Source organism: Streptomyces sp. NPDC006235 (genome assembly GCF_040613735.1).
Lineage (GTDB): Bacteria > Actinomycetota > Actinomycetes > Streptomycetales > Streptomycetaceae > Streptomyces.
Genome location: NZ_JBEXSR010000004.1, coordinates 326,042 through 375,057, shown reverse-complemented (window position 1 = coordinate 375,057; position 49,016 = coordinate 326,042). Strand labels below are relative to the sequence as shown.

At 70.6% G+C, this 49,016-nt stretch carries 40 protein-coding genes, 1 tRNA gene and 2 rRNA genes; 27 read left to right on the top strand and 16 right to left on the bottom strand.

Features of this window, described 5'->3' with window-relative positions:
* The 4 genes from ABZ192_RS07665 to ABZ192_RS07650 form a co-directional block, all read left to right on the top strand.
* Positions 1-145: ribosomal RNA gene (locus tag ABZ192_RS07665) — 23S ribosomal RNA — on the top strand; the annotation flags it as partial.
* Positions 146-236: 91 nt separating this feature from the next.
* A 5S ribosomal RNA gene (gene rrf / locus ABZ192_RS07660) occupies positions 237-353 on the top strand.
* 114 nt (positions 354-467) lie between these two features.
* Positions 468-1,130, top strand: coding sequence for a DegT/DnrJ/EryC1/StrS family aminotransferase (locus tag ABZ192_RS07655; protein ID WP_356923591.1), 663 nt, complete (start codon positions 468-470; stop codon positions 1,128-1,130).
* A gap of 74 nt (positions 1,131-1,204) precedes the next feature.
* Positions 1,205-1,280, top strand: a tRNA-Thr gene (locus ABZ192_RS07650).
* Between the two features lie 43 nt (positions 1,281-1,323).
* Here ABZ192_RS07650 and ABZ192_RS07645 read toward each other — a convergent pair.
* Positions 1,324-4,077, bottom strand: coding sequence for a SpoIIE family protein phosphatase (locus tag ABZ192_RS07645; protein WP_356923590.1), 2,754 nt, complete (start codon positions 4,075-4,077; stop codon positions 1,324-1,326).
* 379 nt (positions 4,078-4,456) lie between these two features.
* Between ABZ192_RS07645 and ABZ192_RS07640 the strand changes: the two genes are divergently transcribed.
* From ABZ192_RS07640 to ABZ192_RS07595, 10 genes are all read left to right on the top strand, one after another.
* The gene (locus ABZ192_RS07640; RefSeq protein WP_356923589.1) at positions 4,457-9,928 is read left to right on the top strand and encodes a HAMP domain-containing protein; all 5,472 of its coding nucleotides are present in this window, start codon (positions 4,457-4,459) and stop codon (positions 9,926-9,928) included.
* Positions 9,929-10,235: 307 nt separating this feature from the next.
* Entirely contained in the window at positions 10,236-10,916 is a 681-nt protein-coding gene (locus ABZ192_RS07635; protein WP_356923588.1) for a response regulator, read from the top strand.
* A 127-nt stretch (positions 10,917-11,043) separates the two neighbouring features.
* Positions 11,044-13,785, top strand: coding sequence for a DNA translocase FtsK (locus ABZ192_RS07630; protein ID WP_356923587.1), 2,742 nt, complete (start codon positions 11,044-11,046; stop codon positions 13,783-13,785).
* Positions 13,786-14,045: 260 nt separating this feature from the next.
* On the top strand, positions 14,046-14,897 hold the full coding sequence (locus ABZ192_RS07625; RefSeq protein WP_356923586.1) for a RodZ domain-containing protein: 852 nt from the start codon (positions 14,046-14,048) through the stop codon (positions 14,895-14,897).
* Between the two features lie 93 nt (positions 14,898-14,990).
* Complete coding sequence (gene rimO, locus ABZ192_RS07620; RefSeq protein WP_356923585.1) at positions 14,991-16,472, top strand: 30S ribosomal protein S12 methylthiotransferase RimO; 1,482 nt, start codon at positions 14,991-14,993, stop codon at positions 16,470-16,472.
* Positions 16,469-17,377, top strand: a complete 909-nt coding sequence (pgsA, locus tag ABZ192_RS07615) for a CDP-diacylglycerol--glycerol-3-phosphate 3-phosphatidyltransferase (protein ID WP_356923584.1) — start codon at positions 16,469-16,471, stop codon at positions 17,375-17,377. The genes rimO and pgsA overlap by 4 nt, the downstream gene beginning before the upstream one ends.
* Entirely contained in the window at positions 17,374-17,919 is a 546-nt protein-coding gene (locus ABZ192_RS07610) for a CinA family protein (protein ID WP_356923583.1), read from the top strand. Before pgsA ends, ABZ192_RS07610 begins: the two co-directional genes overlap by 4 nt.
* Positions 17,920-18,028: 109 nt before the next feature.
* A complete protein-coding gene (locus ABZ192_RS07605; protein WP_003993396.1) occupies positions 18,029-18,409 on the top strand; it encodes a helix-turn-helix transcriptional regulator in 381 nt (126 codons plus the stop codon).
* Positions 18,410-18,635: 226 nt separating this feature from the next.
* A complete protein-coding gene (locus ABZ192_RS07600; RefSeq protein ID WP_356923582.1) occupies positions 18,636-19,106 on the top strand; it encodes a DNA starvation/stationary phase protection protein in 471 nt (156 codons plus the stop codon).
* 175 nt (positions 19,107-19,281) lie between these two features.
* Positions 19,282-19,539: a hypothetical protein gene (locus tag ABZ192_RS07595; protein WP_356923581.1), complete on the top strand. Its 258-nt coding sequence runs from the start codon at positions 19,282-19,284 to the stop codon at positions 19,537-19,539.
* A 121-nt stretch (positions 19,540-19,660) separates the two neighbouring features.
* Here the strand turns inward: ABZ192_RS07595 and ABZ192_RS07590 are convergent, their stop codons facing one another.
* Genes ABZ192_RS07590 through ABZ192_RS07580 form a run of 3 tightly spaced genes read right to left on the bottom strand, consistent with a single transcriptional unit; the run spans position 19,661 to position 26,255 of the window.
* Positions 19,661-20,425, bottom strand: coding sequence for an SDR family NAD(P)-dependent oxidoreductase (locus ABZ192_RS07590; protein ID WP_356923580.1), 765 nt, complete (start codon positions 20,423-20,425; stop codon positions 19,661-19,663).
* A 32-nt stretch (positions 20,426-20,457) separates the two neighbouring features.
* Positions 20,458-21,279 (bottom strand): DNA-formamidopyrimidine glycosylase family protein, encoded by an 822-nt coding sequence (locus ABZ192_RS07585; RefSeq protein ID WP_356923579.1) that lies wholly within the window; start codon positions 21,277-21,279, stop codon positions 20,458-20,460.
* A 29-nt stretch (positions 21,280-21,308) separates the two neighbouring features.
* Positions 21,309-26,255, bottom strand: a complete 4,947-nt coding sequence (locus ABZ192_RS07580; protein WP_356923578.1) for an ATP-dependent helicase — start codon at positions 26,253-26,255, stop codon at positions 21,309-21,311.
* A 92-nt stretch (positions 26,256-26,347) separates the two neighbouring features.
* Between ABZ192_RS07580 and ABZ192_RS07575 the strand changes: the two genes are divergently transcribed.
* Genes ABZ192_RS07575 through ABZ192_RS07565 form a run of 3 tightly spaced genes read left to right on the top strand, consistent with a single transcriptional unit; the run spans position 26,348 to position 28,228 of the window.
* A complete protein-coding gene (locus ABZ192_RS07575) occupies positions 26,348-27,178 on the top strand; it encodes an AraC family transcriptional regulator (protein ID WP_356923577.1) in 831 nt (276 codons plus the stop codon).
* Positions 27,179-27,200: 22 nt separating this feature from the next.
* The gene (locus tag ABZ192_RS07570; RefSeq protein WP_356923576.1) at positions 27,201-27,923 is read left to right on the top strand and encodes an AzlC family ABC transporter permease; all 723 of its coding nucleotides are present in this window, start codon (positions 27,201-27,203) and stop codon (positions 27,921-27,923) included.
* Positions 27,920-28,228: an AzlD domain-containing protein gene (locus ABZ192_RS07565; protein WP_356923575.1), complete on the top strand. Its 309-nt coding sequence runs from the start codon at positions 27,920-27,922 to the stop codon at positions 28,226-28,228. The genes ABZ192_RS07570 and ABZ192_RS07565 overlap by 4 nt, the downstream gene beginning before the upstream one ends.
* On the opposite strand, the gene ABZ192_RS07560 is transcribed toward ABZ192_RS07565, so the two are convergent.
* A complete protein-coding gene (locus tag ABZ192_RS07560) occupies positions 28,229-29,173 on the bottom strand; it encodes a hypothetical protein (RefSeq protein ID WP_356923574.1) in 945 nt (314 codons plus the stop codon).
* A gap of 80 nt (positions 29,174-29,253) precedes the next feature.
* Between ABZ192_RS07560 and ABZ192_RS07555 the strand changes: the two genes are divergently transcribed.
* From ABZ192_RS07555 to recX, 4 genes are all read left to right on the top strand, one after another.
* Positions 29,254-29,448 (top strand): DUF3046 domain-containing protein, encoded by a 195-nt coding sequence (locus ABZ192_RS07555; RefSeq protein ID WP_356923573.1) that lies wholly within the window; start codon positions 29,254-29,256, stop codon positions 29,446-29,448.
* Between the two features lie 84 nt (positions 29,449-29,532).
* Positions 29,533-30,879, top strand: coding sequence for an AI-2E family transporter (locus ABZ192_RS07550; protein ID WP_356923572.1), 1,347 nt, complete (start codon positions 29,533-29,535; stop codon positions 30,877-30,879).
* Positions 30,880-31,107: 228 nt separating this feature from the next.
* Positions 31,108-32,235 carry a recombinase RecA gene (gene recA / locus ABZ192_RS07545; protein ID WP_356923571.1) on the top strand — a complete coding sequence of 376 codons (1,128 nt, stop codon included), beginning with the start codon at positions 31,108-31,110 and terminating at the stop codon, positions 32,233-32,235.
* Positions 32,236-32,238: 3 nt separating this feature from the next.
* Complete coding sequence (gene recX, locus ABZ192_RS07540; RefSeq protein WP_356923570.1) at positions 32,239-33,072, top strand: recombination regulator RecX; 834 nt, start codon at positions 32,239-32,241, stop codon at positions 33,070-33,072.
* A gap of 49 nt (positions 33,073-33,121) precedes the next feature.
* On the opposite strand, the gene ABZ192_RS07535 is transcribed toward recX, so the two are convergent.
* The 8 genes from ABZ192_RS07535 to ABZ192_RS07500 all read right to left on the bottom strand — a co-directional run bounded on the left by ABZ192_RS07535 (position 33,122) and on the right by ABZ192_RS07500 (position 39,742).
* Positions 33,122-33,547: a rhodanese-like domain-containing protein gene (locus tag ABZ192_RS07535; protein ID WP_356923610.1), complete on the bottom strand. Its 426-nt coding sequence runs from the start codon at positions 33,545-33,547 to the stop codon at positions 33,122-33,124.
* 17 nt (positions 33,548-33,564) lie between these two features.
* Entirely contained in the window at positions 33,565-34,164 is a 600-nt protein-coding gene (locus tag ABZ192_RS07530) for a cysteine dioxygenase (protein ID WP_356923569.1), read from the bottom strand.
* Positions 34,165-34,263: 99 nt separating this feature from the next.
* Positions 34,264-34,335 (bottom strand): putative leader peptide, encoded by a 72-nt coding sequence (locus tag ABZ192_RS07525; protein WP_309544753.1) that lies wholly within the window; start codon positions 34,333-34,335, stop codon positions 34,264-34,266.
* A 109-nt stretch (positions 34,336-34,444) separates the two neighbouring features.
* Positions 34,445-36,052 carry an FAD-dependent monooxygenase gene (locus ABZ192_RS07520; protein WP_356923568.1) on the bottom strand — a complete coding sequence of 536 codons (1,608 nt, stop codon included), beginning with the start codon at positions 36,050-36,052 and terminating at the stop codon, positions 34,445-34,447.
* A gap of 281 nt (positions 36,053-36,333) precedes the next feature.
* Positions 36,334-37,242 carry an amino acid ABC transporter permease gene (locus ABZ192_RS07515; RefSeq protein ID WP_356923567.1) on the bottom strand — a complete coding sequence of 303 codons (909 nt, stop codon included), beginning with the start codon at positions 37,240-37,242 and terminating at the stop codon, positions 36,334-36,336.
* Positions 37,239-37,916, bottom strand: a complete 678-nt coding sequence (locus tag ABZ192_RS07510) for an amino acid ABC transporter permease (RefSeq protein WP_356923566.1) — start codon at positions 37,914-37,916, stop codon at positions 37,239-37,241. The genes ABZ192_RS07515 and ABZ192_RS07510 overlap by 4 nt, the downstream gene beginning before the upstream one ends.
* A gap of 128 nt (positions 37,917-38,044) precedes the next feature.
* Positions 38,045-38,890: a glutamate ABC transporter substrate-binding protein gene (locus tag ABZ192_RS07505; RefSeq protein WP_356923565.1), complete on the bottom strand. Its 846-nt coding sequence runs from the start codon at positions 38,888-38,890 to the stop codon at positions 38,045-38,047.
* A 75-nt stretch (positions 38,891-38,965) separates the two neighbouring features.
* Entirely contained in the window at positions 38,966-39,742 is a 777-nt protein-coding gene (locus ABZ192_RS07500) for an amino acid ABC transporter ATP-binding protein (protein ID WP_356923564.1), read from the bottom strand.
* Positions 39,743-40,032: 290 nt separating this feature from the next.
* Here ABZ192_RS07500 and ABZ192_RS07495 point away from each other — a divergent pair, with 290 nt between their 5' ends.
* Positions 40,033-40,719, top strand: coding sequence for a response regulator transcription factor (locus tag ABZ192_RS07495; protein WP_356923563.1), 687 nt, complete (start codon positions 40,033-40,035; stop codon positions 40,717-40,719).
* 9 nt (positions 40,720-40,728) lie between these two features.
* The gene (locus ABZ192_RS07490; protein ID WP_356923562.1) at positions 40,729-42,132 is read left to right on the top strand and encodes a HAMP domain-containing sensor histidine kinase; all 1,404 of its coding nucleotides are present in this window, start codon (positions 40,729-40,731) and stop codon (positions 42,130-42,132) included.
* A 27-nt stretch (positions 42,133-42,159) separates the two neighbouring features.
* On the opposite strand, the gene ABZ192_RS07485 is transcribed toward ABZ192_RS07490, so the two are convergent.
* Positions 42,160-43,161: a TAXI family TRAP transporter solute-binding subunit gene (locus tag ABZ192_RS07485; RefSeq protein WP_356923561.1), complete on the bottom strand. Its 1,002-nt coding sequence runs from the start codon at positions 43,159-43,161 to the stop codon at positions 42,160-42,162.
* Between the two features lie 97 nt (positions 43,162-43,258).
* On the opposite strand from ABZ192_RS07485, the gene ABZ192_RS07480 reads away from it, so the two are divergent.
* Positions 43,259-43,666, top strand: coding sequence for a MazG nucleotide pyrophosphohydrolase domain-containing protein (locus ABZ192_RS07480; RefSeq protein ID WP_020276293.1), 408 nt, complete (start codon positions 43,259-43,261; stop codon positions 43,664-43,666).
* A gap of 69 nt (positions 43,667-43,735) precedes the next feature.
* On the opposite strand, the gene ABZ192_RS07475 is transcribed toward ABZ192_RS07480, so the two are convergent.
* Together ABZ192_RS07475 and ABZ192_RS07470 are read right to left on the bottom strand one after the other, a co-directional pair.
* On the bottom strand, positions 43,736-44,959 hold the full coding sequence (locus ABZ192_RS07475; RefSeq protein WP_356923560.1) for a cation:proton antiporter: 1,224 nt from the start codon (positions 44,957-44,959) through the stop codon (positions 43,736-43,738).
* 4 nt (positions 44,960-44,963) lie between these two features.
* A complete protein-coding gene (locus ABZ192_RS07470; protein WP_355855355.1) occupies positions 44,964-45,449 on the bottom strand; it encodes a TrkA C-terminal domain-containing protein in 486 nt (161 codons plus the stop codon).
* 297 nt (positions 45,450-45,746) lie between these two features.
* On the opposite strand from ABZ192_RS07470, the gene ABZ192_RS07465 reads away from it, so the two are divergent.
* From ABZ192_RS07465 to miaB, 3 genes are all read left to right on the top strand, one after another.
* Positions 45,747-46,730 (top strand): sensor histidine kinase, encoded by a 984-nt coding sequence (locus ABZ192_RS07465; protein ID WP_356923559.1) that lies wholly within the window; start codon positions 45,747-45,749, stop codon positions 46,728-46,730.
* Positions 46,730-47,383, top strand: coding sequence for a response regulator transcription factor (locus tag ABZ192_RS07460; protein ID WP_356923558.1), 654 nt, complete (start codon positions 46,730-46,732; stop codon positions 47,381-47,383). The genes ABZ192_RS07465 and ABZ192_RS07460 overlap by 1 nt, the downstream gene beginning before the upstream one ends.
* A 62-nt stretch (positions 47,384-47,445) precedes the next feature.
* The gene (miaB, locus tag ABZ192_RS07455; protein WP_356923557.1) at positions 47,446-48,969 is read left to right on the top strand and encodes a tRNA (N6-isopentenyl adenosine(37)-C2)-methylthiotransferase MiaB; all 1,524 of its coding nucleotides are present in this window, start codon (positions 47,446-47,448) and stop codon (positions 48,967-48,969) included.
* Positions 48,970-49,016: the final 47 nt, after the last annotated feature.

The window sequence follows — 49,016 nt, the reverse complement described above, 5'->3', positions numbered from 1 at the left end:
TAAGCGGGAAGCCTGCTTCGAGATGAGGACTCCCACCTCCTAGAGAGGGTAAGGCTCCCAGTAGACGACTGGGTTGATAGGCCGGATATGGAAGCCAGGTAACTGGTGGAGTTGACCGGTACTAATAGGCCGAGGGCTTGTCCTCAGTTGCTCGCGTCCACTGTGTTGGTTCTGAAACCACGAACAGCCCCATGCCCAGGTCACGGGTGTGGTGCGGCTGGATAGTTTCATAGTGTTTCGGTGGTTATAGCGTAGGGGAAACGCCCGGTTACATTCCGAACCCGGAAGCTAAGCCTTACAGCGCCGATGGTACTGCAGGGGGGACCCTGTGGGAGAGTAGGACGCCGCCGAACAATTATTGACAGGGCTGGATCCGTAACTTCGGTTATGGGTCCAGCCCTTTTTTGTTCTCCGTCACTTGAAGTTCACGTTGCGCGATCAGCATCCAGAGCATGGGTACTGCTGCAATGCTCAGGGCCGCCGGTGTCGGACTCGGTGACGAAGTCGTCGTGCCGGCCTTTGGGAACGTCGAGGTGGCCGAGGCCGTGGCCAAGGCCGGGGCGCTGCCCGTGTTCGCTGACATAGATCCCTTCACCTACTGCCTCGATGCCTCCGCTGTGGAAGCGGCGGTAACCCCGCGGACCGCGGCCGTGGTGGTCGTACACCGCTTCGGTCGGCTCGCCGACATCGCGCGGCTGCACGAGCTGGGAGCGCGGTACGGGTTGCTCGTGCTGGAGCAGGGTGAGTCCGAGGCGCCGTACGACGAGATAGCCCAGCGCAGGGAGCGGGCGGCTTATCTCCATGCGAAGTTGAGGGGTGTGCGGACGCCGGACGACGGCGACGGGCACACCTATCAGCAGTACGTCGTGCGCGTTCCGGGCAATGGACGGCCGGATCGGGACGCTTTCGCACGGGCTGTGCGGGGCCGGGGAGTCGAGTGCCGCGTGCCGGTGAAGACTCCGGTGCATCGACTGCCCGAATTCCGGCGGTGTGTTTCTCTCCCGGAGACGGAGCGCGCTTCCGATGAGACGCTCGCACTGCCGGTGGACGCCACCCTGACCAAGCGGGACATGCAGCGGATCGTGTCCGCCTGTAATGCCCTGGGCGGGCTTCTCCAGCCCGCTTTCTGACGTGGTTGGGAGCACGGGTCTGTTCGGGGTATGATCTATCCCGTTGCCGCGCGGGAAACTCCGCAAAGCGACAGGCCCCTATAGCTCAGTCGGTAGAGCGTCTCCATGGTAAGGAGAAGGTCAACGGTTCGATTCCGTTTGGGGGCTCCAGCATAAAAGGCCCCACCCTCACGGGTGGGGCCTTTTTCATGTCCTAGTCCTTGTGGAGGCCCGGGACGCGCATCGCCAGGATCGCCATGTCGTCGGACGGGGCGTCCGAAGCGAAGCGTTCCACCGCGCGCATGATGCGGGCCGCGACCGCGCCGGCCGTGAGGCCCGTGCAGGTCGTCAGGACGTCGGCGAGGCCGTCGTCGCCCAGCATGCGGGCGCCTTCGCGGCGTTCGGTGACGCCGTCCGTGACGCACAGCAGGACGTCGCCCGGGTCGAGGGTGACCGTCTGCTCGTAGAGTTCCAGGTCGTCGATGACACCGAGGAGCGGCTGGGGTTCGGCTGCCGGTTCCACCGAGCCGTCCTGGCGCAGGCGCAGCGGGAGCGGGTGGCCGGCGCAGACGACCTTGAGTTCGGCGCTGCCGTCCTCCTGGGGGCGCATCTCGCCGTAGAGGAGGGTGAGGAAGCGGCTGCGGGCGCCTTCGTCGAGGATGGCGGAGTTGAGGCGTTCCAGGACCGCCGGGCCGCTGAGGCCCTCGCGGGCCAGGAGGCGCAGGGCGTGGCGGGCCAGGCCGGTGACCGCCGCCGCGTTCGGGCCCGTACCGCAGACGTCGCCGATGGCGAAGCCGTAGGCGCCGTCGCTGATGGGGAAGACGTCGTAGAAGTCGCCGCCGACCTCGTTGCCCTCGCCGGCGGCGCGGTAGATGACCTCGACCTCGACTCCCTCGATCGTGGGGAGTTCCGGGGGGAGGAGGCTGCGCTGGAGGGACTGGCTGATGGCCGTGCGCTCGGAGTAGAGGCGGGCGTTGTCCAGGGCCAGGGCGGCTCGGCGGGACAGGTCTTCGGCGAGTTCCAGGATCTCCTGGCGGAAGTGCTCGTCGGTCGGCTTGCCGAGGGTCAGCATGCCGATGACGCGGTTGCGGGCGACCAGGGGGAGGACGACCGTCTCGCCGCCCACCGCTGATGCCGTGGCGAGGGTCGGGCCGATGCCGGGGGTGACCTGGTGGGTCGGGCCGCCGCTGAGGCCGAGGCTGCGCATGGAGCTGCGCAGGGCCGCTTGGTGGGCCACCTCGGCGGGGGCTGTCCAGACGCGGGCGCCGGGGGTGGGGACCGGGTCGGGCGGGGGGACCTTCGACAGCAGGGACTTGATGCCGTCGATGAGTTCCTCGTCCTCGTGCAGGACGTACGACAGGTACGGCTCGGAGGCCTGGTGGGCGATCGTGTAGACGGCGCACCAGGTGGCGAGGGTGGGGACCGTCATCTGGGCCATCAGGGCCAGGGTCTGGTCGCGGTCCAGGGTGCCGGCCAGCAGGTCGGAGGCCTCGACCAGGAAGTTCAGGGAGCCGCGGCGCAGGCGCTCCAGTTCGCCGAGGCGGGCCGATTCGACGGCGAGCGCGATGCGGTCGGCGGCGAACTGGAGGCGCAGGGCTTCCTCGTTGGAGTATCTCCCGGGGGCCTCGGCGGCGACGCCGAGGGAGCCGGTGAGGCGGCCCTCGACCTTCAGCGGAACCGTGACGACCGAGCGCATGCCCGTGCCGTTCAGCAGCGGCACCGCGCCGGGGACCGCGGTCAGGTCGTCGTGGACGGCCGGCATGCGTGCGGAGCCGTAGCGGCCGGAGCCCGCCTCGACGGGGACGCGGGCGAAGCGCTGGCGGGCGGAGGGCAGGCCCGTGGAGGCGCGGACCTCCAGTTCCGTCTCGTCGTCGGTGGCCAGGAGGAGGAACGCGGAGTCGCCGTCGAGCATGTCGCGGGCGCGTTCGACCGTGCGCTGGAGGAGGCCGTCGAGGTCGTCCGGGGCGGGGTAGCCGATGAACACCTCGAAGGGGTCGGTGCTCTGGCCCTCGGAGGTGGTGCCGGTGTCGGAGGCGGGGACGCGCAGGGGTGTCTGGAGAACGGCCCGTTCGTGGTCCCTTACGAGGAGGCACACGGTTGACGGTTCGCCGCCGGTGTCGCGGACGCGCAGGTGGGAGGCGTAGACGGGGGTCACGCGGCCGTCGGCGGCGCGGATGCCGTAGCTGCCTTCCCAGCGAGAGAGCTGCAGTGCGTCCGCGATGCCGGTGCTGGTGCCCGGGGTGTGCGGCCAGGCCGCGAGGTCGGTCAGGGGTTTGCCGGTGACCTGCTCGGCCGGGTAGCCGAAGAGGTCCTCGGCGTCCTCGTTCCAGGCGGTGATGTGGCCGGTGCGGTCGATCTGGATCACGGCCACGCGGACCCGGCCGTCGGCGAGGGGCAGGAGGTCGGCGGGAAGGGCGGGGCCGGCCGCGCGGGTGCCCACCACCCTGGCGGGGAGGTCGAGTTGGAACCAGACGGTCTTGTGGGTGGGGGTGTACTCGACGCCCCAGCGGCCGGCGAGGGCCGCGCACAGCTGGAGGCCGCGTCCGCCCTCGCGGTCGGGGCTGCCCATGTTGATGGCCGAGGCCTGGAGCGGGATCTCGCGCTCGGGGTACCGGTCGGCCACCTCGATGCGCACCCCGTCGTCGGTGCGCAGGCAGAGCAGGTCGGCGGAGGTGCCGGCGTGGACCACGGCGTTGGTCACCAGTTCGCTGGTGAGAACGACGGCGTCGTCGACGATGTCCGCGAAGCCCCAGCCCTGGAGGGTGTCGCGGACGAAGGAGCGGGCGCTCGCGACAGATCGCCCGACGGGCTCGAAACTGGCGGCCGCGCGCGCGGTGATCACAGAACTCCTCGACCGGTTCTCGACGTGCTGGGCTGTGGGGCCGACCGGCTCGCGCCGCTGTTGCGGCAGGCCGCCCGTCGGCCGGGGGTCCGGGGGCTGTCCCCCAGGGATCAGTCCGGTGGTCATGTGTGCGGCCGCCCCTCCGATGCCCGCTCGTCTTCGTGCCACCGCCCAGGCCGGACGCACCGGCGCGGCTGGACAGCCGGATGCAAGGTTACTTACCTTCGCGGTCCATGCGGATGCCGGTCTGCAGTGTTTCCGTCCGGAGGGTGTGCGGACGATGTGCGAAGCTGCCGAACTGTTATGGCCTGGTTCGGGCAGGGTGAAACACTGGGCAAGCTTCTTGTGAAAGTCCGGGCAGGCTGAGTGTCTTCTGCGTACGGGGGGCAGCAGCCCCCTGGGCACGGACCTGGTATGCAGGGCGGAGAATACGCAGTAGTAACCGGTACACCGAGCGTGGTACCCCAGCACAGCAGTGATGGTCGACCCCTGCGGGAGGGACACAGTGGAGTCTGGCGCAGCGACGCGTGGCAAGAGGACGCGCGCGAAAGGCGGACAGTCCCCGAGCAACCAGGGAAAAGTGCGCAGTGGCACGACTGAGGTGGACACGGCATCCCTGAACCGGCTGATGGTCGCCCTGGTGGCGATGCGGGACGGCAACTTCCGCAAGCGGCTCACGGTGTCCGGGGACGGCGTGATGGCCGAGATCGCGGCGGTTTTCAACGAGGTGGCCGACCGTAATCTGCATCTGACGGGTGAGCTCTCGCGGGTGCGGCGGATGGTGGGCCGGGAGGGCAAGCTCACCGAGCGGCTGGAGACGGGGGCCTGCGAGGGCTCCTGGGCGACCGCGATCGACAACTCGAACGCCCTGGTGGACGACCTGGTGCGGCCGGTTTCCGAGGTCAGCCGGGTGCTGTCCGCGGTGGCCGAGGGTGATCTGTCGCCGCGCATGGAGTTGCGGACGCAGGTGCCGGACGGGAACGGGCAGCCGCTGCGGGGTGAGTTCCTGAAGGTCGGGCGGACCGTCAACAACCTGGTCGACCAGTTGTCGACGTTCACCGACGAGGTCACGCGTGTGGCCAGTGAGGTGGGCACCGAGGGCAAGCTGGGCGGGCAGGCCCGTGTGCGTGGTATGTCGGGTTCGTGGCGGGACCTCACGGACTCCGTCAACACGATGGCGTACCGGCTCACCGCTCAGGTGCGGGATATCGCGCTGGTGACGACGGCGGTCGCCAAGGGTGATCTGTCTCGGAAGGTCACGGTTCAGGTGGCCGGCGAGATGCTGGAGCTGAAGAACACCGTCAACACGATGGTGGACCAGCTGTCGGCGTTCTCCTCCGAGGTGACCCGGGTGGCCCGTGAGGTGGGCACCGAGGGTGCGCTGGGCGGGCAGGCGCAGGTGCCCGGGGTGGACGGCGTGTGGAAGGAGCTCACCGACTCCGTCAACACCATGGCCGGGAACCTCACCGCCCAGGTGCGCGGGATCGCGGAGGTGACGACGGCGGTCGCCAACGGTGACCTGTCGCGGAAGGTGACCGTGCAGGCGCGGGGCGAGGTCGCGCAGCTCGCCGAGACGATCAACCAGATGACCGAGACGCTGCGGATCTTCGCGGACGAGGTCACGCGGGTGGCCAACGAGGTCGGGGCCGAGGGGCGGCTCGGTGGTCAGGCGAACGTGCCGGGTGCGGCGGGGACGTGGAAGGACCTCACCGATTCGGTGAACACGGTCTTCCGGAATCTGACCACTCAGGTGCGGGACATCGCCGCCGTGACGACGGCCGTGGCCAACGGTGATCTGTCGCAGAAGGTCACCGTGGACGTGGCCGGCGAGATGCTGGAGCTGAAGAACACCGTCAACACGATGGTCGACCAGCTGTCCGCCTTCGGTGCCGAAGTGACCCGTGTGGCCCGCGAGATCGGTGTCGAGGGTGAGCTGGGCGGCCAGGCGCAGGTGCCGGGTGTGGCCGGCACCTGGAAGGACCTGACGGACTCCGTCAACACGGCGTTCCGGAACCTCACCGGACAGGTGCGGAACATCGCGCAGGTGACGACGGCGGTGGCCAACGGTGACCTCTCGCAGAAGGTCACGGTCGACGTCTCCGGCGAGATGCTCAAGATGAAGAACACCGTGAACACCATGGTGGACCAGCTGTCGAGCTTCGCCGACCAGGTGACCCGGATGGCCCGGGACGTGGGGACGGAGGGCCGTCTCGGCGGTCAGGCCCAGGTGGACGGCGTGTCCGGCACGTGGAAGGAGCTCACCGACTCCGTCAACTCCATGGCCGGGAACCTCACCTCCCAGGTGCGCAACATCGCGCAGGTGACGACGGCGGTGGCCCGGGGTGACTTGTCGCAGAAGATCGACGTGGACGCACGCGGCGAGATCCTGGAGCTGAAGAACACCATCAACACGATGGTGGACCAGCTCTCGGCGTTCGCCGATCAGGTGACCCGGGTCGCCCGTGAGGTGGGTACGGACGGGCGGCTGGGCGGTCAGGCGCAGGTGCCCGGGGTCGCCGGTGTGTGGCGTGACCTGACGGACTCCGTGAACGGCATGGCCGGGAACCTCACCGCGCAGGTGCGCAACATCGCGCAGGTGGCGACGGCGGTGGCCCGGGGTGATCTGTCGCAGAAGATCGACGTGGACGCGCGCGGCGAGATCCTGGAGCTGAAGAACACCCTCAACACGATGGTGGACCAGCTGTCGTCGTTCGCCCAGGAGGTCACGCGTGTGGCCCGTGAGGTGGGTACGGAGGGCATCCTGGGCGGCCAGGCCGAGGTGCAGGGCGTCTCCGGTACCTGGAAGGACCTCACCCAGTCCGTGAACGGCATGGCCAACAACCTGACCATCCAGGTGCGCAACATCGCCGAGGTCACGACCGCGGTCGCCCGGGGTGATCTGTCGAAGAAGATCACCGTCGACGCCAAGGGTGAGATCCTCGAGCTCGTCACGACCGTCAACACGATGGTCGACCAGCTGTCCTCCTTCGCCGAGCAGGTGACCCGGGTGGCCCGTGAGGTGGGCACCGAGGGCATCCTGGGCGGTCAGGCGCACGTGCCCGGTGTCACGGGCATCTGGAAGGACCTGAGCGACAACGTCAACCTGATGGCCAAGAACCTCACCACTCAGGTGCGGAACATCTCCCAGGTCTCGGCGGCGGTCGCCAACGGTGACCTGACGCGGCAGGTGACCATCGAGGCGCGCGGTGAGGTCGCGCAGCTCGCCGACACCATCAACACGATGGTGAAGACGCTGAGTTCGTTCGCCGAGCAGGTCACCAAGGTGGCCCGTGAGGTGGGCACGGACGGCATCCTCGGCGGACAGGCGCACGTACCCGGTGTGGCCGGTACGTGGAAGGACCTGACCGAGTCCGTGAACCAGATGGCGTCCAACCTGACCGGCCAGGTGCGCAACATCGCCATGGTGACCACGGCCATCGCCAAGGGCGACCTGACGAAGAAGATCGACATCGACGCGCGCGGCGAGATCCTGGAGCTGAAGACGACCATCAACACGATGGTCGACCAGCTGTCGTCCTTCGCCGAGGAGGTCACCCGCGTCGCCCGCGAGGTGGGCACGGAGGGACAGCTCGGCGGTCAGGCACGCGTGCGTGACGTCGACGGCACCTGGCGGGACCTGACCGAGTCCGTGAACGAGATGGCCGGGAACCTGACCCGGCAGGTGCGTGCCATCGCGCGCGTGGCGACCGCGGTGACCCGTGGCGACCTGAACCTGAAGATCGACGTGGACGCCTCCGGGGAGATCCAGGAGCTCCAGGACTACATCAACAAGATGATCGCCAACCTGCGCGACACCACGATCGCCAACAAGGAGCAGGACTGGCTCAAGGGCAACTTGGCCCGGATCTCCGCGCTGATGCAGGGCCGCCGCGACCTGGAGGACGTGGCCTCGCTGATCATGAGCGAGCTGACGCCGGTGGTCTCGGCTCAGCACGGCGCGTTCTTCCTGGCGATGCCGCTGGTCGACGGCGAGGACATGAACGCCGCCGACGACGACCAGTACGAGCTGCGCATGCTCGGCTCATACGGCTACTCGATGGGCTCCATGCCGACGTCGTTCCAGCCCGGTGAGGCGCTGATCGGCACGGCCGCGACGGAGAAGCGCACGATTCTGGTGGAGAACGCGCCCAGCGGCTACCTGAGGATCTCCTCGGGGCTCGGTGAGGCGCCGCCCGCGCAGGTGATCGTGCTGCCGGTGCTGTTCGAGGGGAAGGTGCTCGGCGTCATCGAGCTGGCGTCCTTCACGCCGTTCACGCAGATCCAGAAGGACTTCCTCAACCAGATCGCGGAGATGATCGCCACCAGCGTCAACACCATCTCCGTCAACACCAAGACCGAGTTGCTGCTGGCGCAGTCGCAGGAGCTGACCGAGCAACTGCGTGAGCGCTCCGCCGAGTTGGAACAGCGGCAGAAGGCCCTCCAGGCGTCCAACGCCGAACTGGAGGAGAAGGCCGAGCTGCTGGCCCAGCAGAACCGCGACATCGAGGTGAAGAACACCGAGATCGAGGAGGCGCGGCAGGTCCTGGAGGAGCGCGCCGAGCAGCTCGCGGTGTCGATGCGCTACAAGAGCGAGTTCCTGGCGAACATGTCGCACGAGCTGCGGACGCCGCTCAACTCGCTGCTGATCCTGGCCAAGCTGCTCGCCGACAACGCCGAGGGGAACCTGTCCCCGAAGCAGGTCGAGTTCGCCGAGACGATCCACGGGGCCGGTTCCGACCTGCTCCAGCTCATCAACGACATCCTCGACCTGTCGAAGGTCGAGGCGGGCAAGATGGACGTCTCCCCGACGCGGATCGCGCTCGTCCAGCTCGTGGACTACGTGGAGGCCACCTTCCGCCCGCTGACCGCGGAGAAGGGCCTGGACCTGTCCGTACGGGTGTCGCCGGAGCTGCCGGCGACGCTGCACACCGACGAGCAGCGGCTGCTGCAGGTGCTGCGCAACCTGCTGTCCAACGCGGTGAAGTTCACCGACTCCGGGTCGGTGGAGCTGGTCATCAGGCCGGCGCGGGACGACGTGCCGCAGAAGATCCGGGAGCAGTTGCTGGAGACCGGGTCGCTGACCGATCCGGACGCCGAGCTGATCGCGTTCTCCGTGACCGACACCGGGATCGGCATCGCGTCCAGCAAGATGCGGGTGATCTTCGAGGCGTTCAAGCAGGCCGACGGCACGACCAGCCGCAAGTACGGCGGTACGGGTCTCGGGCTGTCCATCTCGCGGGAGATCGCCCAGCTGCTCGGTGGTGAGATCCACGCGCAGAGCGAGCCGGGCCGCGGCTCGACGTTCACGCTGTACCTGCCGCTGCACCCCAGTGAGCTGCCGCCGCAGGGCTACCAGCAGCAACTGCCGTCCCTGGAGCCCGGTGAGCTGATGGCCTCGACGTCGGACATGTCCGAGCTGTCCGAGGTGGAGGCCGAGACCCCGGCCGAGGTGAAGTCGTACCGAGAGACGCAGAACGGGCCGGCCGCCCTGTTCCGGCGGCGGCGCAGGATGCCGGAGCTGGCTCCGCGCCCGGCGCAGCCGGAGCAGTGGACGCCGGCGGAGCAGGAGGCGGCGCCGAAGCCGCGGCGCGGCATCCGGTTCGGCGGCCAGAAGGTCCTGATCGTCGACGACGACATCCGCAACGTCTTCGCGCTGACCAGCGTCCTGGAACAGCACGGCCTGTCCGTGCTGTACGCGGAGAACGGCCGTGAGGGCATCGAGGTGCTGGAGCAGCACGAGGACGTGGCGGTCGTCCTGATGGACATCATGATGCCCGAGATGGACGGGTACGCGACGACCACGGCGATCCGCAGGATGCCGCAGTTCGCCGGGCTGCCGATCATCGCGCTGACCGCGAAGGCGATGAAGGGCGACCGGGAGAAGGCGATCGAGTCGGGCGCCTCCGACTACGTCACGAAGCCGGTCGACCCCGATCACCTGCTGACGGTGATGGATCAGTGGATGCGAGGGGAATGAGGGGAACGTTGGACCGTTACGCAACGTTGGCGGGAAGGTTCGGTGTTCACACGGAGTTGCGGACTCGGTGTGCGCATAGTCGTGTAGAAGTACGAGATCTGGGGAACCTTCTGGTCTCCTGCTGCGTTTCTGCTACGTGCACAGTGACATCCCGGTGACAGGGTGTGGCGACAGGCGGGGTGCGGCTACGATGACCGGCACAAGGACGGGCGGCGCAAGGGAGTCGTCCCCTGGGGCGGCACCCACCGGTGCGACCCCAGGTCCTGCGGACAGGGGAGGCCCCACGCCGGGGCGAGGAGGGCGGGCCATGGTGCAGAAGGCCAAGATCCTCCTGGTCGATGACCGGCCGGAGAATCTGCTTGCGCTGGAGGCGATCCTCTCTGCGCTCGATCAGACGCTGGTGCGGGCATCGTCCGGGGAGGAAGCGCTCAAAGCGCTGCTCACGGACGACTTCGCGGTCATTCTGCTGGATGTCCAGATGCCGGGCATGGACGGCTTCGAGACAGCCGCGCACATCAAGCGGCGGGAGCGGACCCGGGACATCCCGATCATCTTCCTCACCGCGATCAACCACGGGCCGCACCACACCTTCCGGGGTTATGCGGCGGGCGCGGTCGACTACATCTCCAAGCCGTTCGACCCGTGGGTGCTGCGCGCGAAGGTCTCCGTCTTCGTCGAGCTGTACATGAAGAACTGTCAGCTGCGTGAGCAGGCGTCGCTGCTGCGGCTCCAGTTGGAGGGCAACGGCAAGGACGCGGACGGCGAGGCCAAGGAGTCGGCCGGGCTGCTCGCCGAGCTCTCCGCGCGGCTCGCGGCCGTCGAGGAGCAGGCCGAGGCGTTGACCAAGCAGCTCAACGACGACTCGACGGACGCGGCGGCGGTGGCCACGGCGGCTCATCTGGAGCGCAAGCTCACGGGGTTGCGGCGGGCGCTGGACGCGCTGGAGCCGGGCACCGGGAGCACGCCGTCGGTGTCCTCGCAGAACTGACGCCCGGGCAGGCGCGGTTGCGCGCCGATGAGCCCGCGTCAGTTCCGTGCCTCTCCCGGAGCGACACGAACGGGTGAAGCCGTAGGCACACGTGTCCCTTGTCGTCTCCCCCGGTAACCTCACACCCATGGCCTCACGTCCCTCCGCAGCCAAGAAGCCGCCCGCGAAGAAGGCGGCCGGTTCGGCGAAGGCTCCGGCGAAGAAGGCCGCTGCCAAAAAGGCTCCCGCGAAGAAGGCGCCCGCCAAGAAGGCCGCGGCGAAGAAAGCCGCGCCCAAACCGGCTCCGAGCCCTACCGGGGGCATCTACCGGCTCGTGCGCGCCCTGTGGCTCGGGGTCGCGCACGCCGTCGGCGCCGTGTTCCGCGGCATAGGGCAGGGCGCCAAGAACCTCGACCCGGCGCACCGCAAGGACGGCGTCGCCCTGCTGCTGCTCGGCATCGCACTGATCGTCGCCGCGGGCACCTGGGCCGACCTGAAGGGCCCCGTGGGTGACCTGGTCGAGATCCTGGTCACCGGCGCCTTCGGCCGGCTCGACCTGCTCGTGCCGATCCTGCTGGCCGTCGTCGCCGTGCGCTTCATCCGCCACCCGGAGAAGCCCGAGGCCAACGGACGCATCGTCATCGGCCTGTCCGCGCTCGTCATCGGGGTGCTCGGCCAGGTCCACATCGCCTGCGGCGCACCTGCCCGCGGTGACGGCATGCAGGCCATAAGGGACGCCGGCGGCCTGATCGGCTGGGCCATGGCGACCCCGCTGTCGTACGCCATGGGCGACATGCTCGCCGTGCCGCTGCTCGTGCTGCTGACGGTCTTCGGGCTGCTGGTCGTCACGGCCACCCCGGTCAACGCCATTCCGCAGCGGCTGCGGCAGGCCGGGGTACGGCTCGGGATCGTCCGCGACCCGGCCGAGGACGAGTTCGGCTTCGCCGAGGACGACGAGCGCTACGACGAACAGTGGCGGGAGGCGCTGCCCGCGCGCCCGCGCGGCAGGCGTACACCGGCGCCCGCGGCGTACGACCCCGACAGCGCCGAGCAGGAGGCGCTCTCCCGGCGCCGCGGCCGTCCCCGGCGGTCCGCCGTGCCGCAGCCCGACATGGACCGGCCCATGGACGCCGTGGACGTCGCAGCGGCGGCGGCCGCCGCCCTGGACGGCGCCGTGCTGCACGGGATGCCGCCCTCGCCGATCGTCGCGGACCTCACCCAGGGCGTGACCGTCGGGGACCGCGAGCCCACCACGCCGACGCCCGTCCCGGCCGCCCGGCCCCAGCAGGAGAAGCTCAAGCAGGACCAGCCCGAGCAGGAGAGGCCCAAGGCGGGCGTCCGCGACCTCACCAAGTCCCCGCCCGCCAAGCCCCGCGACCTGCCCCCGCGAGCGGAACAGCTCCAGCTGTCCGGGGACATCACCTACGCCCTGCCGTCCCTCGACCTCCTCACGCGCGGGGGCCCCGGCAAGGCCCGCAGCGCCGCCAACGACGCCATAGTCGCCGCGCTCACCAACGTCTTCACCGAGTTCAAGGTGGACGCCAGCGTCACCGGCTTCACGCGCGGGCCGACGGTCACGCGCTACGAGATCGAGCTCGGCCCGGCCGTGAAGGTCGAGCGGATCACCGCGCTGGCCAAGAACATCGCCTACGCCGTCGCCAGCCCGGACGTGCGGATCATCAGCCCGATCCCCGGCAAGTCCGCGGTCGGCATCGAGATCCCGAACACCGACCGGGAGATGGTCAACCTCGGTGACGTCCTGCGGCTCGCGGAGTCCGCTGAGGACGACGACCCGATGCTGGTCGCCTTCGGCAAGGACGTCGAGGGCGGCTACGTCATGCACTCGCTGGCGAAGATGCCGCACATGCTGGTCGCCGGCGCCACCGGCTCCGGCAAGTCGTCCTGCATCAACTGCCTGATCACCTCGGTCATGATGCGGGCGACCCCCGAGGACGTCCGGATGATCCTCGTCGACCCCAAGCGGGTGGAGCTGACCGCCTACGAGGGCATCCCGCACCTGATCACCCCGATCATCACCAACCCCAAGCGGGCCGCCGAGGCGCTCCAGTGGGTCGTACGCGAGATGGACCTGCGCTACGACGACCTGGCCGCCTACGGCTACCGGCACATCGACGACTTCAACAAGGCCGTGCGCGAGGGCAAGGTCAAGCCGCCCGAGGGCAGCGAGCGCGAGCTCCAGCCGTACCCGTATCTGCTGGTCATCGTCGACGAGCTCGCCGACCTGATGATGGTCGCGCCGCGGGACGTGGAGGACGCGATCGTGCGCATCACGCAGCTCGCGCGCGCGGCCGGCATCCACCTGGTGCTGGCCACCCAGCGGCCGTCGGTCGACGTCGTCACCGGCCTGATCAAGGCCAACGTGCCGTCGCGGCTGGCCTTCGCCACGTCGTCGCTCGCCGACTCGCGGGTCATCCTGGACCAGCCGGGCGCCGAGAAACTCATCGGCAAGGGTGACGGGCTGTTCCTGCCGATGGGCGCCAACAAACCGACGCGTATGCAGGGCGCCTTCGTCACCGAGGAGGAGATCGCTGGCGTCGTCCAGCACTGCAAGGACCAGATGGCGCCCGTCTTCCGGGACGACGTCACCGTCGGGACCAAGCAGAAGAAGGAGATCGACGAGGACATCGGCGACGACCTCGACCTGCTGTGCCAGGCGGCCGAACTGGTCGTCTCCACGCAGTTCGGCTCGACGTCCATGCTCCAGCGCAAACTGCGCGTCGGCTTCGCCAAGGCCGGGCGGCTGATGGACCTCATGGAGTCCCGGAACATCGTCGGGCCGAGCGAGGGTTCGAAGGCTCGTGACGTTCTTGTGAAGCCTGACGAGCTGGATGGCGTGCTCGCGCTGATCCGGGGGGAGTCTGAAGGGTAGGGAAGCGGGTCACGGCCGCCACGCCGAGTCGTACTGCAATCGGGTGTCCGGATCGTGACTCACCCGTAAGGGATCCTTGAGCAACCGTTTCCCTTCGGCATACGTCAAGTTGAGGGAAGCGAGGAACAGCTTCCCCACCATCGGAATGTCGGGCCATTCCGATGGCGTACAAAGTGCCACCGCCCGGTTGCCCCACCCTTTTGTACCCCCCCTAGACTGAACCTCCAGCACAGGCGGCTACACGCTCGAAAGGCGCCCCCGTGTCCATCGGCAACTCCCCTGAAGACGAGCGTCCGTTCGAAGACGAGCGCGTCGAAGAAGACCGCGAGGAAGCCCGCCCCTCCATCGGCCGTGCCCTTCAGCAGGCGCGCATCGCCGCTGGGCTGACCGTCGACGACATCAGTAGCGCCACCCGGGTCCGCATGAACATCGTGCACGCCATCGAGGCGGACGACTTCACCGCCTGCGGTGGGGACGTCTACGCCCGGGGGCACATCAGGACCCTTGCCAAGGCCGTCCACCTCGACCCGGCGCCGCTGCTCGCCCAGTACGGCGACGAGCACGGCGGGCGCCCGGCTCCGACCCCGGCGGCTCCCCTCTTCGAGGCGGAACGCATCCGCCCGGAGCGGCGGGGGCCCAACTGGACCGCCGCCATGGTCGCGGCGATCGTCGCCGTGATCGGATTCGTCGGCTTCACCATGTTCCAGGGCGGCGACAGCGGCGGCGAGGCGAACGTGGCCGAGGGCTCCACGCCCACCACCGGCGGCTCCGCCTCCCCGACCACCAAGACCAAGAAGCCCGCCGACCCCAAGCCCGAGGCGTCCGACAGCGCCATCGCAGCCGCGCCCCAGGACAAGGTGACGGTCCAGGTGGCCGCCGCCGACGGCCGCAGCTGGATCGCCGCCAAGGACCACAACGGCCGGTTGATCTTCGACGGCGTCCTCAAGCAGGGCGAGACCAAGACCTTCCAGGACAGCTCGAAGGTGCACCTCGTCCTCGGGGACGCCGGTGCGATCGACCTCTTCGTCAACGGCAAGAAGATCAAGGACGACTTCCAGCCGGGCGCCGTGGAGCGCCTGACGTACACGAAGGGTGACCCCGAGGCCGGATAACCGGTCCGAGGGGTGCACGTGACACGGGGTTGGTCCGGAAACGGCCAACCCCGTCGACGTGGGGTGTCAGCGGGACGAAGTACTCTTGAGCCCATGCCTGAACGCCGTACCGTCGCACTCGTCACCCTTGGCTGCGCCCGTAACGAGGTGGACTCGGAGGAGCTCGCAGGCCGTTTGGAGGCGGACGGCTGGCAGCTCGTGGAGGACGCCGAGGACGCGGACGTCGCCGTCGTGAACACCTGTGGCTTCGTCGAAGCCGCCAAGAAGGACTCCGTCGACGCCCTCCTGGAGGCCAACGACCTCAAGGGACACGGCAGAACCCAGGCCGTCGTGGCGGTGGGCTGCATGGCCGAGCGGTACGGCAAGGAACTCGCCGAGGCCCTCCCGGAGGCCGATGGTGTGCTCGGGTTCGACGACTACTCGGACATCTCGGACCGGCTCCAGACCATCCTCAACGGTGGCATCCACGCCTCGCACACCCCGCGCGACCGCCGCAAGCTGCTGCCGATCAGCCCGGCCGAGCGGCAGGAGTCGGCCACCGAGGTCGCGCTGCCCGGGCACGCCCCGGCCGACCTTCCGGAAGGTCTCGCTCCGGCCTCCGGTCCGCGTGCGCCCCTGCGGCGCCGTCTGGACGGCTCCCCGGTCGCCTCCGTGAAGCTGGCCTCCGGCTGCGACCGGCGCTGCTCCTTCTGCGCCATCCCGTCCTTCCGCGGCTCCTTCATCTCCCGCCGCCCGAGCGACGTGCTGAACGAGACGCGCTGGCTGGCCGAACAGGGTGTGAAGGAGATCATGTTGGTCTCCGAGAACAACACCTCCTACGGCAAGGACCTCGGTGACATCCGCCTGCTGGAGTCGCTGCTGCCCGAGCTCGCCGAGGTGGACGGCATCGAGCGGGTCCGGGTGAGCTACCTGCAGCCCGCTGAGATGCGACCGGGCCTGATCGACGTGCTGACGTCCACCCCGAAGGTCGCGCCGTACTTCGACCTGTCCTTCCAGCACTCCGCGCCCGGCGTGCTGCGCGCGATGCGCCGCTTCGGCGACACCGACCGGTTCCTGGAGCTGCTCGACACGATCCGCAGCAAGGCGCCCGAGGCCGGCGTGCGCTCCAACTTCATCGTCGGCTTCCCCGGCGAGAGCGAGGCCGACCTCGCCGAGCTGGAGCGGTTCCTGAACGGCGCGCGGCTGGACGCCATCGGCGTCTTCGGCTACTCCGACGAGGAGGGCACCGAGGCGGCGACCTACGAGAACAAGCTCGACGAGGACGTCGTCGCCGAGCGACTGGCCCATGTCTCACAGCTGGCCGAGGAACTCGTCTCGCAGCGCGCCGAGGAGCGCGTCGGCCAGACCGTGCACGTGCTCGTCGAGTCCGTCGACGACGAGGAGGGCGTGTACGGCCGCGCGGCGCACCAGGCGCCCGAGACGGACGGCCAGGTGCTGCTCACGAGCGGCGCGGGCCTGAGCAGCGGCCGTATGGTCGAGGCGAAGGTGGTCGGTACCGAGGGCGTCGACCTGGTGGCCGAGCCGCTTCAGGGCTCGTTCGCATCGCCGGCGTGGAGTGAGGAGGCGGGCAGATGACCGGTGTTCCGGCATCCGCGGCGGGAGGCCCCTCCGGCGCGAGGAGGGCCGCGGCCGGCGCGGCCTCGGGGAAGGCTCCCGGGGCTTCTGTGGGCCGGTCGGCCGCGCGGTCGGCCGAGGGCGGGGCGGCCGGTGCGGCGCCGGACGTGCGGCAGGGTGTGGCGGCCGGCGCGGCACCAGGTGCCGGGCATGGTGCGGCGCCCGATGCGGGTGACAGCGGGGCCGCTGTCGGTGACGGCTCCGAGAGCGCCGCCGTCGACGCGCAGGACGACGGGAAGCTGGCGCGGGGCGGGAAGCTGGCGGCCGCGGCCGTCAACCAGGCCAGCGTCTGGAACGTCGCCAACCTCCTGACCATGCTCCGGCTGATCCTCGTACCGGCCTTCGTCGCGCTGATGCTCGCGGACGGCGGGTACGACCCGGCATGGCGGGCCCTCGCCTGGGCGGCCTTCGCCATCGCCATGATCACCGACCTCTTCGACGGTCATCTGGCGCGCACGTACAACCTCGTCACGGACTTCGGGAAGATCGCCGACCCCATCGCCGACAAGGCGATCATGGGGGCGGCGCTGATCTGTCTGTCCGCGCTCGGCGATCTGCCGTGGTGGGTGACCGGCGTCATCCTCGGCCGGGAACTCGGGATCACCCTGCTGCGTTTTCTGGTCATCCGGTACGGCGTCATCCCCGCCAGCCGCGGAGGCAAGCTCAAGACACTCACCCAGGGCGTGGCCGTGGGCATGTATGTGCTGGCACTGACGGGGTGGCTGGCCACCCTGAGGTTCTGGGTGATGGCCGCGGCGGTCGTTCTGACCGTGGTGACGGGCCTCGACTATGTGAAACAGGCCATTGTGCTGCGCAGGCGGGGAATCGCCGAGCGCAAGGCCGCGTTGGAGGAGAAGGAAGCGTGAGTTCCACGGCCACCGACGTGGTGCGACTACTCACGGTGAAGGGTGAGACGCTCGCCGTCGCGGAGTCGCTGACCGGTGGTCTCGTTGCGGCGGAGATCACATCCGTGCCCGGCGCGTCCAAGGCCTTCCGGGGCTCGGTGACGGCGTACGCCACCGAACTGAAGCAGGAACTGCTCGGTGTCGACGCCACCCTGCTGGCGGCGCGAGGGGCGGTGGATCCGCAGGTCGCGGCCCAGATGGCGGCCGGAGTGCGCAAGGCGCTCGGCGCGGACTGGGGCGTCGCGACCACCGGTGTCGCGGGTCCCGAGCCGCAGGACGGACAGGCCGTCGGTACGGTCTTCGTCGCCGTGGACGGACCCCGGAGGATCGATTCCGGTTCTGCCGGCGGCGGAAAAGTGGAGGCTCTGCGGTTGAACGGCGACCGCGAGGAAATTCGTAGAGAGAGTGTACGGAGCGTACTCGCACTGCTCCTGGAGGAGCTTGCGGGCGAACAGACTGGGAATGAGCGGGCACAGGATACGGAACGGAACGGGGGGTTTTGATGTTTGCAGCCCTGAGTGAACACGACATCGCTCCCCGCACGGCCGCGGCGCAAGGCGGTACGGTGGGGCGTAATGGATGCGGCTACGCGGTCCGAGGAGGGAGCCACCGATGATTCTGCTCCGTCGCCTGCTGGGTGACGTGCTGCGTCGGCAGCGCCAGCGCCAGGGCCGTACTCTGCGCGAAGTCTCCTCGTCCGCCCGAGTCTCACTCGGCTATCTCTCCGAGGTGGAGCGGGGGCAGAAGGAGGCTTCCTCCGAACTGCTCTCCGCCATCTGCGACGCGCTGGACGTACGGATGTCCGAGCTCATGCGGGAAGTGAGCGACGAACTCGCCCTTGCCGAGCTGGCCCAGTCCGCTGCGGCCACCCCCAGCGAACCTGTGCCCACGCCGGTTCGCCCGATGCTGGGTTCCGTTTCGGTGACCGGTGTGCCACCCGAACGGGTGACCATCAAGGCGCCCGCCGAGGCGGTGGACGTCGTCGCCGCGTGACGCTTCGCGCGTGCGTGGCATGAACGAGCGGCGCCGGCTGACCAGGCGTCGACACTGGTGAGGCCCCGGCCGGGGTTCTCCGGGAGATCCGGAGGAGTGACGGTCGGGGTTTTCGCTTACCCGCAGACTGCCGGGCTAGGTCGTGCCCTACTTGTCTGCGTTTGCCCGTGGGGCTTGTGACGGTCATCGTTGAGGGGATGGCCGGGGAAAGCCAACGGAGGTGCGGATGTACGTCGTGAAGAGCCCGCTGTCCGACGCGAGCCTGAAGACCGTGTCCGAGGCGTTGCAGGGCGCCCTCGCCGACCTGGTGGACCTCTCACTCGTGGCGAAGCAGATCCACTGGAACGTGGTGGGACCGCGCTTCCGTTCCGTGCATCTCCAGCTCGACGAGGTTGTCGACATTGCGCGGAAGTACTCCGACACCGTGGCGGAGCGCGCCGCGGCGCTCGGGATCTCGCCCGACGGGCGGGCCGCGACGGTCGCCGTCGGCAGCGGGATCGGTGTGACCCCCGAGGGGTGGGTCGACGACACGACCGCCGTGGGGACGCTCGTCGAGGCGCTCGGCGCGGTGATCGCCCGGATGCGGGAACGGGTCGAGGCGACCGGTGAGCCGGATCCGGTGAGCCAGGACATCTTCATCGGGATCACAGCGGACCTGGAGAAGCATCACTGGATGTTCCAGGCCGAGAACGGGTGACCGCAGCGAGCGCGGCAGCGGGCGACGGGCCGGCCGGAGGGCTCGCCGCTCGGGGTCTCGCGGCTCGCGGTCTCGCAGCTCGGCGCAGTGGGGCACGCGGTGCGCCTGTGTGCCGTTGGTGCGCCCTGTCCGCCGGCCCGGGTGGCCGCATAGCGTCGGGCTGGAGGTGGCGGCCATGGCGGGGATAGGGCGCTGGGGGGCCCGCGGAGCTGTGCTGGGGCTGGGGGCGCTGTGGTGGTGGGCGGTGCTGCGGCTGGTGGTCGCGCCCGGGGCCGGGGTGCTGGAGGCGACGGTCGCGGCCGGGGGGTGGGGGCTGAGCGTGCTGCCGGTGCACTGCATGCCGAAGAGGCAGGCGGAGGGGGCTGTGAGTACGGGGCGGTGGCGGAGGGTGCTGGGGGTAGGGGGCCGGGGGGTGGTGTCGCGGAGGGGGTGATGCCGTGGTCGGGGGCTTCGGGGGCTTCGGGGGCGTGGGGACCTTGCGTGGGTGTGCGGGTGTGCGGGTGCGTGGTGTGTCTGTGTTCTGCCAGGGCATCGCCACGCTGCCGTTCGCGGGCTTACCAGGGCATCGCCACGCCGCCGTTCGGGCGGATGATCTGGCCCGTCGTGAAGGACGAGGCGTCGGAGGCCAGGTGCAGGACTGCCTGGGCGATGTCCTCGGGGGCGCCGACCCGGCCCAGGGGTGACATACGGGCCATGACGGCCTCTGTCTTCGCCTGGGACTCACTGTCGTGGCGGTCGGTCATGGGGGTGCGGATCCAGCCCGGCGCGACCGTGTTGACGCGGATGCCGTGCCGGCCCACCTCGGTCGCGAGGGTCTTGGTCAGCTGGACCACCGCCGCCTTGGCCGCGCCGTAGCACAGCAGCCCGGGGGCGCCGGTGTCGACGGCGCCCGACGCCATGGTGACGATGCTGCCCCCGGTGCCCTGGGCGATCATCACGCGGGCCGCCTCCTGGCAGGCGTACAGCACTCCCTTGAAGTTGACGTCGAGCACTCGGTCGAGGTCCTCGTCCCGGGTCTCCAGAACCGGGCTCCTGTGCATGATCCCGGCGATCGCGGCCAGGACGTCCAGGCGTTCGCAGGAGGTGATGGCCTGCCTCAGTCGCGCGCGGTCGGTGACGTCGAGGGCGTGGGGGTGGGCGGTGCCGCCGCCGTTCTTGATCAGGGCCGCTGTCTCGTGCAGGCCCGCGGGGTCGCGGTCCGCGCAGTGCACGGTGGCGCCCGCCTGCCCGAGCATCAGCGCCGAGGCGCGGCCGATGCCGCTCGCGGCTCCGGTGACGAACGCGGTGCGGCCGGTGAGGTCGTACGCCGTGACGGGCATACAGGGACCGTACGAGTGTTTCTGACGGGTCGTCAATTAGTGCGGGACCGCCGGGCCTGGACCGGGGCGGGGCCCGGCTGGCAGGTGGGGCACCAGTACGTGGGGCGCTCGCGGGAGCCGTCGCCCTGGTCGGCGACGCGGACGGAGGTGTGGCAGCACAGGCAGGGGCGGGGCGCCCGGCCGTACACGAAGAGGTCCTGGCCGCGGCGGCCCGTCGTCGTGCGGATCGGGCGGTCGCGGTTGGTCTCCAGCAGCTTCTTGGCGAGCGCGGGCAGCTGGGCGGCGCGCTCGGCGGGCAGGTCGCCGACGGGGAGCCAGGGGGTGACGCCGAGCAGGAAGCAGAGCTCGCTCTTGTAGACATTGCCGATACCGGCGAGGTTGCGCTGGTCGAGCAGGGCCTCGCCCAAGGGGCGGGCAGGGTCTTTCAGGAGATTGGCGAGGGCCCGGTCGGGGTCCCAGTCCGGGCCCAGGAGGTCGGGGCCGAGGTGGCCGACCGCGCGGTGCTCGTCGGTGGTGCGCAGGAGTTCCAGGACGGGGAGGCGGTAGCCGACGGCCGTGCTGTCGGTGGTGCCGAGGACCGCGCGGATCTGGTGGCCGGGGCCGCCGGTCCAGCGCCGGCCGTTCTCGTACACCTTCCAGGAACCGTCCATCCGCAGGTGGGAGTGGAGGGTCAGGCCGCCCTCGACGCGGGTCAGGAGGTGTTTACCGCGCGGGGTGACGTCGAGGACCGCACGGCCCGCGAGGTCGGCCGTGGCGAGCCTCGGCACCCGGAGGTCGCTGCGGGTCAGCACCTTGCCCGCGAGGGCGTTGTGCAGCCGGCTCGCGGTCTGCCAGACCGTGTCACCTTCGGGCATGGGTCAAGGGTGGCACGTCGCCGGGACCATCAGGCGCGCAGCCTGAGACCACGAGGGGTCGCGATGAAGCCCGCTCCTTCCAGGAGGGTGCCGATGGGGGAGGTCAGGGCCTGGGCGCCGTTGACGCGCTCCACCGTGACCGTGCCGAGGGAGCCCGCGCGGGCGGCTGCGGCCAGGGCTTCCGACGCGGTGCGCAGGCGGGGGTCGTCGGTGGGGTTGCCGTCCGGCTCGATGGCCCAGGCGAGCAGGGTCTTGCCGCCGCGCTCCATGTAGAGCGTCAGTTCGCCGTCGACGAGCACCACCAGGGAGCCCGCCTTGCGGCCCGGCTTGTGCCCGGCGCCGGTCGGGGGCTCGGGCCAGGGCAGGGCGGCGCCGTACGCGTTCGCCGGATCGGCGGCGGCGAGGACGACGGCCCGGGAGGCGGGGTCCGGGCGCGTGCGGCGGCCCGGGGATCCGGGGGCGTACGGTGCGCGTCCGCCGTTCTGCCAGGGCGGGGGGTCCTGCGGGGCGTAGTCCCGCGGCGAGACGTACTCGTCCCGGGACGGCTGGGGGGCCGGGGTGACGTAGGCGGGGCCGAGGCCGGGGAAGCCGTCGGGGCCGGGATCGCCGGGGTCGCGGGGGTGGTCGTGGGACGGGAGCCCGTCGTCCTGTCCGGCGAAGTCATGGGCGGGGAAGTCATGGGCGGGGAACGGGTCGAGGTCGGGGCCCGGAGGCGGGCCGGGCAGGTCCTCGCCGCGGTCGCGGGCGTTGGCCACCGCGCGCAGGCGGTCCACGGCACCGTCCATCGCGAACTGCGCGGCGCCGAGGCCCTCCACGACGTAGCCGCGGCGGGCCTGGCCGCTGTCCTCGAAGGCGGACAGGACGCGGTACGTCGCCGAGAAGCCGCCCTCGACGCCCTCCGCCGAGACCGCGCCCCTGGTCACCACGCCGTGCCGGTCGAGGAGGGTGCGGGCGAGGGCGTGGGCCCGCACCGTCGGGTCCGGCTCGTGGGCCGGGAGCAGGGACCAGCGGCCGGCGACGGTCGGCGGGCCGGAGCGCGAGGCGGGGCGGGCCGCGGCCGTCAGGGAGCCGTAGCGGCCGCGCGGGACCGCGCGCTTGGCGCGGTGGGCCGTGGAGCCGGCGGTACGGCCCGAGCCGAGCAGGGAGCGCATGGGGGCGAGCGTGTCGTTGGTCAGGCGCCCGGACCAGGCCAGGTCCCAGAGCGCGTCGGCCAGCTGGGGGTCGGTGGCGTCGGGATGGGTGGTGGCCCGGACCTGGTCGGCGATCTGGCGGAAGAACAGGCCGTAGCCGCCGGAGAGGATGTCCAGGACGGACTGGTGCAGGGCGGTCAGTTCCAAGGGGTGCGGGGGCGGCAGGAGCAGGGGGGCCGCGTCGGACAGGTAGAGGGAGACCCAGCCGTCCTTGCCGGGCAGGGAGCCCGCCCCGGCCCATACGACCTCTCCGGCGGCGGTGAGCTCGTCCAGCATGGCCGGGTTGTAGTTCACGACCCGGGAGGGCAGGACCAGCTTCTCCAGGGCGGAGGCGGGCACGGACGCGCCCTGCATCTGCTCGATGGCGCGCACCAGGCCGTCGATGCCGCGCAGGGAGTGCCCCTTGCCGATGTGCTGCCACTGGGGAAGGAACTGGGCGAGCGCGGCCGGCGGCACCGGCTCCAGCTCATGGCGCAGGGCGGCCAGGGAACGGCGGCGCAGTCGGCGCAGCACGGCCGCGTCGCACCACTCCTGGCCGATCCCGGCCGGGTGGAACTCGCCCTGGACGACCCGGCCCGCCGCGGCCAGCCGCTGGAGGGCGCCCTCGGTGACGGCCACGCCGAGGCCGAAGCGGGCCGCCGCCGTGGTCGAGGTGAACGGTCCGTGGGTGCGGGCGTAGCGCGCCAGGAGGTCACCGAGCGGGTCCTTGACGGGCTCGGTGAAGGCCTCCGGGACACCGACCGGCAGGGCAGTGCCCAGTGCGTCGCGCAGCCGGCCCGCGTCCTCGATCGCCGCCCAGTGGTCGCTGCCCGCGATCCGGACCCGGATGGCCCGGCGGGCGCCGGCCAGCTCCTCGGCCCACTGCGGTTCGGCGCCCCGCTCGGCCAGTTCCGCGTCCGTGAGCGGGCCGAGCAGGCGGAGGAGGTCCGCCACCCCTTCGGCGTCCTTGGCGCGGCGGTCCTCGGTGAGCCACTGAAGCTCCCGCTCCAGCTCGGTCAGCACGTCCGCGTCGAGCAGCTCACGCAGCTCCGCCTGGCCCAGCAGCTCGGCCAGCAGCCGTGAGTCCAGCGAAAGGGCGGCGGCCCGGCGCTCGGCGAGCGGGGAGTCGCCCTCGTACAGGAACTGGGCGACGTAACCGAAGAGGAGGGAGCGCGCGAAGGGGGACGGTTCGGCAGTGGTGACCTCGACGAGGCGCACCTTGCGGGACTCCAGGTCGCCCATCAGCTCGACGAGACCGGGGACGTCGAAGACGTCCTGGAGGCACTCGCGGACCGCCTCCAGGACGATCGGGAACGAGCCGAACTCGCTCGCCACCTGGAGCAGCTGGGAGGCGCGCTGGCGCTGCTGCCACAGCGGAGTGCGCTTGCCCGGGTTGCGGCGCGGGAGCAGCAGCGCGCGGGCGGCGCACTCGCGGAAACGGGCCGCGAACAGCGCCGAGCTGCCCACCTGGTCGGTGACGACCTGATCGACCTCGCCCTTGTCGAAGACGACGTCGGCGGCGCCCACGGGGGCCTGCTCGGCGTCGTACTCCCGGCCCAGCTTCACCGGCTCCTGGTCCAGCAGGTCCAGGCCCATCAGGTCGGCGTCCGGCAGGCGCAGCACGATGCCGTCGTCGGCGTGCATGACCTGCGCGTCCATGCCGTACCGCTCGGAGAGCTTCGCGCCGAGCGCGAGCGCCCAGGGGGCGTGCACCTGGGCGCCGAAGGGGGAGTGCACGACCACGCGCCAGTCGCCGAGCTCGTCGCGGAAGCGCTCCACGACGATCGTCCGGTCGTCCGGGACGTGGCCGCAGGCCTCGCGCTGCTCGTCCAGGTACGACAGCACGTTGTCCGCCGCCCAGGCGTCCAGGCCGGCGGCGAGGAGGCGCAGCCGGGCGTCGTCCTTGGACAGCGAGCCGACCTCACGCAGGAACGCGCCCACCGCCCGGCCCAGTTCCAGCGGGCGGCCCAGCTGGTCGCCCTTCCAGAAGGGCAGCCGGCCCGGCACGCCCGGGGCAGGGGAGACCAGGACGCGGTCGCGGGTGATGTCCTCGATGCGCCAGGAACTCGTGCCGAGCGTGAAGACGTCGCCGACGCGGGACTCGTAGACCATCTCCTCATCGAGCTCGCCGACCCGGCCGCCGCCCTTCTTGGGATCGGCGCCGGCGAGGAAGACGCCGAAGAGGCCGCGGTCGGGGATCGTGCCCCCGGAGGTGACGGCGAGGCGCTGGGCACCGGGGCGGCCCGTGATCTCGCCGGTGACGCGGTCCCACACCACGCGCGGGCGCAGCTCGGCGAAGGCGTCGGACGGGTAGCGGCCGGCCAGCATGTCGAGGACCGCCGTGAAGGCCGACTCCGGGAGCGAGGCGAAGGGGGCGGCCCGTCGGACGGCGGCGAGGAGGTCGTCGAACTGCCAGGTGTCCATGGCCGTCATCGCGACGATCTGCTGGGCCAGGACGTCCAGCGGGTTGGCGGGGACCCTGAGGGACTCGATGGCGCCGGTCCGCATGCGTTCGGTGACCACCGCCGCCTGCACCAGGTCGCCGCGGTACTTCGGGAAGACCACGCCGGTGGAGACCGCGCCCACCTGGTGGCCTGCCCGGCCGACGCGTTGCAGACCGGAGGCCACCGAGGGGGGTGATTCGACCTGGACCACCAGGTCGACCGCGCCCATGTCGATGCCCAGTTCGAGACTTGACGTGGCCACGACCGCGGGGAGACGGCCCGCCTTGAGGTCCTCCTCGACCAGGGCACGCTGCTCCTTGGACACCGAGCCGTGGTGCGCACGGGCGATGACCTGTGGCGCCCCCTGGGTGGCTCCCGAGCCGCCCATGAGCTCGGCGGGGGAGTGGTGCTCGTCGAGGGTCTCGCCCGTGGCCCGTTCGTAGGCGATCTCGTTCAGGCGGTTGCACAGGCGCTCCGCGAGACGGCGGGAGTTCGCGAAGACGATCGTGGAGCGGTGGGACTGGACGAGGTCGGTGATCCGCTCCTCCACATGCGGCCAGATCGACGGGCGCTCGGCGCCCTCCGAGCCGTCCGCCACCGGGGAGCCGCCCAGCTCGCCCAGGTCCTCGACCGGGACGACCACGGAGAGGTCGAACTCCTTGCCCGACTCCGGCTGGACGATCTCCACCTTGCGCCGCGGCGAGAGGAAACGGGCCACCTCGTCGACCGGGCGGACCGTCGCGGACAGGCCGATGCGGCGTGCGGGCTTGGGGAGGACCTCGTCCAGCCGCTCCAGGGAGAGCGCGAGGTGGGCGCCGCGCTTGGTGCCCGCGACCGCGTGCACCTCGTCGAGGATCACCGTCTCCACACCGGTCAACGCGTCGCGCGTGGCCGACGTCAGCATCAGGAACAGCGACTCGGGGGTGGTGATCAGGATGTCCGGCGGGCGGGTGGACAGCGCACGGCGCTCGGCGGCGGGGGTGTCGCCCGAGCGGATGCCCACCTTCACCTCGGGCTCGGGCAGACCCATCCGTACGGATTCCTGGCGGATGCCGGTCAGGGGGCTGCGGAGATTGCGCTCGACGTCCACGGCCAGCGCCTTCAGCGGGGAGATGTACAGGACCCGGCAGCGCTTCCTGGGGTCGGCGGGGGGAGGGGTCGAGGCGAGCTGGTCCAAGGCGGCGAGGAAGGCGGCCAGGGTCTTGCCTGAGCCGGTGGGGGCGACGACCAGCACGTCCGAACCCTCGTGGATGGCCTGCCACGCACCGGACTGGGCCGTGGTGGGCGCCGAGAAGGCGCCCGAGAACCAGGCGCGGGTCGCGGGGGAGAAGCCGTCCAGGGGTCCGGGTGCTTTGCTGGGCATGCGTCCATCGTGCACCCCGGCACTGACAACGGGAGGCCGAGGCGGTTCCGCCTGCCGTTTCGTGGTGGGCCGGGGGACCGGACAATGGCGGTATGAGCGAGCGTGCGCGGCACTGGCAGTACGACGAGCTGCCCGGGGTGGATCTGCTGCGGGCCCGGTACGTGCGGAAGACGTTCGTGCGGCATACGCACGAGAACTTCGTGATCGCCGCCATCGCCGACGGGGTGGAGGTCTTCCACCACGGCGGGGGCGATCAGTACGCGGGCGCCGGTGCGCTCGCGCTGGTGAATCCGGACACTCCGCACACGGGGCGGGCCGGTGTGCCCGAGGGGTGGCGGTACGGGGCCGTGTATCCGTCCGTCGATGTGGTGGCGGAGATCGCGGCCGAGACCACGACGCTGCGGGGGACACCGGGGTTCGTCAGCCCGGTGGTGGATGATCCGTATGCCGTCGGGCTGGTGCATCAGGTGCTGCGCGCCGCCGACGAGGGCAACGCGCTGGCCGCGGACACGCTGCTGCGGGTCGCCGTGACAAGGCTGCTGCGACTGAACGGCGGGCCCATGCCGCGCCGGGAGGTGCGGACGGCGGGGGCCCGGGTCGCCGCACGCGCGCGTGCCGCGCTGGAGGAGCGGATGGCGCGGCCGCCGACCCTGGAGCGGTTGGCGGCCGAACTCGGGACCAGCCCGTTCGCCTTGCTGCGGGCCTTCCGGGACGCCTTCGGGATGCCGCCGCACGCGTGGCTCACGGACGCGCGGGTACGGCGGGCGCGGCGGCTGCTGGACCTCGGGACGCCGCCCTCGGAGGTCGCCGTGGCCGTGGGGTTCACCGACCAGCCGCATCTCAACCGGCACTTCAGCCGGATGGTCGGGGTGCCGCCCGGGGCCTATCAGCGGGAGCGCAAGAACGTACAAGACCTGCGGTAGCGGCTCCTCGTAGCGTGCGGGCGTGGCAGATCGGACAGCTCTCGGAGATACACAGACCGGTGGGAAGACGGACCGGGCCGTCGTGCGGGACGCCCTGGGGGTCGGGGTGGCCGTCGGGCTCTCCGGCTTCGCCTTCGGGGTGACGTCGGCGGGCGCCGGACTCACGCTGATGCAGACGTGCGCGCTCAGTCTACTGGTGTTCACCGGGGCGTCCCAGTTCGCCCTGGTGGGCGCCCTCGCGGCCGGTGGCGGCCCGTTCACGGCGGCGGCCGGGGCCTTCTTCCTGGGCGTGCGGAACGCCTTCTACGGCCTGCGCCTGTCACAGGTGCTGGCCCTCCCGCGCGCGGTGCGGCCGTTCGCCGCCCAGTGGGTGATCGACGAGACGGCCGCCGTCGCGCTCGCACAGCCCACGCGGCGCAGTGCGCGGATCGGGTTCCTGGTGACGGGGCTGAGCCTGTACGTCCTGTGGAACCTCACCACGCTGCTCGGTGCCCTGGGCGCCAAGGCCGTCGGGGACACCGACGCCTGGGGGCTGGACGCGGCGGGACCCGCGGTCTTCCTGGCGCTGCTCGCGCCCATGCTGAAGACCGGCACCGAGCGGGCCGTCGCGGGGCTCGCCGTGCTGCTCGGGCTCGGGCTGCTGCCGGTGCTGCCCGCCGGCGTGCCGGTTCTGCTGGCCGCGCTGGCGGCGCCGGTCGTGCTCTGGGCGGACGGCCGTCGCAAGGGACAGGGGGAGCAGGAGTGAACGTCTGGATCGCGATCGGTGTGACCGTCCTCGGGTGCTACGCCGTCAAGCTGGCCGGGTTGCTGGTGCCCGCGGGGGCTCTCGAGCGGCCCGTCGTGAGGCGGCTTGCCGCGCTGCTGCCCGTCGCGCTGCTGGCGGCCCTCACGGCCCAGCAGACCTTCGCCGACGGGCAGACGCTGGTCCTGGACGCGCGGGCCGCCGGGCTCGGAGCCGCCGCCGTGGCGCTGATGTTGCGGGCGCCGTTCCTGCTCGTCGTCGCGGCGGCCGTGCTGGTGACCGCTGGAGTGCGGGCCATGGGGGCCTGATCAGCCGATGCCGCGGCCGTACGCCCTGAGGGTGCGCAAGGCCTCGATCGTCACCGCCGGGCGGGCTTCCAGGGCGGCAGCCGGGGCCCAGCGGCGCCAGCTGAGGGGCCAGCCGCCGTCGTCCTGCTGCCGGGCCGCGAGGTGGTCCAGGGAGCGGGCCATCTCGTCGTCCGTGAACCACGCGCGCGCGAGGGAGCTCGGTGTCCTCGCGTAGTCGAACGGGAAGTGGTGCTCGCCCGGCGCGTAACCGGGAGAGACCGGGTAGGCGTCCAGGTTGTCGGGGTCCAGCGCCGCCAGACGGTGCTCGCGGACCAGACGGCCCAGACGGTCGGCGGCCGCCTCCGCGCGCGGGCGGTCCGGGGCGGAGTCGAGGAAGGCCACGGCGGCCTCGATCTCGTAGGGGTGGGACTTCTCCAGGGACTCGACCGCCTGCCAGCAGAAGTCCGTGGCCCGGAACAGCCAGGCGTGCCACACCTCGTTGCGGTGCAGCAGCCCCACCACCGGCCCGGTGGCCAGGAGGTCGCTGGGCGGGTCGTCCACGACCGGCACGAAGGGTGCCGCCGGATAGCCGCGCTGGCTGGGGTGGATCGCCGGGAGGGCGCCGTCCGCCGTGGAGACGGACGTCAGATAGCGGCACATGTGTTCCACCCGCTGACCGGCGCAGCGCCCCACGGCGTCCAGGACGCGCAGCGCGCGGGCGGTGTGCAGCGGCTGGCTGACCGGCCCGCGCAGATCGGGCTCCAGGGCGTGGCCGTACCCGCCGTCCTCATTGCGGTAGGCGTCCAGGGCGGTCTCCACCGGGTCGGCGGCGCCGCCCCGGAAGTGGTGGGCGAAGAGGTGCTGCTCGAGCACGCGCGCGGTGAGCCAGACGAAGCGCTCCGCGCGCGCCACGGGGGTGTGCGGCGGGGGCGACTGGGGGAGTGAGGAAGCTCCTGTTTCGGCCATGGATCAGACCGTAGGACGGAACATGGCGCCGCCAGGCGGTCCCGGCCCAGGCCCACCCTCAGGGGCGGGATACTGAAGTCATGCGGTTGACGGTCTTCTGGCAGCGGATGGCGGAGCACTTCGGTCCGGGGTACGCGGACACCTTCGCGCGTGACCATGTGATGGCGGAGCTCGGCGGGCGCACCGTCCACGAGGCGCTCGACGCCGGCTGGGACGCCAAGGAGGTCTGGCAGGTGGTGTGCGCGGTGATGGACGTGCCGAGGGAGAAGCGTTGACCCGTCGTGGAGACCGCTGACTGACGGCCCACGAAGATCGCAGGCGGGCAGACGGCTGTCGGTGGCGTAGGTGAGACTTGGTGCGTGGCACCCACTGACGAGACCGGGCAGGCAGCCCCGCAGTCCTCCCCGTTCGGTACGACACCGCCCGCCCCGCCCCCGCCCCCGGCCGGGGACACCGGGGCGAACGGCCGTATGCCGCGCTGGCTGCCGCGCGCCCTGGTGCTCGCGCTCACCCTCGTCGCCGTGTTCCAGCTGGGCACTTGGGCCTTCCACCAGCTCACCGGCCTGCTGATCAACATCCTCATCGCGTTCTTCCTGGCGCTCGCCATAGAACCGGCGGTGAGCTGGATGGCCTCGCGCGGGATGCGCAGGGGACTGGCCACGTTCATCGTCTTCATCGGCGTGATCATCGTGGCGGCGGGCTTCGTCACGCTGCTCGGCTCCATCCTCGCGGACCAGATCATCAAGATGATCGAGGGCTTCCCGGCCTATCTCGACTCCGTCATCAACTGGATCAACACGCACTTCAAGACCGACCTGAAACGCGTGGACATCCAGGAGGGACTCCTGCGCTCCGACTGGCTGCGCAACTACGTGCAGAACAGCGCCACGGGTGTCCTGGACGTCTCCGCCCAGGTCATCGGGGGCCTCTTCCAGCTGCTGACGATCGCGCTGTTCTCGTTCTACTTTGCCGCGGACGGCCCGCGACTGCGCCGCACGATCTGCTCCCTCCTGCCGCCCGCCCGTCAGGCCGAGGTGCTGCGCGCCTGGGAGATCGCCGTGAACAAGACCGGCGGCTACATCTACTCGCGCGGCCTGATGGCACTGATCTCCGGCATAGCGCACTTCGTCCTCCTGCAGGCCCTGGACGTGCCCTACGCCCCCGTGCTCGCCGTGTGGGTGGGCCTGGTTTCGCAGTTCATCCCCACGATCGGCACGTATCTCGCGGGTGCGCTGCCCATGCTGATCGCGTTTACGGTCAACCCCTGGTACGCGCTGTGGGTGCTGATCTTCGTGGTGATCTACCAGCAGTTCGAGAACTACGTGCTCCAGCCGAAGCTGACGGCCAAGACCGTTGACATCCACCCCGCGGTCGCCTTCGGCTCGGTCATCGCGGGCACCGCGCTCCTGGGCGCGGTCGGCGCGCTGATCGCCATTCCCGCCATCGCCACGCTCCAGGCCTTCCTGGGGGCGTACGTGAAGCGGTACGCCGTCACGGACGACCCCCGGGTGCACGGCCATCGCCGACGCGGGGAGGGGCCGAGCCTCGTCTCGCGCGCGAGGCAGCTGTGGGTACGGCGGGCCGGGACGGAGCGGCCGGGGGGCGGGCAGGCCGAGGACAGCGGTTCCGGGGGCGGGCGGCCCGAGGGGGGAAGGCCCGGGGACGGGCGGCCCGAGGACGGGGAGTCCGGGCAGGGCCCGGCCTGAGTCGCTGCCGGTGTCACGCGGGTGCCGCGTGGTGCGCTTGACACGAAAATCGAACATCCATTCTTATGGAGTCTCCGGCGAAGCTCAACGACGGGCAGTTCGACGTACTTTGGGTGGAGAAGTGCCCGAGTTATCCACAGGCCGGACGTGCGTCGGGGCGCATTGTCAGTGGCAGGCGTTAGCGTCTTTGACGTGAAGCGATCGACTCAAGCAAATCGGGTGGAACCCATGGCAGGAACCGACCGCGAGAAGGCCCTGGATGCCGCTCTCGCACAGATTGAACGGCAATTCGGCAAGGGCGCGGTCATGCGCATGGGCGACCGGACCAAGGAGCCCATCGAGGTCATCCCGACCGGATCCACCGCCCTCGACGTGGCCCTCGGCGTGGGCGGCCTGCCCCGCGGCCGTGTCGTGGAGATCTACGGACCGGAGTCTTCCGGTAAGACCACCCTGACCCTGCACGCGGTGGCGAACGCGCAGAAGGCCGGTGGCCAGGTCGCCTTCGTCGACGCGGAGCACGCACTCGACCCCGAGTACGCGAAGAAGCTCGGCGTCGACATCGACAACCTCATCCTCTCCCAGCCGGACAACGGCGAGCAGGCCCTGGAGATCGTGGACATGCTGGTCCGCTCCGGTGCCCTCGACCTCATCGTCATCGACTCCGTCGCGGCGCTCGTCCCGCGCGCGGAGATCGAGGGCGAGATGGGCGACAGCCACGTGGGTCTGCAGGCCCGTCTGATGAGCCAGGCCCTGCGGAAGATCACCAGCGCGCTCAACCAGTCCAAGACCACCGCGATCTTCATCAACCAGCTCCGCGAGAAGATCGGCGTGATGTTCGGCTCCCCGGAGACCACGACCGGTGGCCGGGCGCTGAAGTTCTACGCCTCGGTGCGCATCGACATCCGCCGCATCGAGACCCTGAAGGACGGCACGGACGCGGTCGGCAACCGCACCCGCTGCAAGGTCGTCAAGAACAAGGTCGCGCCGCCCTTCAAGCAGGCCGAGTTCGACATCCTCTACGGTCACGGCATCAGCCGCGAGGGCGGCCTGATCGACATGGGCGTGGAGCACGGCTTCGTCCGCAAGGCCGGCGCCTGGTACACGTACGAGGGCGACCAGCTCGGCCAGGGCAAGGAGAACGCGCGCAACTTCCTGAAGGACAACCCCGACCTGGCCAACGAGATCGAGAAGAAGATCAAGGAGAAGCTGGGCGTCGGCGTGCGTCCCGAGGAGCCGGCCGCCGAGCCGGGCACGGACGCGGCGGTCTCCCCGGCACCTGCCGAGGCTGCGGCGGTCCCCGCTCCGGCACCGGCGGCCAAGACTGCCAAGTCCAAGGCCGCCGCAGCCAAGAGCTGACCCGTGACACGACGAACCGACTGGGCGGAGTACGAGTACGCCGCCTCCGGTGCCCCACGGGGGAGGGGCACCGGAGAGCAGACGGGCTCGGCCGTGGACGGGGAGGACGGGCGGTACGAGGCTGACGGGCCGTATGGGGGAGCCTCCCTGGGCGGCGGCGCGTCCGGCAGAGGCGCATCGGCTGGAGGCACACGCGGCTCGTCCAGGCAGGGCTCGCGCGGCGATGAGCCGCCCGGCGGGCGTGGACGTGGGCGCCGCCGACGCGGCTTCGACGCGGCGGATGCCGAAGACGGAGGTTCCCTCTCCTCGTCGAGGGCCGAGCAGGGGGAACCTCCGGGGGACCCGGTCGAGCAGGCTCGGGCGATCTGCCTGCGCCTGCTCACCGGGACCCCGCGGACCCGCAAGCAACTCGCCGACGCCCTGCGCAAGCGGCAGATTCCGGACGACGCCGCCGAGGAGGTGCTGTCGCGGTTCGAAGAAGTCGGCCTCATCAATGACGGCGCCTTCGCGGACGCCTGGGTGGAGTCCCGGCACCACGGCCGGGGGCTGGCCCGGCGTGCCCTCGCCCGGGAGCTGCGGACCAAGGGCGTCGACTCCACGCTGATCGACGAGGCCGTCTCCCAGCTCGACTCCGAGCAGGAGGAGGCGACCGCACGGGAACTCGTCGCGCGCAAGCTCCGCTCCACCCGGGGGCTCGACCGCGACAAGCGTCTCCGTCGCCTCGCGGGCATGCTCGTCCGCAAGGGCTACCCCGAGGGCATGGCCCTGCGCGTGGTCCGGCAGGCGCTGGAGGAGGAGGGCGAGGACACGGAGTTCCTCGGGGACGAGGGGGCCTGAGGCAAGGGCGAGACCTCCGTGGGGCCGCGCCCGATGCCGAGCCCCGGAGTCATACCAGGGGGAGCCCCGCCGCCCGCCAAGCCTGGAACCCGCCGACCAGATCGGTGGCCCGGTGCAGTCCCAGCTGGTGCAGGGACTGGACCGCCAGGCTGGAGGCGTACCCCTCGTTGCAGATCACGACGACGCGCAGGGCGTGGCTCGTGGCCTCGGGGAGCCGGTGGCTGCCCTGCGGGTCGAGGCGCCACTCCAGCTCGTTGCGCTCGACGACGAGGGCGCCGGAGATCAGGCCGTCCCGTTCGCGCAGGGCCGCGTAGCGGATGTCCACCAGTAGCGCGTCACCGGCCAGCGCGGCCTCGTACGCCTCCTGCGGCTCGATCCGCTCGTAGCCCGCCCGTACGCGCTCCAGCAACGCGTCGATGCCGACAGGCCGTTGGACATCACCACCACTGCTGCCACTGCCGTTACCGTCGCTCACCCGCTCGTGCGTCGCGCTCACTGCCAGTCCTCCGGCCGCTCCACCTGCTCGAGCCGCAGGATCGACCCGCTGCGGCTGAAGCGGCGGATCTGCGGCAGGGGCGGGTAATAGGCGTGGACGGAGATCGCGTGCCGGTCAGGGGACTCGTTGAGCACCTCGTGGACGTGGTGGCGGCCGAAGGCGCGGCCCTGGCCGGACCGCAGCCGGCGTTCGCGGTCGACACCGTCGGTGAGCTCCAGTGTCTTCCAGCCGTCGGTGGGCAGCCGCGCGGCGAGTGAGTTCTCCTTGAGCTCGCCCGACGCGGTCAGGAAGGCGCCGACGGAGTCGGCGTGGTCGTGCCAGCCGGTGCCCGTGCCGGGCGGCCAGCCGATCAGCCAGGCCTCGCTGCCGCCGGGCCCGTCCAGCCGCACCCAGGTGCGGCCTTCCGGGTCGAGCGGCAGGGAGGCGATCAGCTCGGTGTCGGCGGCCGTACGCCGCACGAAGTCGAAGAGGTCGGCCTGAGTGGGCGCCGCAACGGCGGAGGAGGCAGATGAGGAGCCGGAAGCGGGACGGGGGGTGGATCCCGGAACGGATCCGGGAGAGGAGACAGTGGGGGATGCGGAAGGGGATACAGACACGGGTGCCGTCCTGGAGGTCCTGATGAGAGTTCGCGGATCAGGCGCGTCGGCCGCGGCAGACAGAGCGCGGCGCGCGCACAGAGGAAGAGAGAGGCGAAGTCAGCAGGACGGGCGACACACGCAGCCCGCATAGCGGACGAGGTCCATATGGACCCTCCGCCACAGGCGCACACAGGTGTCGGTCACGCACCGGAGTACACCATGACCGCCCGAACCGGTCAACTCACTGTCACCATGCGGACGCACGGTGACAGTGAGCCCGTCATGCCGGGTGTCGGCGTCAGCGAGAGCCGGCCGACGCGCCGGCTTCGGCCTGTGCCTTCACCGGTCCGCCCACCGCGGCCTCCGCCGCCGCGTACAGGTCGTCCGGGCGCACTCCGCTCAGCGCGGTGACGAGGTGCCCGTCGGGGCGCACTAGGAGCACCGTGTGGGCGGCAGCACCCGGATAGCTCTCGGCGACCAGCAGCTCGGCGGGGTGCGGCAGTGCCGTGACGGCGGCCGCGAGCCGGGGCATGATGCCGGCGCTGACCCAGTGCTTGCGCTCCCACACACCCGTGCCCGGCGCGATGAGCACCACGAGCAGCGCGCCGCGGCCGAGCCGGTCCCGCAGCCGTACGAAGGTGCCGTCCTCGGCGGTGACCCGCACGTCGGTGACCGGCGCTCCGGGCGGTGTGTCGACGGGGGTCTCTCCTTCGAGGCGTGGGGGCGCGAGGGGCGAGTCGGCGTACCCCCCCGGCGCGCCCAGTTGGCCGTGCCCCAAGTGACCGTCCGTGAGGAGCGCGTCGTGGCCCCGGGACGAGCCGGGGACGTAGGAGCGCAGGCCTCCGCCGCCGCGCAGCAGGGGCAGTGCCTGGTCGGCGGCGCGCAACCGGGCGGCGACGACCGCCCGGCGCTCGGTCTGGTAGCTGTCGAGCAGCGCGTCGTGCGGCCCGTGGTGCCAGGCCAGGGCCAGCTTCCAGGCGAGGTTGTCGGCGTCCCTGAGGCCCTCGTCAAGACCGTGCGTGCCCAGCGCGCCGAGCAGGTGGGCCGCGTCCCCGGCGAGGAAGACGCGGTCGGCGCGCCAGCGGCGGGCCAGCCGGTGGTGGACCGTGTGGACTCCGGTGTCCAGCAGTTCGTACGGCGGGGTCGTGCCGCCCGCCCAGCCGGCCAGGGTCTCCCGGATGCGGGTCAGCAGCAGTTCGGGGGTGACCAGGTCCTTGCCGGGCGGCAGGAGCCAGTCCAGACGCCAGACGCCGTCGGGCAGCGGGCGCGCGGTGACCTCACCGGCCGAGGGGCCCGACATGCGCCACGGCGGCATGCGGTGCAGCAACGCCTCGTCGTGCCAGGGCAGTTCCGTACGCAGCGCGGCAACGGCGTGACGTTCCACCGCCGTACGGCCCGGGAAGCGGATGTCCTGGAGTTTGCGCACGGTCGAACGGGGGCCGTCGCAGCCCACCAGATAGCTGCCGCGCCACCAGGTGCCTTTGGGGCCGCGGGTGTGAGCCGTGATGCCCGAGGACTCCTGTTCGATGCCGTCGAGCCGGCTCTCCACCGCGACCTTGACGAGCCGTTCGTCGGAAAGGGCCGCGCGCAGGGCGCCGGTCAGCACGTGCTGGGCGATGTGCAGGGGGGCGGGCTCGGTGCCGTCGAAAACGATCTCGCGCATCACCTGCTTGCGCCGCATCGACCGCCATCCGGCCCAGTGGGCACCGGCCCGGGACAGGGGCACGCCGGTCAGCCGTTCCACCAGAGCGGCGGTGTCCTCGCGCAGGACGACGGTGCGCGCCGCACGGGGTTCGTCCTTGCCCGGTCCCTCGTCGAGGACGATGCAGGGCACCTCCTGACGCGCCAGCGCCAAGGCGAGCGTGAGCCCGACGGGCCCCGCTCCGACGATGATCATCGGGTCCACGGCGCGGCGCCCCCTGCCCGTGGTGATGTCCTGAGAGACGTAGGTGAACAGGAAGTTGGAGCAGGGTGCACGATCACAGAACGTATGCAACCCATTGCCGGTGCTTGCGTCAAGTGACCGGCGGTCGGTGGCGATCATGCCGCCGCACCAAGGGTAGCCGGGCGGCACGCTCGTCACTTGATGGGGTGTCAGCGTTGGCCGGAGCCGGATGGCTCAGGGCTCGGCACGACTGTGGCCCGCCAGAAATCCGGCGGGCCACAGTCGTGCCGGTTGGCGGGCCGTCAGAGCCTGCCCTCGGCACCGGTGCCGTAGGTGTCGCCGACCTCGGCCGCGTTCACGTCGTCGACCTTGTCGGCACCCAGAACAGCCCCTGTGCTGCGCTTGCTGCGGCGCAGCCTGCCCTCCAGCCAGGAGGCGAAGGACGTAAGGATGAAGTTCAGGATGATGAAGATGACCGCCACGACGATGAAACTGGGGATGACGTTCGCGTAGTTGGCCGCGAGCGTGCTGCGCGTGTTGAGTAGCTCGGTGAAGCCGAGCATCACGCCGCCCAGCGCGGTGTCCTTCACGATGACGACCAGCTGACTGACGATGGCGGGCAGCATGGCGGTGACGGCCTGCGGGAGCAGGATGCTCGACATCGTCTGGCTCTTGCGCAGGCCGATCGCCATCGCCGCCTCCGACTGCCCCTTGGGCAGGGAGAGGATGCCAGCGCGGACGATCTCGGCGAGGACCGACGCGTTGTAGAGCACCAGTCCGGTGACGACCGCGTACAGGGGCCGCTCATCGCTGGGGATGCCCGTCGAGCGGACGTAGAACTCGTTGGCGAACAGCATGAGCAGCAGTACCGGGATGGCCCGGAAGAACTCGACCACCGCGCCGGCCGGGATGCGCACCCAGCGGTGGTCGGACAGGCGCAGGATGCCGAGGACGGCGCCCAGCGGGAGGGCGATGACCATGGCGAGGGCTGCGGCCTTCAGCGTGTCGCCCAGACCGGGCAGCAGATAGGTCGTCCAGGCCTCTGACGTGGTGAACGGCTTCCACAGGGACCACTGCAGCTGGCCCTTGTCGTCCAGCGTCTGCCAGATCCACCACAGGAGCAGGGCGAGTAGGACGAAGAAGAGCACCGAGAACAGCAGGTTGCGCCGCTTGGCCTTCGGGCCGGGGGCGTCGTAGAGAACGGACGTCATCGTTTCACCGCCAGTCGCTTGCTCAGCCAGCCGAGGATCAGGCCGGTGGGCAGAGTCAGTACCACGAACCCGAAGGCGAAGATCGCGCCGATGAGTAGCGTCTGTGCCTCGTTCTCGATCATTTCCTTCATCAGGAGGGCGGCCTCCGCCACGCCGATCGCGGCTGCCACGGTTGTGTTCTTGGTCAGTGCGATGAGCACGTTGGCCAGCGGTCCGATGACGGAACGGAACGCTTGAGGCAGTACGACGAGCCTCAGTACCTGGCTGAAGCTGAGTCCGATGGCCCGTGCCGCCTCAGCCTGCCCGACGGGCACGGTGTTGATGCCGGAGCGGATCGCCTCGCAGACGAAGGCAGCTGTATAGGCGACGAGACCGAGTACAGCCAGTCGGAAGTATTTGAGTTCGAAGTCATCGGGCGCGCCCATCGTGACGCCGAAGATGTCGGCGAGGCCGAGCGACGTGAAGACGATGATGACGGTCAGAGGAATGTTTCGGACGACGTTTACGTAGGCAGTGCCGAAACCGCGCATCAGCGGCACGGGGCTGACCCGCATGGCCGCTAGGAGGGTTCCCCAGATCAGGGAACCGATGGCCGAGAAGACGGTGAGCTGCACTGTGACCCAGAAAGCGCCCAGCAGGGACGGGTCGTCATAGTCAGAAAGAAAGTCGAACACGATCTCCCGCGCTTCCGGGTGTGTGGCGTAGGTGGCGGACGTGGCGCGCCGCCGTCAGACAAGTGGCGGCGGCGCGCCCGCGGACCCCCGCATCGCGTGCGGGGATCCTGCGTCGGCGGAGTCCCGCGTTACTGGACGATCTGGCCGATCTTCGGGGCGGGCTCGTTCTTGTAGTTAGCCGGACCGAAGTTCTCCTTGACGGCCTTGTCCCAGGACTTGTCGCTGACCATCTTCTCGAGGGCGGCGTTGATCTTGTCGAGGGTCGCCTTGTCGCCCTTCTTGACACCGATGCCGTAGTTCTCGTTGCTCAGCTTCAGGCCGGCCAGCTTGAACTGCCCCTTGTACTGCTCCTGCGCGGCGTAACCCGCGAGGATCGAGTCGTCGGTGGTCAGCGCGTCCACGGCGCCGCTCTGCAGAGCGGAGAGGCACTCCGAGTAGCCGCCGCGCTGCGTCAGCTGGGCCTTCGGGGCGAAGTCGTCCTTGACGTTCTGCGCCGAAGTCGAACCTGCGACCGAGCACAGCTTCTTCTCGTTCAGGTCCGTGGCCTTGGTGATGTCCGAGTCCTTCTTCACCAGCAGATCCTGGTGGGCCAGCAGGTACGGACCGGCGAAGTCGACCTTCTGCTTGCGCTCGTCGGTGATCGAGTACGTGGCCGCGATCATCTTCACGTCACCGCGGGACAGCGCGTTCTCACGGTCGGCGCTCTTGGTCTCGACCCACTCGATCTGGTTGGGCTCGTAGCCCAGTTCCTTGGCCACGTACGTCGCCACGTCCACGTCGAAGCCGGAGAAGGAACCGTCGGGCTCCTTCAGGCCCAGACCGGGCTGGTCGTACTTGATGCCAATCTTGATCTTGTCGCCGCCGCCGGAGCCGGAGCCATTGGAGTCACCGCCGTCGTCGCCACCACAGGCGGTAGCGGTCAGGGCGAGAACGAGAGCGGTGGCGGCTGCGGCGGAGACCTTGCGGAGCTTCATCGTGAACATCCTTTGCCGTGAAGAGAAAAACCGTTGTTTCGGGTGACGCGGGCCGTCGCAGGGGCGACGCGCGCCTCAGTGATGCAGGATCTTCGACAGGAAGTCCTTGGCACGGTCGCTGCGCGGGTTGCTGAAGAACTGGTCGGGCGCAGCCTCCTCGACGATTCGGCCGTCCGCCATGAACACCACGCGGTTTGCGGCCGATCGTGCGAAACCCATCTCGTGGGTGACGACGATCATGGTCATGCCGTCCCGGGCGAGCTGCTGCATGACCTCCAGCACCTCGTTGATCATCTCGGGGTCGAGCGCGGAGGTCGGCTCGTCGAAGAGCATGACCTTCGGCTCCATGGCCAGCGCCCGCGCGATCGCGACGCGCTGCTGCTGGCCGCCGGAGAGCTGTGCCGGGTACTTCTCGGCCTGCGCGGCCACGCCGACCCGGTCGAGCAGGGCGCGGGCCCGCTCCTCGGCCGCGGCCTTGTCCTTCTTGCGGACCTTGATCTGGCCGAGCATCACGTTCTCGAGCACGGTCTTGTGCGCGAAGAGATTGAAGGACTGGAAGACCATCCCGACGTCGGCCCGGAGCCGGGCGAGTCCCTTGCCCTCGGCGGGCAGCGGCTTGCCGTCGATCTCTATCGTGCCGGAGTCGATCGTCTCCAGGCGGTTGATGGTGCGGCACAGGGTGGACTTGCCGGACCCGGAGGGTCCGATGACCACGACGACTTCACCGCGCGCGATCGTCAGGTCGATGTCCTGGAGTACGTGCAACGCGCCGAAGTGCTTGTTGACGCTCTTCAGGACGACCAGTTCTCCGGTCGCGGCCACATCTTCCTTGGCCACCGATACTTCGGTCATCGCTCTCAGGCTCCGTCCTCCTCGGTTTCGGAGGACAGTAGTAACCCTCTACGACCTGCGTCATTACATCTGAGGGGAATCTGAGCATCACGATCCGATAGCAATCGGACACGTGTCGTAGCACTTATGAGCAGCGCTCATATCGGCCGGGTAACGGAAGCTCTCCGCAACCGGAACCCTCTTGACGCCGTCCTCATCCATCAGCGTGACTGCACAAGGTGCACGCGCGCGCGTGCACGCGTTTTTGTACACAGATAGATCGTACGGCCAGTGAACCGAAGGGGGCCCGGGTGAGACTGCTGCTCGTCGAGGACGACAACCACGTCGCCGCCGCCCTGTCGGCGGTCCTGGCACGGCACGGGTTCGACGTCACGCACGCGCGCAGCGGCGAGGAGGCCCTTCAGGCGCTGGTCCCCGAGGTCGACGGCTTCGGTGTCGTCCTGCTCGACCTGGGCCTGCCCGACCAGGACGGATACGAGGTCTGCGGCAAGATCCGCAAGCGCACCAGCACGCCGGTGATCATGGTCACTGCCCGCTCCGACGTGCGCTCCCGCATCCACGGCCTCAACCTCGGCGCCGACGACTACGTGGTCAAGCCGTACGACACCGGGGAACTGCTCGCCCGTATCCACGCGGTCAGCCGGCGCACCTCGCAGGAGGACACCTCCAGCGGCATCGAGACGGAGCTGCGCCTCGGCCCGGTGCACATCGAACTGCCCACGCGCCGGGTCAGCGTGGAAGGAACCGTGATCCAGCTGACCCGCAAGGAGTTCGACCTCCTGGCCCTGCTCGCACAGCGGCCCGGGGTGGTCTTCCGCCGGGAGCAGATCATCAGCGAGGTGTGGCGGACCAGCTGGGAGGGGACCGGGCGCACGCTGGAGGTGCACGTGGCGTCCCTGCGCTCCAAACTGCGGATGCCCGCCCTCATCGAGACCGTACGGGGAGTCGGCTACCGGCTCGTCGCGCCCGCCGGATAGCGGGGCCGCGTGCGCACTCGTCTGCTCCCGCTGCTGATCGTCCTGATGGCGGCGGTGCTGCTCGCGCTCGGCGTCCCGCTCGCCGTCAGCCTGGCCGGCGCCCAGCAGCAGAAGGTCGTCGTCGACCGCATCGACGACACGGCACGCTTCGCCGCCCTCGCCCAGTTCGTCACCGACTCGCCCACCGGGACCGCCAGCGCGTTCGAGAACGAGCGCCTGGCCACGCTCAGCCGCGAACTCGACAGCTACTACACGGTCTACGGCATCCGTGCCGGTGTCTTCTACCGCAGCGGCAGTGCCATGGCCCACGCACCCGCCCGGTGGTCCCTGCCGAAGGAGGGTGAGGTACGCGATGCCTTCGACGAGGCGCTGCTCAGCCGCCGCAGCCACGATCCGCGGCAGGTGTGGCCCTGGCAGCGCCGCAACCTGGTGGTCGCCTCTCCGGTCATCCGGGACGGTGACGTCGTCGCGGTCGTCGTCACCGACTCGCCCACCGGGCAGCTGCGCTCGCGCACGCTGCACGGCTGGCTGGTCATAGGCGCGGGGGAGTTCGCCGCGATGCTGCTGGCCGTCGGTGCCGCCCTGCGGCTGACCGGCTGGGTGCTCAAGCCCGTACGGGTGCTGGACGCCACCACCCACGACATCGCCACGGGGCGGCTGAAGTCCCGGGTCGCCGCGGCCGGCGGTCCGCCGGAACTCAGGCGCCTGGCCCGGTCGTTCAACGAGATGGCGGACAACGTCGAGGACGTGCTGGAGCAGCAGCGCGCCTTCGTCGCCGATGCCTCGCACCAACTGCGCAACCCGCTCGCGGCGCTGCTGCTGCGCATCGAGCTGCTCTCCTTCGAGCTGCCCGAGGGCAACAAGGAGATCGCCTCGGTCCAGTCCGAGGGCAAGCGCCTCGCGCAGGTCCTGGACGATCTGCTCGACCTGGCGCTGGCCGAGCACACCGAGGCCGATCTGAAGATCACCGACATCGGCGAGCTCGCCGCCGAACGGGTCGCGGCCTGGTCCCCGACCGCCGAGGCCAAGGGCGTACGCCTGGTGGGCGACTGCCCGCCGACGACCGCGTGGGCCGACCCGGTGGCGCTGTCCAGCGCGCTGGACGGGATCATCGACAACGCGGTGAAGTTCACGCCCGAGGGCCGGACCGTCGAGGTGACCGTCACCCCGAACGGCGACACCTCCACCGTCGTCGTGACCGATGAGGGGCCGGGCCTCACCGACGAGGAACTGGCCCGCATCGGCGACCGCTTCTGGCGCAGCAGCCGCCACCAGAACATCAAGGGCTCGGGCCTGGGCCTGTCCATCTCGCGGGCGTTGCTCGCGGCCGGCGGCGGCTCGATCGCGTACGACCATCATGAGCCGCACGGGCTGAAGGTGACGGTGACGGTGCCCAGGGTCGGGCCGGCGTAGCGAAGCCGAGGCCGGGTCGAGGGCGAGCTACGGCTTGACGGACCGGTAGTAGCGCCGGGCCCCGTCGTGCAGCTTGAGCGGGTCGGTGTAGATCGCCGTGCGGACGTCGACCAGCTGGGCGGAGTGGACGGTCGCGCCGATGCCGTCCCGGCTGTCGATCACCGTACGGGTCAGCCACTCGGTGAGCCGCGGGTCCAAGTCGTTGCGCGTGACCAGCAGGTTGGACACCGCCAGGGTGGGGACCGCGTCGCCGCGCTGGATGGTGGGGTAGGCCGACTCGGGCATCTTGGTGGCGCGGTAGTAGCGCGTGGCACCGCCCTGGTCGTGCAGCTTGGCCACGAGGCCGACGTCGATCGGCACGAATCGGAAGGCCGACGCCGACTTCTTCGCCAGCCGGCTGAGCCCGTCCGTGGGCAGTCCGCCGGACCAGAAGAACGCGTCGAGCCCGTGTCCGAGCCGTTTGGGCCCGGTGTCGATGCCGTCCGACGACGGCTTGATGTCCTTCTCCGGGTCGATGCCGGCGGCCCTGAGCACGCCGTTCGCGATCAGCCGTACGCCGGAGTTCGGCAGCCCTATGGCCACGCGCTTGCCGCGCAGGTCCGCGACGGAGCGGATGTCCGAGTCCGGCGGTACGACGAGTTGGGCGTAGTCGTCGTACAGGCGCGCGACACCGCGCAGCCGGTCGGCGCCCGCGCCGTTGTCGAGCTTGTACGTGGCCACCGCGTCGGCCGCGGCGATCGCGAAGTCGGCCTTGCCCGTCGCCACGTCCGCGACGTTCTCCTGCGAACCGGCACTGGTCAGCAACCGCACCTTCAGATCGGGCATGTCCTTGTCGATCTCGGTGCGCAGAAGCTTGCCGTACTCGTGGTAGACCCCCGCCTGGGTGCCCGTGCTGAGCCTGATCGTCCCGCCCGGAGGCTCCTCGGCCCAGGGGCGCAGCCACCACAGGAGCAGCCCGAGGACCACGAGGGCGGCGGCGCCGCCCTGAAGGGCCCGGCGCCTGCCGAGAGGGGGGAACGTCTTGGGCATGCGCGAGATCCTGCCAGCCGTGGTGCCCCGCTGACCAGGGGCGGGCTCACAGGGTGGGGTTGGGTGAGTGTCAGTGGCGGCCACTACAGTCGGCCCCATGAGCTCCTCGCCCGCCGACCTGGTCCGTGAATTCCACCTCGCCTTCGGCCTGGACGCCCGCAGTACCCCGACGGAGGTGTCCCCCGAACTCGCCGCCCATCGCGGCGAACTCCTCGCGGAGGAGGCCGCGGAGGTCGCCGAGGTGTCGGTGACGGGCCCGCTCGACCGGCTCGCGCACGAACTCGCCGACGTCGTCTACGTGGCGTACGGCACCGCCCTCGTCCACGGCATCGACCTCGACGCGGTCCTGGCCGAGATCCACCGTTCCAACATGACCAAGATCGGTCCCGACGGCTCCGTCTCCCGCCGCGAGGACGGCAAGGTGCTCAAGGGGGAGCACTACGAGGCACCGGATGTGCCGGGCGTGCTGAGGAAGCAGGGGTGGGAACCGGCCGCGGGCGCCTGAGCCGCCGCCCGGGCCGACGGCGGCTCCCCTGCCCCTTCTTCCCTGCCGTGTCTCCTTCGGCGCTGCCCCTCAGTCGGCCACCTGCGCGTCCGCCTCCGTGGTGCGCGGCGCCGTCCGCGCCGTGTCCCGGTGTGGCTCGCGGCGTCGGGTCCACCAGGTCGCCACGGGCTCCGTGTAGCGCGCCGTGAGCGGGCCCAGGACGACCAGGATGAGGACGTAGGCCGTGGCCAGGGGGCCGAGGGACGGTTCGATGCCCGCCGAGACGGCCAGACCGGCGATGACGATCGAGAACTCGCCACGGGCCACCAGCGCACCGCCCGCACGCCAGCGGCCCTTGACGGAGATCCCGGCCCGCCGCGCCGCCCAGTAGCCGGTGGCGATCTTCGTCAGGGCGGTGACGACGGCCAGGCCCAGGGCGGGCAGCAGAACGGGCGGGATGCTGGACGGGTCGGTGTGCAGGCCGAAGAAGACGAAGAAGACCGCCGCGAACAGGTCACGCAGGGGGCTGAGGAGCGTGTGCGCACCCTCCGCCACCTCTCCCGACAGCGCGATGCCCACCAGGAAGGCCCCGACCGCCGCCGACACCTGGAGCTGCTGTGCCACACCCGCGACCAGGATCGTCAGACCCAGCACGACCAGCAACAGCTTCTCCGGGTCGTCGCTGGAGACGAAGCGGGAGATCACCCTGCCGTAGCGCAGGGCCAGGAACAGGACGATGCCCGCCGCGCCCAGCGCGATCGCCAGGGTCAGGCTGCCGGCCAGCAGCCCGGCTCCCGCCACCAGCGCCGTGACGATGGGCAGATACACCGCCATCGCGAGATCCTCCAGCACGAGCACGCTGAGGATCACCGGCGTCTCCCGGTTGCCGACCCGGCCCAGATCGCCGAGCACCTTCGCGATCACACCGGACGACGAGATCCAGGTGACACCGGCGAGGACGACGGCGGCCACCGGCCCCCAGCCGAGCAGCAGCGCCACCGCCGCCCCCGGCAGCGCGTTGAGCGCGCAGTCGACCAGACCGGACGGGTAGTGGGTCTTGAGGTTGGAGACCAGATCGCTCGCCGTGTACTCCAGGCCCAGCATCAACAGCAGCAGGATGACGCCGATCTCGGCGCCGGTGGCGATGAACTCCTCGCTCGCGCCCAGCGGCAGCAGACCGCCCTCGCCGAAGGCCAGACCGGCCAGCAGGTACAGCGGTATCGGCGAGAGCCGGAAACGGGCGGCGAACCGGCCGAGCAGGCCGAGGCCGAGGATGATGGAACCGAACTCGATCAGCAGAACCGCGGAGTGCACCGGCTCACTCCCGACCGAGTATCGTCGCGGCGGCGTCGACGCCCTCGCGGGTGCCGACGACGATCAGCGTGTCACCGCCCGCCAGCCGGAAGTCCGGCGCGGGAGAGGGAATGGCCTCGGCCCGGCGCAGCACCGCCACCACCGACGCGCCCGTCTCCGTACGCATCCGCATGTCGCCCAGCACCCGCCCGTTCCAGCGCGAGGTCGCGGCCACCTCGATCCGCTCGGCGACCAGTCCCAGGTCCGTGGTGTACAGCAGGCTCGGGCTGTGGTGGGACGGCTTCAGCGCGTCGATCAGCGACCCCGCCTCCGAACTGGTCAGCCGCAGCGACTGTGCGCAGGAGTCCGGGTCGTCGGCCCGATACACGTTCACCGTGCGCGTGCCGTCGCGGTGCGCCACCACCGACAGATGGCGGTGTTCCCGGGTCTCCAGGTCGTACTGGACCCCGATGCCCGGCAGCGGCGTCGCCCTCAGGCGCGGAGCTGACACGTTTCTTCCCCTTGTTCGTCTGGCTCTTATCGGTCTGGTGAACGGTGTCGATCAACGGACGGGTCAAGTCCGCATGCTGTCATCCAGCCGTACGGTGGCGACATGGGTGTCGTCACGGATATGCGCGGCGGCCGATGGCCGGAGAGGGTGAAGGGGGCGGTGTCAGACGCGAAGGCCGAGGACGCGCAGGCAAGGGACGCGAGGGCCGAGGACGCGCAGGCCGGGTCAGCCGGGCCAGACGCGAAAGCCGGGTCAGCCGGGCCAGACGTGAAAGCCGGAAGGAGCGAATCCAGGAACGTGTCGTTGTTCTGGCGGATCTTCTCGCTCAACGCGGCCGGCCTGGTCGTGGCCACCGCGTTGCTGCTCGGCCCGGTCACCGTGTCGACCCCCGTCCTGGCGGGCGAGGCGCTCGTCCTGCTCGGTGGCCTGGCGATGCTGCTCGCCGGCAACGCGCTCGTGCTGCGCTTCGGTCTCGGGCCCCTGCAACGGCTCGACCGGGCCATGGTCACCGTGGACCTGCTGCGTCCGGGCTCCCGCCCGGTGGTCGCAGGACCCGCGGAGACGGCCGGGCTGATCACGACGTACAACGCGATGCTCGACCGGCTGGAGGCCGAGCGGGCCGCGGGCGCCGCCCGGGCGCTGTCCGCACAGGAGAGCGAACGGCACCGGATCGCCCGGGAGCTCCACGACGAGGTCGGGCAGACCCTGACCGCCGTCCTCCTCCAGCTCAAGCGCGTCGCGGACCGGGCGCCCGAAGAACTGCGCGACGAGGTCGGCCAGGCGCAGGAGGCGACCCGGGCCGGCCTGGACGAGATCCGCCGGATCGCCCGGCGGCTGCGCCCCGGCGTCCTGGAGGAACTCGGCCTCGCCAGCGCCCTGCGCTCGCTCGCCGCCGAGTTCACGACCCACGGGCTGACCGTGCGCCACCACGTCACCGGCGACCTCCCCGCTCTGAACCCGGAATCGGAACTCGTCATCTACCGAGTGGCCCAGGAAGGCCTGACCAACACCGCCCGGCACGCCGGCGCCGACCGTGCCGAACTCCGCCTCCGGCCGGTCCCCGGCGGCGTCGAACTCCTCGTGCGCGACAACGGCACGGGCCTCGGCGACGCCCCCGAGGGCTCCGGCATCACGGGCATGCGCGAACGCGCGCTGCTGGTCGGGGCCGCCCTCACCCTGGAACCGGCGCCCGGCGGGGGCACTGACGTACGGCTGCGCATCCCGGTGACCTCGGGCGAATCAGTGACCTTGCGCGAACCAGCGACCGAAGGACCCCGCTGATGTCCACACCGATCCGCGTCCTGCTCGCCGACGACCACACCCTCGTGCGCCGGGGCGTGCGCCTCATCCTGGACGGGGAGCCCGACCTGACGGTCGTGGCCGAGGCCGGGGACGGGGCCGAGGCCGTCGCCAAGGCCCGGGACACCGCCGTCGACCTGGCCGTCCTGGACGTCGCCATGCCCCGCATGACCGGCCTCCAGGCGGCCCGCGAGCTCTCCCGCCGGCTGCCCGACCTGCACATCCTGATCCTGACGATGTACGACAACGAGGAGTACTTCTTCGAGGCGCTCAGGGCCGGAGCCAGCGGCTACGTCCTCAAGTCCGTCGCCGACCGGGACCTGGTCGAGGCCTGCCGGGCGGCCGTGCGCGACGAGCCGTTCATCTACCCGGGCGCCGAGCGGACCCTCGTCCGCTCCTACCTGGAGCGGCTGCACCGTGGCGACGGCCTGCCGGAACGCGCCATCACCGAACGCGAGGAGGAGATCCTCAAGCTGGTCGCCGAGGGTCACACCTCCAAGGAGATCGGCGAACTCCTCTTCATCAGCGCCAAGACGGTCGAACGCCACCGCGCCAACCTTCTCCAGAAGCTCGGCATGCGCGACCGTCTGGAGCTGACCAGGTACGCGATCCGCGCCGGTCTCATCGAGGCGTGAGCCCGGGCCCGGTTGTCCACAGGCGGCCGAGCCACTCCCGGTGACCGCCTACCCTTGTCCCCATGAGCAGCATCGACCGGAGCCAGTCAGTGGGCGGCACGCGCACATATGAGGTACGCACCTACGGGTGCCAGATGAACGTCCACGACTCCGAGCGATTGGCCGGTCTGCTGGAGGACGCGGGCTACGTCCGCGCCCCCGAGGGCGCCGACGAGGCCGACGTCGTCGTCTTCAACACCTGCGCCGTGCGGGAGAACGCCGACAACAAGCTGTACGGCAACCTCGGCCACCTCGCGCCGAAGAAGGCCGCCCGCCCGGGCATGCAGATCGCGGTCGGCGGCTGCCTCGCGCAGAAGGACCGCGACACCATCGTGAAGAAGGCGCCCTGGGTGGACGTCGTCTTCGGCACGCACAACATCGGCAAGCTGCCCGTCCTGCTGGAACGCGCGCGCGTGCAGGAGGAGGCGCAGGTCGAGATCGCCGAGTCGCTGGAGGCGTTCCCCTCGACGCTGCCGACGCGGCGCGAGAGCGCGTACGCGGCCTGGGTCTCCATCTCCGTCGGCTGCAACAACACCTGCACCTTCTGCATCGTCCCGGCCCTGCGCGGCAAAGAGAAGGACCGCCGTCCCGGCGACATCCTCGCCGAGATCGAGGCCCTGGTCGCCGACGGCGTCTCCGAGATCACGCTCCTCGGGCAGAACGTCAACGCGTACGGCTCCGACATCGGCGACCGCGAGGCCTTCAGCAAGCTGCTGCGCGCCTGCGGGAAGATCGACGGCCTGGAGCGCGTCCGCTTCACCTCCCCGCACCCGCGCGACTTCACCGACGACGTCATCGCCGCCATGGCCGAGACGCCGAACGTGATGCCGCAGCTGCACATGCCGCTCCAGTCCGGCTCGGACACGGTCTTGAAGGCCATGCGCCGCTCCTACCGGCAGGAGCGCTACCTGGGCATCATCGAGAAGGTCCGCGCCGCCATCCCGCACGCGGCGATCAGCACCGACATCATCGTGGGCTTCCCCGGCGAGACCGACGAGGACTTCGAGCAGACGCTGCACGTGGTGCGCGAGGCCCGCTTCGCCCAGGCCTTCACCTTCCAGTACTCCAAGCGCCCGGGCACCCCGGCCGCCGAGATGGACGGCCAGATCCCCAAGAAGGTCGTCCAGGAGCGCTACGAGCGCCTGGTCGCCCTCCAGGAGGAGATCTCCTGGGAGGAGAACAAGAAGCAGGTCGGCCGCACGCTGGAGCTGATGGTCGCCGAGGGCGAGGGCCGCAAGGACGACAGCACCCACCGTCTGTCCGGCCGTGCCCCCGACAACCGCCTCGTTCACTTCACCAAGCCGGACCATGAGGTCCGCCCCGGCGACGTGGTCACGGTCGAGATCACCTATGCCGCCCCGCACCACCTCCTCGCCGAGGGCTCCGTGCTGGACGTGCGCCGCACGCGCGCGGGCGACGCCTGGGAGAAGCGCAACGCCGAGAAGGCGGGCACGCCGGCCCAGCCGGCGGGCGTGCTCCTGGGCCTGCCCAAGATCGGCGTACCCGAGCCGCTCCCGGTGGCGGCGAGCGGCTGCGGCTGCGACTGAGCCGGGCGGGCGGCGGGCGGGGGCGGGGCACACCTCTGATCGCGAGG

Bases quoted from the DNA above. Each gene is read 5' to 3' on its own strand.
- recA (WP_356923571.1), top strand. From the start codon at position 31,108: ATGGCAGGAACCGACCGCGAGAAGGCCCTGGATGCCGCTCTCGCACAG.
- ABZ192_RS07560 (WP_356923574.1), bottom strand. From the start codon at position 29,173: ATGGCCGAAACAGGAGCTTCCTCACTCCCCCAGTCGCCCCCGCCGCAC.
- pgsA (WP_356923584.1), top strand. From the start codon at position 16,469: ATGACCGGTGTTCCGGCATCCGCGGCGGGAGGCCCCTCCGGCGCGAGG.
- miaB (WP_356923557.1), top strand. From the start codon at position 47,446: ATGAGCAGCATCGACCGGAGCCAGTCAGTGGGCGGCACGCGCACATAT.
- ABZ192_RS07505 (WP_356923565.1), bottom strand. From the start codon at position 38,890: ATGAAGCTCCGCAAGGTCTCCGCCGCAGCCGCCACCGCTCTCGTTCTC.
- ABZ192_RS07575 (WP_356923577.1), top strand. From the start codon at position 26,348: ATGAGCGAGCGTGCGCGGCACTGGCAGTACGACGAGCTGCCCGGGGTG.
- ABZ192_RS07655 (WP_356923591.1), top strand. From the start codon at position 468: ATGCTCAGGGCCGCCGGTGTCGGACTCGGTGACGAAGTCGTCGTGCCG.
- ABZ192_RS07485 (WP_356923561.1), bottom strand. From the start codon at position 43,161: ATGCCCAAGACGTTCCCCCCTCTCGGCAGGCGCCGGGCCCTTCAGGGC.
- ABZ192_RS07515 (WP_356923567.1), bottom strand. From the start codon at position 37,242: ATGACGTCCGTTCTCTACGACGCCCCCGGCCCGAAGGCCAAGCGGCGC.
- ABZ192_RS07595 (WP_356923581.1), top strand. From the start codon at position 19,282: ATGGCGGGGATAGGGCGCTGGGGGGCCCGCGGAGCTGTGCTGGGGCTG.
- ABZ192_RS07500 (WP_356923564.1), bottom strand. From the start codon at position 39,742: ATGACCGAAGTATCGGTGGCCAAGGAAGATGTGGCCGCGACCGGAGAA.
- ABZ192_RS07635 (WP_356923588.1), top strand. From the start codon at position 10,236: ATGGTGCAGAAGGCCAAGATCCTCCTGGTCGATGACCGGCCGGAGAAT.
- ABZ192_RS07645 (WP_356923590.1), bottom strand. From the start codon at position 4,077: ATGACCACCGGACTGATCCCTGGGGGACAGCCCCCGGACCCCCGGCCG.
- ABZ192_RS07605 (WP_003993396.1), top strand. From the start codon at position 18,029: ATGATTCTGCTCCGTCGCCTGCTGGGTGACGTGCTGCGTCGGCAGCGC.
- rimO (WP_356923585.1), top strand. From the start codon at position 14,991: ATGCCTGAACGCCGTACCGTCGCACTCGTCACCCTTGGCTGCGCCCGT.
- ABZ192_RS07590 (WP_356923580.1), bottom strand. From the start codon at position 20,425: ATGCCCGTCACGGCGTACGACCTCACCGGCCGCACCGCGTTCGTCACC.
- ABZ192_RS07630 (WP_356923587.1), top strand. From the start codon at position 11,044: ATGGCCTCACGTCCCTCCGCAGCCAAGAAGCCGCCCGCGAAGAAGGCG.
- ABZ192_RS07600 (WP_356923582.1), top strand. From the start codon at position 18,636: ATGTACGTCGTGAAGAGCCCGCTGTCCGACGCGAGCCTGAAGACCGTG.
- ABZ192_RS07585 (WP_356923579.1), bottom strand. From the start codon at position 21,279: ATGCCCGAAGGTGACACGGTCTGGCAGACCGCGAGCCGGCTGCACAAC.
- ABZ192_RS07460 (WP_356923558.1), top strand. From the start codon at position 46,730: ATGTCCACACCGATCCGCGTCCTGCTCGCCGACGACCACACCCTCGTG.
- ABZ192_RS07555 (WP_356923573.1), top strand. From the start codon at position 29,254: ATGCGGTTGACGGTCTTCTGGCAGCGGATGGCGGAGCACTTCGGTCCG.
- ABZ192_RS07480 (WP_020276293.1), top strand. From the start codon at position 43,259: ATGAGCTCCTCGCCCGCCGACCTGGTCCGTGAATTCCACCTCGCCTTC.
- ABZ192_RS07580 (WP_356923578.1), bottom strand. From the start codon at position 26,255: ATGCCCAGCAAAGCACCCGGACCCCTGGACGGCTTCTCCCCCGCGACC.